Raw genomic sequence first — 57,059 nt, 5'->3', positions numbered from 1 at the left:
CGGTGGTGACCAGCACCTTGCGGGTGATGTGGCCCTTGATGTCCAGACCGAGGATCGCCCCGGCCTTGGTCTCGGCCTCATCCGGGTTCTCGGCCAGCTTGACGCCACCGGCCTTACCGCGGCCCCCGGTCTTGACCTGGGCCTTGATCACAACGGGCCCGCCCAGTTCTGCGGCGGCTGCCTTGGCCCCTTGCGGATCGGTTGCCACGGCGCCGGGCAGCGTCGGCACTCCGTGGGAGGCGAAGAGCTCCTTCGCCTGGTACTCGTACAGGTCCACTCGACTCTCCTGCGACGTCGGTGTCGGACTCGGTGACGATATCGACCTGCGAGGACGCATGGGGCGGCGCACCCGGTGAACTGCCTCACCTGAGGTTGGGCATTAGGCCTGGTCGAACCGTCCAGCACGGGGATTGGCCTGCTCCGCAGGCTCGATATCGACGTTCGTGGTGACGAACGGAACAGCGCACCGTGACGGTGTGCCAGGCATTGTCGGCCGCGCCGCGCGCGCTGGCAAGGCGGCAGATCGAGTGATCCGCCCGCGGTGAACGGCCCAGCACCGACCTCTCTGCGGCCTCGGCGTTTCCCCTGATCACACGAACCGTGCGGATTCCGCACAGCGGTGCGCACGACGGATGGACTGGTCGGCGCGGCGCGAACGGCCTGTTCGCGCCGATAGACGAGGTGAACAGGCCGTTCGCCTCATCCACCCAACGCCTCCGCGCACTGCAGATATGGGCCGCCCGCCTGCTCCAGTGGATGGCACGAACGGGACGTTCACTCGAGCCGCTCGACGCGGGTCACAGCTCCGGCGACCGCCTCCGGGGCCCATACCTGCGGGAACTCCACCCCGGGGCCGCCGGGCATGATCAGGAACCGTTCCTTATTACTGCCGATCGCCGGGCACTCGGGCGGCCGCGATCGACGTTCCGAGCAGCACCACCACGCAGGCCGCTCCGAACCACAAACCCAGGCCGGGCTCGGAGCCCGGGAGCCGTTCCGCGGTCAGCGGGAACTCGAGCACCCGGACCGCCACGACGAGCGCGGCCGCGCAGAGGAGCGCCGCAGCGCGAGGCGGTCGGCACATCGGGGCCAGCACTGCCGCTCCGACCACCGCGGCCAGCGCGATCACCAGTCCCCACGACGTCGTCCCGAAAGCGGTGAACACACCGGGCGCCGTGTAGTCCGGGGCAGTGAGCACCGGGAAGCTGAACGCACCGGCCCCGAGCAGCAGCGCGAGGAGCGACGGAACCAGCACCATGCGGTGCATCGCCATTTCCGTCAGATCCACGTCGTCGCGTTCGACCGCACCGGCGATGGCCGCGACGATCGCCGCGGCCGCGGCGAACAGGACCGCGATCCCGGCCGCCCAGGCTCCGATCCCGGCGCTTGCGTCCGCTGCCTGCACGGCGGTGAACACCGCGTCGAGCACCCCGGCCGCCGCGAACGGGATCACCACCCAGCCCACCGTCAGCATCGGGCGCAGCCATCCGGCGGCACGCGGCAGCAGCAGTCCGATGCCCAGCGCCACCAGCAAGAAGCCGGCGGGCCACAGCATCCGCGCCGGATACGGCGACGGGTCGCGCAGCCCGAAGGGCATCTCCACCTGCGGCGCGGCCGCCGCAAGCAACGCCAGGGCGCCGGCGACCAGGGCGAGCACGGACGAAGTGGTGATCAACCGGGTCAGTGCGGGCAGGCGGAGATCGTCGGTCGACTCACCGGAATCGGCGCGCCCGGCGGGCACGGCCAGCACCGCCAATGCGATCACCGCGACCACGACGAGCACCGGGCCCCAAGCCAGCTGGACCTGGTCGAGCACCGCCGCGGACACCAGCGGCGGCACGGCCACGCAGGCCAGCGCCGCAGCCATCCCGAGCAGCCCGCCGCGGGCGAACTCCGGGTCGGTGGAGCCCACCAGGAATCCGGCGGTGCTCGGCGCGGCGACGGCGAGCAGGATGCCACCGATCAGCAGCACCACCGGCCCGTCCAGCGCCGGGTGCGGCAAGAGGTACGGGTCTTCGGAGGCGAACGGCGCCATCAGGACTCCGACCGCCGCGATCACGCCGGCGCACAGCACGAGCGCGAGCAGGCCTTGCCGGTGCGAACCGGCGCCCTCATCACCGTGCCCGATGCCCCGAACTGCGAGAACACCGGCGACGATCGCCGCGACATGCCCGGCGAGGAGCAACCAGACACCGGCCGAAGGGGCGAGGACGTCGAGGGTTTCCACCCGGAGCAGCTCGGGCCGGGCGGCCAGACCGGGGTCTGCGACGAACTGCAGATCCAGCACCAAGCGGCCGGGCGCGAGCGCCGCCGGGCCGACGAGCACGGCCGCCGCCGTTCCGAGCCGCCCACTCTTGGCGAAGACGAAGGCCAGCGCGGGGGCGAGCAGGGAGAGCACCAGCAAAAGGGGCCATGCCAGGAATGCCGCCGAGGCGCCGGGCTCGACAAGCCCGAGCAATGGGCCGAGGCCGACGAACAGAGCACCGGCGGCGGCCACCACGATCGCGACCCGCAGTCGGATCGGCAGATCGAGATCGGGCTGCGGATTCGCGGCGAGAGCCGAGGAACCGCCGGACGGATGGTCGGGCCGCGCAGTCACCGCGCAGACGCTAGCAACCCCGGACGGCGGCAGCACCTACCGGTCGCACGCTCAGGGACATCCCCTAGGGCCGACCGAACGGAGCACCGCCGAGTGCCCATCAAGCCGCTCTTGGAGTGTGACTCGCAACACATTTCATTACGGCGAGACAACTTGATCGAGACATGTCCGCGTCAGCTGCGGGCCGATCGATCTACCCCGTGCCGATCACGAAGCCGCTGGCAGCTCCGCTGCGCGACGACCACACCCAGTATCCACACGACCCCGACAATCGGGCCCACCACGCGCCTCCCGGGCACGTTCCGTAGCCGGGACACCACGGACAGGGATTTGCCCCTAGGGGATCACCTTGGTTACTGTCCCCCGGTCCGTTGTCACGGTCTGATCACGAAGGACAACCTTCGGCTGGTTCCCCGACCGGCCCCGGGATCCCCGCCCGGAAACGTGATCCGGCTCCCCGAGACGGAAGGGCAGGCATTGGCTCGACACCGCTCCCCCGGCGGCGAAGAACACTCCCCGGGCTGTGCGGAGGCGTCTCCCGACGACCCCTCCAGCAGTCCGGTGAAGACCCGGGGCTCCTCACCCGCATCGGTCTGGCGCGGCCGCGTGGTCGTCGCCGCCGTCGCAGCCGGCGCCTTCGCGGCCGCCGGGCAGTCGATGGCCGCAGGTGAAGGGCACGCCGCCCCGGACCACGACGACTTCAACCCGTCGGACGCATCGGCCTCGTTCAACACCGCGCTGGCCGACCAGTCCTACACCGGCGTCGGCGGCAGCGCTCCCGCTCCGGCGATGCTCCCGGTCGCGCAGACCACCGACGTCAGCTCCGAGATGGATCAGCTCAAGAAGAGCGAGCGGATCACCCAGGAGCGCGACGCCGCCCGCATCGCCGCCGAGGAGGCGGCGCGGGCCCCGAAATACGTGCTTCCCGCCGACGGCAGCTTCACCTCCGGTTTCGGTGGCCGCTGGGGCACCACGCACTACGGCATCGACATCGCCAACGCCAAGGGCACCCCGATCTATTCCGTCGCCGACGGAGTCGTGATCGAGGCGGGCCCGGCCAGCGGTTTCGGCCTGTGGGTGCGGGTGCAGCACGAGGACGGCACGATCACCGTCTACGGCCACGTCAACACCATCACGGCCAAGCAGGGCACGAAGGTGAAGGCCGGCGACCAGATCGCCACCATGGGCAACCGCGGCTTCTCCACTGGTCCGCACCTGCACTTCGAGGTGTGGAACACCAGCGGCAAGAAGATCAACCCGCTGCCCTGGATGCAGGCGCGAGGCATCTCGCCCGCGTAGGCATCCGCGCGAGTTCGGAAGTGGCGTCGACGACCGTCGGCGCCACTTCTGCTTCCAGCCGCCTGCGAAGTCGATGCGCCTGCGAACTCGCCGCGCGCTTGGAGGTCGGCCCGCGCACACCCGCCTCGACATCGACCGGCTGCGAGGCTCGGCCATCGGGGCGTGGCGGCGATCGGCGCGGAAGGCGGCGACCGCCTGATCGCAGGCAAGGCCATGCCGCTCCTGCTGCTCGACGGCGAGGAGACCGTGGCCGTTCGTGACATGCCTTCGCCTAGCGGCTAGGAACATCGGGCGCTGGCCAGCTCCAACAGTTCTGCCTTGCAGCTGCCTCGAAGAGGTAGCCGCCCTCATCACGCAGAAGCCGTTCAGCCTTGCCCCTACCTACCCTGCGCGCTCCGATCGAGCAGATCTCCGCGAGCCTCGGCGATCAGGTCGATCTGGCGCCGATCATCGAGGGCAGCTGTCTGTTGCGCGGTCCGAAGTGCACGAGGCCGCCGAACTCGTCTAGCAGGGTCACGACTCCCGCTGCCGGTGCCACTTCTGCATCAGCTCAGGGATCTCGGCGCGGAGGAACTCGAAGAACCGGCGGGTCTCGTCCAGGCGCCTCCCTGGCCCCGTTTCCTCTCCGACCGCGGCCACGCCTTCGGCGAGGGTCCGCTCCCAGCCGATCAGTTCCGCGTCGCGCTGGACGATGCTCGCGTACCAGACGTCGTCGAGCACCCGGTAGTGATCGCGCCGCTCGCCGGGACCCCGCTCCCGCACCACCAGCTTGACCTGCACCAGGTAGCGGACTGCGCCGGACACCGCCGCCGGGCTCACGTCCAGCACCTCGGCGAGCTCGCTCGCCGTCCGCCGCCCCTCGTCGGCGACGAGCAGGCTCGCGAACACCCGCGCCGCCATGCGCGGGAAGCCGGCGCCGGTCAGGTCCAGGGCGAACCGCTCGACGAACCGCAGCACCTCGTCGCCCGCGCGTTCTGCCATGTCCCCATCCTCAGCAGCCGTGTCGATCACTCGAAAGATTTTATACGGTTTCTTTATTTCACGAATTTGTGAAACAAGTGTAGCTTGGGCCGCGTGACCGAACAGATCCGGTTTACCGGCGCTCAGCAGACGCTCCTCGGCCCCCTCTACGCCCGGGCCATGGACAACCGCAGGCCCGATCCGGTGCTCGGCGACGAGACGGCGGATCGGCTGCTCGACCGCATCGACTTCGACTTCCGCAGGCTGTTGGGCTCGGGAGATCAGATGGCGGTGATCCTCCGGGCCAAGCAGCTCGACGACTGGGCGGCGCGCTACCTCGCCGAGCACCCCGACGCCTTGGTGCTGCACCTGGCGTGCGGCCTGGACAGCCGGGCGTTCCGGCTCGCCGTGCCCACCAACGTGCGCTGGTACGACATCGACATGCCCGACGTGATCGAGCTGCGGAATCGCCTCTACCCGGAGCGCCCGGCGAACTACCGCACCATCGCGGCATCGGTGACCGATCGGGACTGGCTCGACGAGATCCCGACCGGGCGGCCGACTCTGGTCATCGCCGAGGGCCTGACGATGTACCTGACCGAGGCGGACGGCGTGGACCTGCTGCGCCGGCTGGTCGAGCGCTTCGAGATCGGCGAGATGATCTTCGACGCGGTGCTGCCTTGGACCGTGACGGCCGCGCGCTTCTCCGGGTTCCTGCAGCGAACGGGCGCCTCCTTCCACTGGGGCATCGGCGATCCCCACGCCCTCGAACTGCGCGTGCCCGGCCTCCGGCTGCGGCAGGAACTGCCGATGATGGACCTGCCGACCGTGGCGAAGATGCGCGCGACCGACCGCGCGACCGCCAAGGTCATGAACACCCTCCCGGCGCTGCGCAAGGCCATGCGACTGCTGCACTACAGCTTCGAACACCAGAAGCGCGAGAAGGTCGAGCTGACCGGCGCGCAGGCGACGATGCTCGCCACGCTCTACCTGCGCGCGCTGGACAACCGGTCGGCAGACCCGATGCTCGGCGACGGGCACGCCGACGAGGCCGTTCAGCGCATCGACTTCGACTTCGGCAAGTTCAAGTTGCGCGCGCACAGCGCCGGTTCCGTGGCGATGCGCGCCAAGGCGCTGGATCGCTGGGTCGAGGAGGCCCTGCGGCCCGGCATGACGGTCCTGCACCTGGGTTGCGGGCTCGACAGCCGCTTCGAACGGATCAACCCGCCGGAGAGCGTCGAGTGGTACGACATCGACCAGCCCGACGTCATCGAGCTGCGCCGACGCATCTTCCCGGAACGCCCGCACCACCACACCATCGCCTCGTCGGTGACCGCGCCCGGCCTGCTCGACGGCATCCCCGGCGACCGGCCGGTCCTGGTGGTCGCCGAAGGGCTCACCATGTACCTGTCCAAAGTGGATGGTCTGGCGCTGCTGCGCCGCGTCATCGGGCACTTCCCCAGCGGAGAGCTGGTCTTCGACGCTTTCAGCAGCCTGGGGGTCCGGGTGTCCAACCGCTTCAACCCCGCGGTGGTCCACGCCGGAGCGCAGCTGCACTGGGGCATCGACGAGCCGCGAGCGCTGGAATCCAGCGTGCCCGGACTGCGGTTCGTCACCGAGTGGTCTTTCACCGATGCGCCGGAACTCGACAGGTACCCGCTTCCGGCGCGCGCCGCCATCCGCGCGTCCGGGCGCATCACCGCGATGCGGCGGCTGGGCCGGATGCTCCGCTACCGCTTCTGACCCAAGCCCCGGGCGACTCGATCGGGAGGTGCACGGCAGCGCGGTCAGTTCCGCCGGCTCCGCGCGCCGGCCGGTTTCCTGGTGCACTCAGCGGGAAACCCGGTGGCATCGAGTTCCCGCCGCCGAGCTCGTCGGCCATCACGAGATCTCTCGCGGCGGCTGCTCCGGTGTCGTACGGCAGCGCACGTCCCGCCCGGGCTTGTCGTGGAGCGGCGGGCCGCCCGCTGCCGTGGCACGGTTTCGCCAGGAGGTGGTTGCGATGATCAACGGCGCGCACTTGCTGCTGTTCAGCCGGGACGCCGAACGGGACCGGGCGTTCCTCCGCGACGTGCTCGGGTTCGACGCCGTCGACGCCGGGGACGGGTGGCTGATCTTCGGGCTGCCGCCCGCGGAACTCGCCACCCATCCCACCCACGGCGAGCCCACCTGCGAGCTCTACCTGATGTGCGACGACATCGCCGTCACCATCGGCGAGCTGCAGGAAAGCGGCGTCGAGATCACCCGCCCAGTCAGCAACGAAGGCTGGGGACTGCTCACCGCGCTCCGCCTGCCCAGCGGCGCCGAAATCGGGCTCTACGAGCCCAAGCACCCCCGGCCGGCCGGGATGTAGGCGAGGCCGTGCGCGCCGGGCTCGCCACGCCGTTCGATCGGCAGGGTCGCCAGCGTGCTCTGGGCTTCGAGGTCGACGACGGAGACCGTCGAGGACATCACGGCGGACACGTAGGCACGCGTGCCGTCGGGCGAGGACGCGATGGTGAGCGGGAAGCTGCCGACCTCGACGCTGCCCAGCAGCTCGTAGGTGCCCGGCGCGTAGCTCAGCAGCCGCCCGGCTTGCTGCCGGAAGAGGGCCGGGTCGCCGTCGAACCGGAGCCCGCCGACGAGCAGTGTGCCGGTGCTGGTGATGTGGACCGCGAGCACGGGTTCCTCGGTGCGGATCGTCCGGACGATGTCGTTGGTCTCGGTGTCGATCACCTCGATGGTGGTCGGGGCGTCGGGGGCCCCGGCCTTCGGCGTGGCCACGCAAACGTGCTTGCCGTCAGGGGTGACGGCGATTCCTTCGCTGCCCGCGACCGGCACCCGGCGCAGCAGCCGGCCGGCCTCCAGGTCGACCGCCGAGACGAACGGGGCCTCCTTGTTGCTTGCGTAGCCTCGACGCCCGTCCGGCGTGATCACGAACCAGTGCGGGCCCGGCGCCTCGGTGTCGATGCGGCCGATCTGCTTGCGGGTCTTCGTGTCGAGCACGACCACGCCGCCCGGCCCGGCGGGCCCGGCCTCGACGCTGACGTACAGCCGCCGGTTCTCGGCGTCCAGCGCCAGGCCGTGCGGGCCGTGCTCCGGCGAGAGATCGATGACCTCGACGATCTCGCGCGCATCGGCGTCGATGACCACCACCTCGTGGGTCCGGCCGGTGTTCTCGCCGTAGTAGCCCGAGTGGTAGGCGATCGTGCAGTACAGGACCCGGTGCTCGGGGTCGAAGCAGAGCTCGTGCGGTTCCGAGGGCAGTTCGAGGGTTTCCAGCGGCTGGTGGGTGATCGCGTCGTAGAAGCTCACGGTGGGGCCGCTCTGGCTGACCACTGCCAGCACGTCGCCGGTCTGCATGGCCGGTTCTCCTCAGGTCGAAAGGTTCCCGCCGTTGCGGGATCATCTCCACCTTGGGCCGGACAAACCGTTGCCGCGATGACAAAGCCGGCACGCAATACTTGCCCCGCGCGCAATACTGCTGGTGACCAACACCTTCGCGACAGCTGTGACTGACGTCATAATGGAGTTCCAAGTGTCCACACTGGACTTGAACCTGCTGGCGGCACTGGACGCGCTGCTGCACGAGCAAAGCGTGACGCGCGCCGCGGAACAGCTGCAGACCTCGCCCGCTGCCATGAGCCGGACGCTCGGCCGGATCCGCCGCATCCTGCACGATCCGATCCTGGTGCGCGCCGGACAGAGCATGGTCATGACGCCGTTCGCCGCAGCAATGCGCGACGACGTGCATTCCGTCATCGAGCAATCGCGCACGCTGCTCAGCCGCGGCGCGGCGTTCGACCCCGCCTCGCTGTCCCGCACCTTCACCTTGCAGACGAGCGATCTCCTGATCGACGCGCTGACGCCCGGACTGCTCGCGGCGGCCGGGAACGACGCGCCGGGAGTGACGCTGCGGTTCGCCTCCGAAGCCGTCGAGGACACCCGCGCCCTGCGCGACGGCCTGATCGATGTCGAACTCGGGGTGCTCAAGCACCTCGATCCCGAGACCTGCACGGCGCCGTTGACGTCGCTGCGGCTGGTCGGCGCGGTTCGCTCCGAGCATCCGCTGGCTCGCGGCCGGGTCACACCGCAGCGATTCGGCGCGGCCGAGCACATCAGCGTTTCGCGGCGCGGTCACGCGCGAGGGCCGGTGGACGAGCGATTGGCCAAGCTCGGGATCCAGCGGCGAGTCGCGGTCGTGCTGCCCAGCCACACCGCCGCACTGCTGCTGGCACGGGAGACCGATCTCGTCTGCCTGACAACGGAATCCGCGGCGCGACGACTCGGGCTGCACACCTTCGAGGTTCCGCTGGACCTCCCGGGACTGGAGGTGGGCATGGCGTGGCATCCCCGCAACGACGCGGACGCGGCCCATCAATGGCTGCGGGCCCGCATCCGGGACACCGTCGCCGGCCTCGACTCCGCCAGCGGCGCGATTCCCTGACCGGCCCCCGGCAGACACCACGGCAGCGATTTCGATCGCGGGCGCTGCCGGGCCCGGTGCCACCCCGGCAGCGCAGTGCGTCGCTTGGAGGTTCAGGAAGCCCCCGAAGGCGCGGGCCAGGGCCAAGCTGTCCTCGTACGTGACGTAGCGGGTGATCTCCGCCGCTTCCGCCCGCGCGGCTCGCCGCCCGGCCCAGGGCACGTCCTCCGCACCGTAGATGTCCCACTCGATGCGGCCGGCGAAGAGGTCGGCCAACGAGCCGATCTCGCCGTCGCCCAGCCGGCGGTAGAACTCGTCCACGACTGCCCGGGTTTCGCTCACGACGCGCCTCACGCGGTCGTGCTTCCTGCTACCGCAGTACCAAACCCCGGCCGGCCGCCGGACATTCCACCACGCCCCAAGCATTGTCCACTTAGGACATGGAACCGCTCGCCGGGTCAGAGCTTGCTGATCGGCACGCTGCCGATCAGCATCAGGCGAACCGTGCCGGAGCTGCCGAAGTCGATCGTCGCGGTGGCCCGCGGCCCCTCGCCCTCGGTGGACAGCACCGTGCCCAGGCCGTACTTGTCGTGGGTGACCCGGTCGCCGGCCGCCAGCTTGATGGCGACCGTGTCCTTCCAGCCCTTCATGCCGGTGCTGCGCATGCCGCGCTCCGCCAGCCCCGCCTGGGCGGAATCCGACCCGGTGCGGTCGAAACCGCCGCGGCTGCCCCAGGTGCTGCGCACCTGCGGGGCGGCTCGCTCCGGTTCGATCCGGCGCCAGTGCATCAGCTCGTCCGGGATCTCGGTGAGGAACCGCGACGCCGGGTTCGTCATCGGCTGCCCCCACGCCGAGCGCATGAGCGCCCGCGACAGGTAAAGCCGCTGCCGGGCACGAGTGATGCCCACATACGCCAGCCGTCGTTCCTCCGCCAGCTCGGCCGGGTCGCCGAGCGCCCGCGAGTGCGGGAACACGCCGTCCTCCCAGCCGGTGCAGAACACCACCGGGAACTCCAGGCCCTTCGCGGTGTGCAGAGTCATCAGGGTGACGACCCCGTCCCCGGACTCCGGCAGCGAATCCGCGTCCGCCACCAGCGAGACGCGCTCCAGGAACGCCGACAGCGAGTCGTCCGCGGGCAGCCCCAGCGCCGCCTCTTCGGCATCCTCCGCCGCCGGCACCGCCTCCGAGACGACCGCCTCGGCCGACGGATCGACCTCTGCCGCGGACTCGCCGACCGGCGCTCCCGCCAGTGTCTCGGTGAACTCCCGCGCGACCGTTACGAGCTCGGTCAGGTTCTCCACCCGCGTCGCGTCCTGCGGATCGTCGCTGGCTTCCATTTCGGCGCGGTAGCCGGTGCTCTCCAGCACCTTCTCGAGGATCTCGGCGACATCGGACTCCGCCGCGACCGCCTGGAGCTCGTCGAGCAGCGCCACGAAGCCCGCGATGGCGTTGCGGGCCCGCGTGTTGAGCAGCGGAACCTGCCCGGCCGCCGCCTTCCGCAGCGCCGCGGCGAACGAGATCCGCTCCTGCTCGGCGTGCACGGCGACCACGGCCTCCGCCCGGTCGCCGATGCCGCGCTTGGGCACGTTGAGGATGCGGCGCAGGCTGACCGTGTCGTCCGGGTTTTCCAGCACTCGCAGGTAGGCCAGCGCGTCGCGGACCTCGCGGCGCTCGTAGAAGCGGACGCCGCCGACCACCCGGTACGGCAGGCCCAGCCGGATGAACACCTCCTCGAACACCCGGGACTGGTTGTTCGTCCGGTAGAACACCGCGATGTCGTTGAACGTCGCGTCGCCCTCGTCCACCAGCCGATCGATCTCGCCGGCGACGAACGCACCCTCGTCGTGCTCGTTGTCCGCGACGTAGCCGACGATCCGCTCGCCGTCCCCGGCATCGCTCCACAGCCGCTTGTCGCGCCGGTTCGGGTTGCGCCGGATCACCGAGTTGGCCGCGGACAGGATCGTCTGCGTGGAGCGGTAGTTCTGCTCCAGCAGGATCGTCCTGGCCTGCGGGTAGTCGCGCTCGAACTCCTCGATGTTGCGGATCGTCGCGCCCCGGAAGGCGTAGATCGACTGGTCGGCGTCACCGACCACGCACAGCTCCGCCGGCTCGACGCCGCCGTCGGTCGTCCCGGTGCCGACCAGCTCGCGCACCAGCACGTACTGCGCGTGGTTGGTGTCCTGGTACTCGTCGACCAGCACGTGCCGGAAGCGCCGCCGGTAGTACTCCGCGACCGCCGGGTGGTCCTGCAGCAGCTCCACCGTGCGCATGATCAGGTCGTCGAAGTCCATCGCGTTGGACTCGACCAGCCGGCGCTGGTAGCCCGCGTAGACCTGGGCGACCTTGCGCTCCATGTCGTTGCCCGCCTGCTCGGCGGCGGCCTCCGGGGTCAGCAGCTCGTTCTTCAGGTTCGAGATGTGCACCGCGAGCGTGCGCGCCGGATAGCGCTTGGAGTCCAGGTCCTGCTCCCGCGCGATCATGGTGATCAGCCGCCGGGAGTCGTCCGAGTCGTAGATCGAGAAGTTGGACGACAGACCCAGGCTCTTGGCCTCGCGGCGCAGCACCCGGACGCACATGGAGTGGAACGTCGAAACCCACATCACGTTGGCCCGCCGACCCACCAGATCGACGACGCGTTCCTTCATCTCGGCCGCGGCCTTGTTGGTGAAGGTGATCGCCATGATCTGGCCCGGGTGCACGCCACCCGCGAGCAGGTAGGCGATCCGGTTGGTCAGCACCCGCGTCTTGCCCGACCCGGCGCCGGCCACCACGAGCAGCGGCGAACCGGTGTGCACCACCGCGTCGCGCTGCTGCGGATTCAGGCCGTTGAGCAAGGCGTCCGGATCCGGGCCGGACCGCGAGGCGCGCCCGGATTCGTCCGACTGCGGCGATCCGTGCTGCGGAAGATCGCTCTGCCACTGGAGGTCGAGTGGGGTGCTCATCGTTGCTCCACGTTACCGGCGTGCCCGGACAAAACCCGAATCCCGGTGCCCGAACCGGACGCGCGGATCGGCTCGCCGGACGGTTCGGGCACCGACACCCGAGGCCCGGAGCCCGAATCCCGGCCCACCGACGGCGTGCCCGGCACAGCTCCGACCCAATCCCCGGCCGCGAAACTCAGGGACCGCCCCGGGACTTACCCCGATCCCCCGCGCGCAGCCGGCCTGGAAGGTGAGTTCCGACCGCCGAAACCGCCACGGAAACGGAACGGGCCCCATGGAGCTGATCAGCCAGATCGATGCCGCGATCCGGGAGTTCATCGCGTGGGCCGCGACGCTGAGCCCGTGGCTGTGCGTGCTGCTGGCGCTGGTCCTGCTGTCATTGGAAACCTCCCTCTTCATCGGTTTGCTGATCCCCGGCGAGGCGACGCTGCTGCTCACCATCGCCGTCCTCGGCGCCCGGTGGGCGCCGGCACTGTTCGGCGCGGCGGTGCTGGGCAACGTCATCGGGCAGAGCGGGGGCTATTGGCTGGGCCGCCTGATCGGCCCCGGGCTCCGCAACACGTGGGTCGGGCGCAAGATCGGGGCGCGCCGCTGGCAGGCCGCCGAGGCGGTCGTGCACGACACCGGCGGGCGCGCGCTGATCACGACGCGATTCGTCGCCGTGGTGCACGCCGTGGTCCCGGCGGTGGTCGGCACGCTGCGGCTGCCGTACCGCCGTTTTCTGGTGCTCTCGACGGCCGCCGGCGCGCTGTGGTCGGCGGTGCAGACCACCGTCGCGGTGGCGCTCGGCGAGGCCGCCCGGGCGGTCGGCTACGGCTGGACGGTGCTCGCGCTGACCTGTGCCGGCGGCCTTGCGGCGGGCATCTTCGTGATCCGCAGCGCGCGTCGGGAGTCCGCGCGGAAGGCGGCGGAACGGGCCGGCGCGGACGCCGCCGGGAGTCAGGGCCGGAGTGCTGGCCGGGACGCCGGCCTGCAGCGGATTCGGTCGTCATGACTCCAAGATCCGCGCCGTTCCCGGCACATTTCCACCGAATAACTCGAACTGGTGATCGATAATCGCCATGGTCCACCCGTTGGGATGATGGGCCCACCTCATGGCCAGGCCGATACCGGCTGTGGCAGACTGGTCGCGTGCGAACGCAGACCTACGAGTTTTTCTACGGGCCCGGGACTCCGGCGCCCGTAGCTGCGTGAGCTCAAAACCACTACGACGCCCCGGGGTCCTCGGACTCGGGGCGTTCGCGCGTTCCGGGGACCGGGGACGGGGCCGAATCCGGAGGAAAACGCCCGATGAACGCCACTGTGGACGGTGACCAGCCGAAGTCCGAGCCCGCCTCGGCCAAGCAGGCCGCCGCGGAGGCCATCAGCAACTTCCGCGAGGAGATCGACTACCTGGACGCCGAGATCCTGCGCCTGGTCAAGCGCCGCGCCGAGGTCTCCCAGCAGGTCGGCCAGGCCCGCATGGCGGCCGGCGGACCGCGCATCGTCTACAACCGCGAGATGGACGTGCTCGCCCGCTACCGGGAACTCGGCCCGGAGGGCCGCGAGCTCGCGATGATCCTGCTGCGCCTGGGCCGCGGCCGCCTCGGCCACTGACACGACCGTTCCCAGTCCCGTTTCCGACGGCGAACGTGCTGGTGGGCAGCCCAGGGCCGCCCACCAGCTCGACGGGAAGAACTCAGTGCGAGGTCCAGCCGCCGTCGATCGGGAACGACGCCCCGGTGATCGACGTGGTGCCCGGGCCGCACAACCACACCGCCAGCTCGGCGACCTCCGCCGGCTCCACCAGGCGCTTGATCGGCGTGCGGGCCAGCAGCACGTCTTCGAGGACCTGGTCCTCCGGCACCCGCAGGAGTTCCGCCTGGTCGGCGATCTGGCGCTCCACCAGCGGAGTCCGCGCGAAGCCCGGGCAGACGCAGTTGGAGGTCACCCCGTGCGGGGCCCCCTCCAGCGCGGTCGCCTTGGACAGCCCTTCGATCGCGTGCTTCGCGGTCACGTAGGCGCTCTTGAACGGCGACGCGCGCAGCCCGTGCACGGACGAGATGTTGACGATCCGCCCCCAGCCGCGGTCGTACATGCCCGGCAGCGCGGCTCGCACGATCCGGAACGGCGCCTCCACCATCACCCGCAGCATCGCGCTGAAGGTGTCGGTGGGGAACCGGTGGATCGGCGCGACGTGCTGGAAACCGGCGTTGTTGACGACGATGTCCACCCGCTCGCCGAGCGCCGCGGCGGCATCGAGATCGGCCAGGTCGACGATCCTGGCCTCGGCGTCGATCTCGGCCGCGATGGCCTCGACCTTGGCCGCCCGGTCCACGGCGATGACCTCTGCGCCGGCCGCCGCCAGCCGGCGGGCCACCGCCGCGCCGATCCCGCTCGCCGCACCCGTGACGAGTGCTCGCTTGTCCCCCAGATCCAGGCCGTTGGTGCTGGATCGCGCAGAGCTCGCACCAACCGACCCGGCCAACCGATCGCTCATAGCCTGAGAACCTAAGGCGTGAGTCCGGTCTCAATCCAGGGCCAAATCACAACCTTTTCCACCGGCCGCCGCGGCAGTGCGGCTGACCGGGCGTTTTTCGCAGTAGTGCATTCGGCGGATCTTCCGGCGGCACCCCGGAGCCCCCGGGATTCCGCCCACCCGCGACCCGCGCGCGGCATATCCGGGATATCACCCATACCGGGCACGGCGGAAACAAGGCAGACTGTGGTCATGGGTGTTCTTGGTCTTGTGGCCTTTCTCGTGACGCTGGCCGGGGTGCTCGTCGCCGCCGGGCACGCGGGCTACCTCGCGATGCTGACGTCGGCCGCGAAGAAGCGCGCCGGCGGCCAGCCCGCCGTGGACTTCGCCCGGAAGCGGTTCCCGATCGCCGGTGTCGGCCTGGGCGTGACGCTGCTGGCGCTGCTGATCAGCTCCGGCGACTCGGCCGGGGCGGACATCTTCGCGATGATCCTCGGCGGTGGCGGCGGTGTCGCCTCGCTCAAGGCGCTGCAGTCGACGCAGGGCAAGTTCCGCAACGGGCAGTTCTGATCGGCCGCTCAGCACGCTGAGCAGTCATATGCCAGATCAGCATTGGGCCTTTCGGTGTACTCATTCGCACCGAAAGGCCTCTTTGGTCACCTTGCGTGATTGAGCGACCCCGCACCGGAGTCATCGCGCCCGCCCCTTAGGCTGTGACCATGACCACGTCGCCGGAAACGTCCTCGACACTCCGCGCCCTGGTGGTCACCGCACACCCCGACGACGTCGACTTCGGGTCGGCGGGCACCGTCGCGGCCTGGGTCGCCGACGGCGTGCAGGTCGCCTACTGCGTGTGCACCGCCGGTGATGCCGGCGGCTTCGACGACACTCCGCGCGAGGACATGCCGCGCATCCGGCAGGACGAGCAGCGGGCCGCCGCGGCCGCCGTCGGCGTCTCCGACGTGCGCTTCCTCGGCTACCGGGACGGGCAGGTCGTCGCGAACCTGCAGCTGCGCCGGGACATCACCAAGGCGATCCGCGAGGTCCGCCCGCACCGGGTCATCAGCCACTCCCCGGAGATCAACTGGGCGCACCTCCCGACGTCGCACCCGGACCACCGGGCCGTCGGCGAGGCGACCCTGGCCGCGATCTACCCGGACGCGCGCAACGGTTTCGCCCACCCCGAGCTGCTGCGGGAAGGGCTGGAGCCGTGGACGGTGCGCGAGCTGTGGATGTCGGAGTCACCCGAAGAACGGATCAACCGCGCGGTCGACATCACCGATCACTTCGACGCGAAGCTCGCGGCGCTGGCCGCGCACCGGTCGCAGACCGCGCACCTCGACGACCTCCAGGGCATGATCCGGCGACACCTGGCACGAACGGCCGAGCGGCACGGCATGGCCGGTCGACTCGCCGAGGCATTCCACGTTGTCGACACGTCGTGAACTCCCCGCGAGTGGCAGAAAGTCGAGATCTCCGATGCACAGCGGCAGAACCCTCGGCTGGAGCGGCCAGCTCGACTGGCCGCCGACGCCGGAAACGCCCGCGCACGGCCGGCACCGGGCCGGGTCCCCGGTGCCGTGGACGCCGGCGGTCCGCCCGCGCCGGCCGGCGCACGCGCTCGGCGCGCGGCTGACGACCGACCCGCTGGTCGACACCATGCCGGTGGGCGGGCTGCACAAGTTCGACCTGGGCATGGTCCCGGCGTCGGTCACCCCGCCGCGGACCTGGCGGCAGGCGGCCTGGTTCGCGATCGCCTCGTCGGCCGCCGCGCTGGGCGGGCTGATGTTCGCCACCACGCTGCTGGCCGGCGGGTCGACGACCATCGAGGGCTTGGAGCTGCCGGGCATGCCCCGCGGGGAGTACCCGCCGGTGCCGCCGACGGATCCGTACTACCTGACGGGCGACCCGACCCGGCCCGAGGCGGTGCGGGCGACGGGCTCGGTGCAGCCGCTGCCGCCGCTGGCGCCATCGCCGCCGATGGGCACGCCGACGGGCATCCCGTTCCAGCCGAACCCGATCGGCAGCTCAGCCCCGGGCGCTCCCGGCCTGCCGACCTCCAGTGCCACCCCGACGCCCAGCCCGCCGAGGACGTCGGAGCGGCCGGCGCTGCTGTTCGCCGACACCGGGCCGGTCAAGCGGCGCGGGGCGGAGTACTACGCCGCGATCGGCCGCGGCGACCTGCGAAGCGCATACGCGTTGACCACCGGGTCGCTGCACGCCGAGGGCTACGAGGCGTTCGCCGCGAGGTATTCGGGCGCCAAGTCGGTCGACGTCGTCGAGAGCTACGCGACTCCGACCAGCACGCTGCACACCGTCCGGCTGACGATGGCGGACGGCACGGTGCAGACGCAGCGCCGGGAGCTGCGGTACACGATGGAGGACGAGCCGCTGATCACCTCCGACCAGCGGATCGCCTGATCACTGCTCGTGATCCACTGCTCCGTTCGAGTCCTCGCGCACCCCCCTTCCGGTGAACTCGGCGGTAAGCCTTTCGCGATCCGGACGTCGGCGCGGTACGAGTTCTACGGCGAACTCATGAGGGCGGGCGAGCGAGTGCAGCAACATCCTTCGACCAGCAGGCGGCGCGGCGGTGCGGGCGCGGTCACCGTGGCCGAGTTGATCAAGCGCGAGCCGCTGTCACCGGAGCACGAGCGGATCGCCGACGAGCTGCTCAAGGCGCCCGACCCCACTGCCGACGCACCCCCGCTGCGCAGCCGGATCGCCTTCGGCGTGCTGGGCGCCCTGCTGCTGCTCGTGGCCGCCACGATCGGCGCGAGGCTCGTCGCGCAACCCGCCGCCGCGCCGCGTCCGGTCTCCTCCGCCGCCCCGATCACCGGTGTGCCGGCACTGCGCCCGGATCTGGTCCGGGCGGCCGGCTGGCCGTTCGACGCCAACGGCGGTTTCGCCGCGGCGGCCGGTTTCGGCGGGGCCGACGATGCGCCGGAAGCCGCGGAGCAGGGCACCGCGAACCCCGCGGCCGGCAGCCACGAATCGGCGCTCAACCTGGTCGACGAGTTCTACCGCCGCCTGGACCACGACCCGGGCTCGGCCGTTTCGCTGGCGGCGCCGGAGCTGCTGGCCGGGCAGCAGGCGGCGCTGGTCGGCGCCTGGCAGGCGGTCGAATCGACGCAGCTGCAGGTTCGGACCTCCTCGGCCGGGGTGGTGCTGGCCGAGGTCAAGGCCCGCTACCCGGACGGGCACCGGGTGGTGCTGCGCCAGCTGCTCACCGTCGAGTCCGACGCCTCCCCGCGGATCGTCGGGGCCGAACTGCTCGGTGCCCGGCACATCGCGCCACGATGAACCGTGACCGGCCGCGCACAACAATGCGGCAACGACCCGAGCCCCGTGAAACGCCCGCCGCTGTACCGGGATGAACCGGGCGCACCGATATCGTTGCCCGGCGCAACCGGTGTGCCGCCCGCTCGGGACGTCGCCCGCGGCCCCACAGGACCGACATCACCAGCGGAAACGACTGTGAGGAGAATCCGGTTCGGCCGACCGCGCGGGAGCGCCGGCGTACCGTCGAATCCGGTTGCACGGATCTTTCGACTTCGGGCCTACGCCGACCTGGCGTCGGCTAGGCTCCCGTATCGCGGTCGGGTTCGAGACGTTCGACGAGCCCGAACCGCGAGGAGAACGTGTACATGTCGGAGGGCCGGAGCCGGTCCGCCAAATCCGCCGATGTTCGGTGGGGCCGTACCCGGGACCATTATCCCCGGGATTCGCGGTGCCTGCTGAGCATCGATAGCAGTACGGGGAGACGTCGGTGAGCGACGAAGGTCGCCTGGTCGCCGGACGCTACCGAGTGCAGCGACGCATCGGCAGTGGCGCGATGGGCGTGGTGTGGGAGTGTGTCGACGAACGCCTGCACCGCACGGTCGCGGTCAAGCAGTTGTTGCTGCAGCCCGGATTGGATCCGGGTGAGGCCGAGGAAGCGCGGCAGCGGGCAATGCGGGAGGGCCGGATCGCGGCCCGACTCCAGCACCCGAACGCGATCTCGGTCTACGACGTGGCCGAGGACGAGGGTCAGCCGGTCCTGGTCATGGAGTACCTGCCTTCCGTCAGCCTGGCCGGGATGATGTCCGATCACGGGCCGCTCCCGCCGCGCGAGGTGGCGCGGATCGGCGCGCAGGTCGCCTCGGCGCTGGGTGCGGCACACGCCGCCGGTGTCGTGCACCGCGACATCAAGCCCGGCAACATCCTGCTCGGCGACAACGGCCAGGTGAAGATCACCGACTTCGGCATCTCGCGGGCCCAGGGCGACGTGCAGGTCACCAAGACCGGGATGCTCGCGGGCACGCCCGCCTACCTCTCGCCCGACGTGGCGATGGGTCAGGAGCCGACGCCCGCGTCCGACGTGTTCTCGCTCGGCGCCACGCTGTACGCGGCGATCGAGGGCCACCCGCCGTTCGGGCTCAACGAGAACACCCTCGCACTGCTGCACGCGGTGGCGGCCGGGAAGATCGAACCGCCCCGGCAGGCCGGCCCGATGGCGCAGCCGCTGATGGCGATGATGGCCGCCCGCGTCGAGGACCGGCCGGACATGGCGCAGGTCCGGGACATGCTGCAGTCGGTCTCCGACGGCGGCTCGGTGACGTCGATCCCGACCATGGCGGCACCGATCCCGCCCGCGCTGGCGCCGGAGTCCAGCCAGCCCGAGATGGCCCCGACCAGCGTCGTCGGCTCGCAGGGCACCACCGTCGCGTACTACGAGGAGGAGCCCTACTCGGAGCAGTCGTACGAGGACGCGACCTCGTACATGGGTTCCGACACCCGCGGCGATGCGGCGATCTACGAGAAGCCGCGCAAGAGCAAGCGGCCCGTGGTGATCTCGGGCATCGCGCTGGTGGCCGTCGCGGTGATCGCGGTCCTGGTGACCTCGGCGCTGATGAACGGCCAGAAGCCGCCGGAGACCACCGGGAACCCGACGACCTCGGAGATGAACCCGCTCCCGCCGCCGGTGGCGGAGACCACCTCCGAGCAGGAGCCGGCCAACACGCGGACCAACTCGCCGTCGACGAAGACCAACTCGCCGCCGACGACGACGAAGCCGACGACGCAGACGCAGCAGCCGACGACGAAGCCCACGACGAAGCCGACGACGAAGCCGACGACTCCGCCCTCGGACACCCAGGACGAGCCGACGACCGAGCCGACCGGCGGCACCGAGGAATAACGAGATCCGGTCTCGAACCCGCGGTGGCCGGGGCGTTCACCACGAGGTGAGCACCCCGGCCACGTGCATGTCCGGGCTCGGGCGGGCCCAGGGTGCGGCCGCGTGCGGGACGCCCAGTAACGTTGAACACCGTCGAGTGAAAGCTGGCCACGGGGGTCCGGTCAGTACTGTCCAAGCAGGCTCAGCCAGTACCAGGAGACACCGGTGAGCGCCGAAGGTCGTTTGATCGCGGGCCGGTACCGCTTGCAGCAGCAGATCGGCAGCGGCGCCATGGGCGTGGTGTGGCAGGCCGTTGACGAACGCCTGCACCGCACGGTCGCGGTGAAGCAGCTGCTGCTTCAGGCCGGCTACACCCCCGAGGAAACCGAGGAAGCCCGTCAGCGAGCGATGCGCGAAGGCCGCATCGCCGCCCGATTGCAGCACCAGAACGCGATCGTCGTGTTCGACGTCGCCGAGGACGAGGGCCAGCCGGTCCTGGTCATGGAGTACCTCCCGTCGCGAAGCCTCGCGTCTGTCATCGACGAGCAGGGCGTGCTGCCGCCGCTGCAGGTGGCCAGGATCGGCGTGCAGGTGGCCGGGGCGCTGGCCGCCGCGCACATGGCCGGCATCGTGCACCGCGACCTCAAGCCGGGCAACATCCTGCTCGGCGACAACGACATCGCGAAGATCACCGACTTCGGCATCTCGCGCGCCATCGGCGATGTCGCGGTCACCAAGAGCGGCATCCTCGCCGGCACCCCGGCCTACCTGGCGCCGGAGGTGGCGCTCGGCCGCGACCCGGCGCCGGCGTCCGACGTGTTCTCGCTGGGCTCGACGCTGTACGCGGCGATCGAGGGCGGGCCGCCGTTCGGCGTGGACGAGAACGCGATCAGCCTGCTGCACCGGGTGGCGCGCGGGCAGATCGAGCCGCCGCAGCAGGCCGGTCCGATGACCCCGGCGCTGATGCAGCTGCTGTGCCCGGACCCGGTCGACCGGCCGACCATGGCGCAGGCCCGCGAGCTGCTGCAGGCCGTGCTCGACGGGCGGCCGATCCCCACCGCTTCGCCGAACGTGGGCTGGCAGCGGCCGACCGCCGCAGCGCCGCGCACGCCTCCTGCGGGCAACCGGATGGGTCCGCCACCGAGCGCCAACCCGCCCACGCGCGTCGGCGCCGCGGTTTCGGCGGCGGAGCCGGCGCGGCGCAACTACCGCCAGGTGGCGCTGTGGGTGGTGGCGATCATCGTCGCGGTGCTCGTCGGCGTGCTCGCCGCGAACGCCTTCGGCGTCGGGGCCCCGCCGGAGCAGCCCGGCCCGGCCACCTCGACGCAGTCCGCCCCGCAGCCCCAGCCGACCAGCACCACGCCGACCACATCGGCCGCGCGGACGACTTCCGCGCAGCCGACCACGACCAGCCCGACGACGTCGAACTCCGCGGGGCAGCCGTCCAAGGAGGAGGTCGTGAACGTGGTGCGCGACTACTACTCGCTGGTGCCGAAGAAGCTGGACCAGGCGTGGGAGCTGCTGGGCCCGAGCCTGCAGTCGCAGGGCAAGGACGGCTACGAGAGGTTCTGGAAGACCATCGACGACGTGAAGATCATCGGCGAGCCGGTGATGTCCGGGTCCAACGTGATCGTCACGCTGCAGTTCACCAGGGGCCACAGCAAGATCACCGAGACGCACTCGCTCGGCATGGTGGCCACGCCGGACGGCGACGTGCTGATCAACACCGACCGCCGGCGCTGACCCGGCCCAGCGCCGCCCGGGAGTTCCGGGCGGCGCGCCGGTCAGCTGGCGACCTCGTGCAGCGTCGCCAGGAGTGAGCGGGCGGCCGGCAGGTCGGCCACCGTTTCGCGGACCGCCGCGTAGAGGCGGCGCGCCGGTTCCGGATTCCGCACCGCCCGCACCACCACGCCGGGGTGCACGATGTCGAGCCCGAGCCGCGGCACCAGCGCGACGCCCAGTCCGGCGGCCACGAAGCCCTGGGCGGAGTAGCTGCCGTCGGTCTCCAGCGCCACCTTCGGCGTGAAACCGGCGCTGTCGTAGGCGTCCCCGAGCAGCCTCGAACAGATGTCGTCGCTGGTCACGGCGCTGTTCACCCAAGATTCGCCGGCCAGCCGGACCAGGTCGATGCAGTCCTCGGCGGCCATCGGGTGCGACTTCGGCAGCACCACCCGGTACGGGTCGTCGGCGAGGTGCACGAACCGCACCCCGCGCCGCTCGGGCACGGAACGGCCCACCACGATGATCGCCAGGTCGGCCTCGCCGCGGGACACGTCGTCGACCAGCTCCGCCTCCTGCATCCGCAGGTCCAGCTGAACGTCGGGGTGTTCGGCGCGGAACTTGGCAACCGCCGGCGGGATCAGCCCGACGCTGGCGGTGTGGAAGAAGCGCACCCGCAGCAGGCCGGTTCGCCCGGCCCGGATGTCGGCCAGTTCCGCCTCGGTGCTGCTGAGCAGGTCGGCGATCCGCCCGGCGCGCTCGGCCAGCAGGGTGCCGGCCGGGGTCGGTTTCAGCCCGCGCCCGACCTTCTCCAGCAGCGGCGTGCCCGCCTCCTTCTCCAGCGTGGACAGCTGTTGGCTGATCGCGGACGGCGTGTACCCGAGGTTCGCCGCGGCCGCGCTCACCGAGCCGCTCGTGACCACAGCTCGCAGCACCTGCATTCGGCGTACGTCCAGCATTCCCCCACAGTACAGCAGATCTGAAACGTCGGTTGATTTTATTTCACTTGTGCTTACGCCTCGGCGGGCGCAACGTAGTAGGCGGAGATCGGTTCGGCGGTCGCCGAAGGTTCGGAGACCTACCGTCTCCGCGGGCTGACACTTCGACCACGCCCCGCGAGACCGGAGAAGACATGAACAACCCGACCAACTACGTGCGGCTGGGCGTGCTTGCGCTGCTGTGGGGCTCCAGCTTCCTGCTGATCAAGCTCGCACTGGGGGCGCTGTCCCCGACCCAGATCGCGCTGACCCGCATCGTGCTGGGCGCCGCGGTTCTCGTCGCGCTGTGCGCGCTGCGCGGCCTGCGGCTGAGCAGCGATCGCAAGCTGTGGCGGCACATCGCCGTCGCCGCGCTGTTCGGCAGCGCGCTGCCGTGGGTGTTGTTCGGCCTCGGCGAGCAGACCGTCGACTCCGGCCTGACCGGCGTGGTGAACGCGACGACACCACTGTGGACGGTGTTGTTCGGGCTGTTCGCCGGGCGCGAGGCGATGCCGCCGGCCCGGCTAGGCGGGCTGCTGCTGGGATTCTTCGGCGTGCTGCTGATCTTCGCGCCATGGCAGGGCGGCAGCCTGCTCGACTGGGGCGTGCTGGCCTGCCTGGGCGCGGCGGTCAGCTACGGGATCGGTTACGTCTACATCGGACGGAACCTGACCGGGGACCACGGCCTGCCGCCGCTGACCCTGGCGGCCATGCAGATGATCGCCGCCACCGGCTACGCGCTACTGGCTCTCCCGCTCGACGGCCTGCGCCCGGTGGGCTGGGATCCCCTCGCGCTGCTCGCGGTCGCGGTGCTGGGCATCTTCGGCACCGGCCTCGCCTTCGCGATCAACTACCGGGTCATCGGCGAGGAGGGCGCGACCACGGCGTCCACCGTCGCCTACCTGATGCCGATCGTGTCCGTGCTGCTCGGCTGGTTGTTGCTCGGCGAAGAACTGGGCCTGCGGGTCCTGCTGGGCATGGCGATCGTGCTGCTCGGCGTGGCGCTGACCCGCCGCTCCACCACCCCGGAACCCGTTGTCGCATCCGAAATCGAGGAGGACGAGATGTCGAACCAGCTCCGCACCCAGCCCACCACCCGCACCGACGAGCTCCCGCCGATCGGGCCGTTGAGCCTCTGGGCGCGGTTCCGCCTCGCCCTGCTGCGCGGTTCCCAGCTCTACGCCGAACTGGCCAGCAACCACCCGATGAAGTGACCGGCGCCGGGGAGTTCCCGATGGAGCGGGAACTCCCCGGCGGTCAGGCCGGTTGGTCGTCGCGGGCCCGCGACGCCGGCTGGGCGTGCAGCGATTCCAGGCTGCGCCCGGCGGTGCGCAGGCCCGCCACGGCGAGGACGAGGGCCCCGATCAGCAAGAGCCCGCACAGCACCGCGAAAACACCGCCGAATCCGATGTCCGCGTACAGGTATCCGATCGCCACCGGCGCCATGATGGCCCCGACCCGGGCGGTGGCGCTGGCCAGGCCCATGCCGGTCGCGCGGGTCTCGGTCGGGTAGATCTCGGACGTGTAGGCGTACAGCGGACCGGCGACGCCGTTCATGAAGAACGACAGGGCGACGGTGAAGCAGAAGATCGCCACGTCGTCGCTCGCGGTGCCGAGCCCGGCCGCGCAGCCGATGCTGCAGCACAGGAAGACCACGATCGTCCACTTGCGGTCGAGGCGTTCGCTGATGGCGGCGGCCACGTAGTAGCCGGGCACCTGGGCGACCGCGCTGGCCAGGGCGAAGGCGAAGCTCTTGGAGATCGTGAATCCCTTGAGCACCAGGAGCGTCGGCAGCCAGGTGCCGTAGCCGTAGTGCGTCGCCTGGATGGCGAACCACAGGACGCACACCACTGCAGTGCGCCCGGCCAGGCCGGGAGCCCACAGCGCGGCGAACTGCCGGATCGCACTCCGCCTGGAGGGGGCGGGCTTCGCGGCCGGTTCCACGACCTCCGGCACGGGCGGCAGTTCCTGCCGGGCGGCGATCTCCCGCTCGAATCGTTCGACGATCTCGGTGGCCTCGGCGATGCGGCCCTGGCTGATCAGGAAGCGCGGCGACTCCACCAGCGTCCGGCGCCACCAGAGCAGCAGGAGCACCGGCGCCACGCAGATCACGCACGCGATGCGCCACCCCGGCTCCGGCGACGGGCTGATCACGGTCACCGCGGTGAGGCCGGCCAGGATGTAGCCGAACCCGAGGAAGACCATCGTGTTGCCGATGTTGCGGCCGCGGTTGCGGGCCGGGAGGAACTCCGAGATGTACGGCACGATCATGGTGGCCTCGGCGCCCACCCCGATCCCGCTGAGGATCCGCCACAGGATCAGCTCGCCCGGGCTGGTCGCGGTCGCCGCGACGAGGGTGAACGCGACGTAGACCAGCAGCGCGTACATCAGCACGCGGCGGCGGCCGATGCGGTCGGCGAGCAGCCCGGCGACCAGCGCGCCGATCAGGTAACCGATGAACACCGAGGCCAGCAGCCAGCCGGCCAGCCCCGACTCGACCTTCCACAGGGCGACCACGGTCGAGGCGGCGTAGCCGAGCAGCACGGCGTCGTAGGACTCGAAGAGGTAGCCGAGGCCGCCCTGCAGCATCAGCCGGCGGTGCGGCTTGCCGACCGGGAGCCGGTCCAGGCGCGCGAGGAGTTCGGTGCCCGTGGGCAGCGGCGCGGAGGCGGTCACCGGCGCCTCCCGGCGGAGGAGCGGTCGCTCAGCGGGCGCGCGGACCGGTGGGCGCCGTTTTCGCGCGAAACCGTCGCCCCGCAGGCGTGGAGAGCGCCGGTTTCGCGCGAAAACGGCGTCGCTCCCCCGCCCGGGAGATGCCCTTCCTGGCGGCTCCTCGGCGACTTCGAGCCGGTTCGCGGTTCCTGGCGCGGTGCGGTGCGGCGGTGCCGCGTCCGCCCGGCATCTGCGCTGGTGGTCATCGCGACTCCTTCCATGCGGTTTGCGGCATGGTCGGCGAACGCGGCGCAGGCATTGTCGAAAGTTGGCGAATCCGTCATGATTCCCGGCTGTGGCGGGGAAATCGGTCATGCTCAGCGAGTCGGACCTGGCACTCGTGAACGCGCTCCAGGTCTGGCCGCGGGCCCCGTGGTCCGCCGTGGCCGCTTCGCTGGGCGTCCGGTCGGCCGATGCCGTGGCCCGCCGCTGGGAACGGCTGTCCGGCAGCGGCGACGCCTGGACGACCGCGTACTTCGCCGCGCCCGCCAACGGCGACTGCGTCGCGTTCGTGACCGTCCGGTGCCTGCCGGGCACCAAGGACGAGGTCGCGGCGGCGCTGGCCCACGACTCCTGCTGCATCTCGGTGGAGGTCACCGCCGGGGCGCAGGACCTGATGCTCACCGTGGCGGCGCAGAACCTCGAAGCGCTCAACCACTACCTGATCCGGCGGGTCGAGCGGATTCCCGGCCTGACCGCGACGACGACGGCGCTGGTCACCCGCTTCTACAGCGAGGGGGCGAACTGGCGGCTGCACGCGCTGGGCGCTTCGGCGCACGCGGCACTGGACCCGGGGCTCGACCGCCAGCAGCCCGGCACCGCGTTCACGTTCAGCGCGCTCGACCGGAGGTTGGCGCGGCTGCTGTCGGAGAACGGTCGCGCCTCCTACGCGGAACTGGCCCGCGATGCCGGCACCAGCCAGGCGACGGCACGCCGCCGAACCACCGCGATGCTGCGGTCCCGCGTGCTCTCCCTGCGCTGCGAGGTGGCCGCGCCGCTGGTCGGCCTGCCCGTCACCGTGACCGTGCGCGGCCGCGTCGCCGCGGAGAACGTGGATCGCGTGGCGGCCGGATTCGCCGGCCTGGCACCGGTCCGGATGTGCGCCACGGTCACCGGCGAGCACAACCTCCTCGCCACGGTGTGGCTGCCATCGATCAGCGCGATCCAGCAGTTCGAGCAGGTCGTGGCGCGGAACTTCCCGAGCTTCGTCGTGCACGACACGCTGGTGAACCTGCGGACCGTGAAGCGGATGGGCAGGCTGCTGGCGGAATCGGGGCGCGCCACCGGCGTCGTGCCGATGCGCGCCTGGTCCGCGTCCGGGTCACACCAGGCGGCGGTCTGAGGCCCAGCGGGAGAGCTCGTAGCGGTTCGACAGCTGGGTCTTGCGCAGCACGCTGGACACGTGCGTCTCCACCGTCTTGACCGAGATGAACAGCTCGGAGGCGATCTCCTTGTACGCGTAGCCGCGCGCCAGCAGCCGCAGCACCTCGCGTTCGCGCGGCGTCAGCAGGTCCAGTTCCGGGTCGCCGACCGGCGCCGAGTTCGGGCCCTCCGAGAACGCGTCCAGCACGAAACCCGCCAGGCGCGGCGAGAAGACGGCGTCGCCGGCCCGCACCCGCTCGATCGCGTCCGCGAGCTCCCGCCCGGAGATGGTCTTGGTGACGTAGCCCCGCGCGCCGCCGCGGATCACCGCTATCACGTCCTCCGCCGCGTCCGACACGGACAGCGCCAGGAACACCACGCTGGTGTTCTTGCTGCGCACCTGCCGGAGCACCTCGGCGCCGCCGCCGTCGGGCATGTGCACGTCGAGCAAGACCACCTCGGGCGCGTAGTGGCCGATCCCGGCGACCGCCTCGGCGACCGAACCGGCCTCCCCGACCACCTCGACCTGGTCGGCGGCCGCCGCCAGCTCGGCGCGCACCCCGGCGCGGAACAACGCGTGGTCGTCGACCAGGAACACCCGGACCGGCCGGGATTCGCTGACCTCGGGTGTCGCTTCACCGGTCACGATCAACATCCTCCATCGCTGGGTTCGTCCCGCAGCGTACGCGAGTTCACGCCGCTGCCCTGGGCATTTCCATCTGCACCTCGGTGCCCGAGCCGGGCGAGGTCCGCACCTTGACCCGGCCGCCGTGCCGCTGCATGCGGCCGTGGATCGAGTCGGCGAGGCCGTGCCGGTCGTCGGGCACCTGCTCCGGGTCGAACCCGGCGCCGCGGTCCCGCACGTACACCGACACCTGCTCGGGCTCCACCTCCGCGTAGACGCTGACCTCCCCCACGCCCGCGTGCTTGGCGGCGTTCACGATCGCCTCGCGGGCCGCGGCGAGCTGCGCGGTCAGGCGCTCGTCGAGGTCGCAGTCGCCGACCACGACCTGCTGGACCTTGACCGCGAAGACGTCCTCGACCTCGCCGCAGATCCGGGCCACCTCGGCGGCGAACCGCGCGGCGGGCCCGTCGTCGGTCGACGCCGTGCCGTCGGAGCCGTAGCCGTCCGGGCCGTAGAGCCAGTTCCGCAGCTCGCGTTCCTGGCCCCGCGCCAGGCGGCGCACCTCGCGCTCGGACTCGGCTTGCTTCTGGATCAGCGCGAGGGTCTGCAGCACGGAATCGTGCAGGTGCGCGGCTATCTCGGCGCGTTCCTGCGAACGGATCCGGCTCGCCCGCTCGACGTTGAGATCGCGGACCAGGCGCAGCCACCACGGCACGGTCAGCACCGCGACGCCGATCAGCGTGGCGACCATCGCGAGCAGCCCGGTGCGGACGTCCGATGGGTCGGAAGTGCCGGCCAGGAAGACCACGATGCCCACGACCACCAGCGCCGCGCCGGCGAGGATGCGCACCAGCGCCGGCCGCCCGCCGCCGCCGACCATCCCGGACCGGGCACCCTGCCGCCACCGGCGGCGCTGCGACTCGTCGGCCTCCCGCCAGACCACGGCGGCGCCGATCAGCACCACCAGCAGCGGTGCGACGACCCACGTCGGCATCGCCACCAGCGAGCCGACCGCCACCATCGCGCCGATGCCGAGCAGGATCATCCCGAAGCCCTGCTGGCGCTCCTTGGTCGAGACCGGCTGCTCCGCACCGGTGCCCTGCGGGACGAACACCCAGAGCATCGCGTAAGCGATGATTCCCGCTCCACCGCACACGGCGAGCGCGGCGAAGGCACCGCGCACCCACAGCACCGGCAGGTTCAGGTGCTCGGCGACACCACCGGCCACGCCGGCCACCAGCCGTCCGGTGCGCCGCCGGTGCAGCTGCGCGAAGGGTGCGGGCTGCTGCCGGTGCTCCGCCGTCAGGCGCGCCGCCGGGATCGTCGGCGGTTCAGCCGCCGCTTCCGCCGCGCTGGTCCGCTTCCGCTTGTACCGGGCTTTCACGACATCGATGGTCACACGCACGCGTGCACGCGGGCATCGGGGACGGGCCCTGACTTTCCGGGCTACCTCAGGGGCGACCCTGATGTCGCCGGCCGCGCCGGACTCGGATAGTGGTTGCCATGACCAGTACGAAGCGGTCCGGCATCGCCGGTTTCGAGGACACCTTGCGGGACTTCTGGGAGACCCGCCCGGTGCGGCCGCGCACCGGGGGCAAACTGGGCGGCGTGTCCGCCGCGATCGGCGCGCGGTACGGCATCGACCCGATCCTGGTGCGCGTCGCCTTCGTCCTGGGCACGTTCTACGGCGGCGCCGGGCTGGTCCTCTACCTGCTGGGATGGCTGCTGTTCCCGAAGGAAGGCGATCCCGTTCCGGGCTCGCCCGAGCCGCCCCGGGAGCCGACGTCCCCGACGCTGGCCGTGGTGATCGTGCTCCTGCTGATCCCGGGAGTGCTCTGGTTGGTGAGCACGCCGTCGATCCTCGGCCTGGCGATCGGCCTCGCCCTGCTCTACCTGCTGCATCACAACTACAGCGACCGCGGCGTCGCGCCGGCGGCACCCCTGGCGACGCCCGAAACCGGCCCGCAACCGGCGGCTCCGGTGGCTGCGAACACCTGGGTCTACCCCGGTACGACATCGACCGCGCCGCCACCGGACGACACGCCGCGGCAGACTCCGCCGGCCTGGGATCCGCTCGGCGCCGCACCGTTCGCGTGGGACCTGCCCGAGCCGAGCGAGCCGGACGAGCCCGAGCAGAAGCAGCCGACGCGGCGCTGGATCAGCTTTGTGACCCTGGGGCTCGCGGCGTTCGCCGCCGCGCTCGCCACCGCGCTGGGCGCGCCGATGAGCACCGCGCTGGCCATCGCGCTCGCCGTGCTGGGCGTGGGCATGGTCGTCGGGGCGTTCCTGCGCGGCGGCCGCGGGCTGATCGGGGCCGCGATCCCGGTCGGCGGGCTGGCCATGCTGCTGGCGGCGCTGCCGCTCGGCGATCTCAGCGGCGAACTGGGCGACGACGAGATCCGGCCCACCGCGATCCAGAACGTCCAGCCGCTCTACAAGCGATCGGCCGGATCGGTCCAGCTGGACCTGCGGGACCTGGAGATCGCCGACGGCCAGGAGCTGCACACCGGCGCCAACGTCGGGCTCGGCGACATCGTCGTGCAGTTGCCGCCGGACGTGGACGTGACCGCGCGGTGCGCGGCGGAGCTGGGCAGCGTGCGATGCCTGGGCGACTCGACGGACGGCCGGTCGGCGGAGCGCACGGTCGTGGACCAGGGCGAGGACGGACCCGGCGGTGGGCACATCGTGCTCGACCTGGTGGTGGGCACTGGAGACGTGGAGGTCGTCCGTGGCTGACGAAGAGACCACCCGCCGTACCGAACGCGGCGGACCGGACATGTTCACGCTGGTCGGCGGCCTGCTCGCGATCGTCATCGCCGGCGGTCTGCTGCTCGGCTTCGGCGGCGACGTGCAGTGGCTGCTCGCGGCGTCCGCGGTCGCGATCGGCATCGGCATGCTGATCGCCTCGTTCCGAACCCGCCGAGACGGCTAGCAACCAGAACCCGAGCTCCCTCGCGCCCGAGGCCATCTCCCCGAGGCCATCTCCCCGAGGCCCTCGCGCACGAAGTCCTCGGTCCCAGTCCCCGACGTCCTCAGTCTTGACGTCCTCGATCCCGAAGTCCTCGATCCTGAAGTCCTCGGTCCCGACGTCCTCGGTCCCGAGGTCCTGGTTCCCGCAATTTCAATGGAAATCGAACCTCTGATTTCCATTGAAATTGCGGAAGTTGTCCACAGGTACCGGTGTGTCGGGGTGTGACACGCCGACGGTCCGCAGTTTCCATTGAAACTGCGGACCATCACCACCGGCGGACCACCACCACCGGCGGGAGCCGGGCGGCGGGCGGCGGGCAGTCAGAGGACGATGTCGAGGACCACGAGGGTGACACCCGCCAGGGCGGCCACCGGGACTCCAATCGCCAGCCACCGGTGCTGGTTCCGGCGGCTGTCGCGGACCTCCTGCTCGGTGCGGGTCGAGACGATGAAGTGGCCGTCCCGCTCGGGTTTGCCGATCACGAGCGGACCGATCTTGTCGTGCACCTCGCCGAGGACGTACAGCCGCCGGCCGGGCCGGATCACCCACTCCTCGTACTCGTAGCCGATCGTGCCGCTGCTGTCGAAGATGTCCGGCAGCTGGAGGCCGAACATCACCGGGCCCTGCGGGTTGTACGGCTCGAACCGATCGACGACCTGTTCCGGCCGGTCCGGGTTGGTGCCGTTGGGATCGACGCCGATCAGCACGCCCTGGTCGTCGCGCAGCGCGTAGCCCTCCCAGGACGTGTGCTGGGCGACGGTCTCGGTGCGCCGTTCCACGTGGCGGCGGCCGTCCCGGTAGTTCACCTGCTCGTAGCGCCGCTTGACGACGTAGCGGAACCAGACGCATTCCGTCTTGCTGAGCTCGGAGACGAGCACGCCCTCCGGCCTCGGGTGGGCCGCGCCGACCACCTCGCACTGCTTGCGGAACCCGCCCCGCGCGCCGACCTCGTCGGAGGCCCGGCGCAGCACCTCCAGCTCGTTGACCGGCAGGGTTTCGGCACCGATCATCGCGTGCAGCTGGTCCCGGGCACGTCGCATGAAGTAGAACCCGACCCCGGCCGCGACGAACAGCACGATCCCGAAGATGACCATCGATCCCCCTCTGCTCGGTCGTGCCCGACCCTAGTTCCGGGTGTCCGGCCGGGACGGCGGTTCCGGCAGATCTGCAATGCTCGCCACGATTCCGCCGGGCTCAGCTCGCGGCGACGTGCACCTTCTCGGCGCCGATGCGGCGGATGCGTTCGCCGCCCCAGATGCCGAGGTCCGCCAGCGCCCGGTTGAGGGATTCGCCGTGCTCCGTCAGCGAGTACTCCACCTTCGGCGGCACCTCCCGGTAGACCTCGCGGTGCACGAGCTCGTCCTGCTCCATCTCCCTGAGGTGCTGCGTCAGCATCTTCTCGGTCACGCCCGGCAGGCCGCGCCGCAGTTCGGCGAACCGCCGGGTCCCGTGCTGGTCCAGCTCCCAGAGGATCAGCACCTTCCACTTGCCGGACACCACGTCCATCGCGGCATCGATGCCGCAGAAGTAGGGCCCGTGCCGGGCTGACTTCACCATCCGCACTCCTCGTGAGACGACCGGAGGACGAGTCGATCCTATCGACCGCGGAACCGATTGCGGCGGCGGAGAAAACGCCGGGGAACCGGCCCGGCGCGGATCTGAACGCGGGTCCAAAACACGACACGAGCGGGACCGGGCGCGGAACCGGTGGGCATACTCGATCGATCCATTCTCGAACCCTGGGCGCGCGGGAGTGGGGCGCTCCCACTACTCGGAAGGAGCCGACATGGCCCCGAGACGACTGCTCGCGGCCGGTGCCGCGCTCGCTCTACTGGCCTCCGCGCCGCTGTTCGAAGCCGGTGCGGCGCCCCGCGCCGAGGTGTTCTTCGACGACTTCTCCGGCTCGGAGCTGGACCGTTCGAAGTGGACGGTCGAGGTGACCGGAGAGAACTTCGGCACCGTCAACCAGGAGCAGCAGGCCTACATCGACTCGCCGGAGACCATCTACTTCGACCAGGACCCGTCGACCGGCGCGAGCAACGGCGCGCTGGTGCTGCACCCCCGGTTCCAGCCCGGCCACCAGGCGCCGGACGGGCAGACCTACGACTTCGTCTCCGGCCGGATCAAGACCCAGGACAAGGTCGAGTTCACCTACGGCAGCTACGCCGCGCGGCTCAAGCTCCCCGAGGGCGCCACCGCGTCCGGGCTGTGGCCCGCGTGGTGGTCGCTGGGCGCGAACATCGACGCCGGCAAGCCGTGGCCGGAGTGCGGCGAGATCGACATCATGGAGCACGTCGGTGAGCCGTGGACGAGCTCGGCGCTGCACGGCCCGGAGTACCACGGCGACACCCCGTTCACGAAGCGCCAGAACTTCGAGGGCAAGGACCCGGCCGACTGGCACGTCTACAAGGTCGACTGGACGCCGGACGGGCTGGCCTTCTTCGTGGACGACGTCGAGACGTACCGGGTCACCAAGCAGGAGATCCAGTCCAAGGGCTGGACGTGGGCGTACGACGACCCGCAGTTCCTGATCCTGAACTTCGCCCTCGGCGGCGGGTATCCCAACGGCGTCAACGGCGTCACGGAACCGTACTTCGGCCTGCCTCAGTCCACAGTAGACAAGGTGGCCGCGGGCAACGTCCGGTACCTGATCGACTGGGTTCGCGTCGAGCAGTGACGCGCGATTCCGCGAAGCGCGAGCTCTGACGTCTCATCAGAAAGTCCCAGGTGGGACGTCAGAGCGACCGGGTGGCAGGCAAGCCCCGCAGTGCCGGCCGGAGCGGGCGCTTCACGCTCCGGCGTGCCCGGTCGGCGGAGCCGGAATGGCGAGGACGCGGTCCCGGAGGACCGGCAGCTCGGTCCGGATCGCCGCGACCGAGCCCACGTCGACGTCCGCGGTCAGGACGTCCTCGCCCGCACCCGCCTCGGCGAGCACGGCGCCCCAGGGGTCGACGACCAGGCTGCCGCCGGCCTGATCCATGCCGCCGTGGGAGCCTGCGGCGCAGCAGGCCAGGACGATGGCCTGCTCCTCGACCGCGCGGGCGCGCACCAGGATCCTCCACTGCTCGCGGCGCCGGGCCGGCCAGGCGGCGGGCACGACCAGGATCTCCGTCCCAGCATCGACCAACGCCCGGAACAACTCGGGAAAGCGCAGGTCGTAACAGGTGGCGAGGCCTAGGTCACCGAACTCGGTGGGGATCGTCACGACATCCCGCCCGGCGGCCATCCGCACGGCCTCACCGGTGTCGAAGCCGTAGCGGTGGATCTTGCGGTACGTAGCGCGCAGCGCCCCGACCCGGTCGAAGACCAATGCCGTGTTGTAGAGCGCGCCGTTCCCGTCGCGCTCCACCACGGTCCCCGCGTGCAACCACACGGCCGCGGATCTGGCCGCCGCCGACATGGCTTGCACCGTTGGGCCGTCCACCGGTTCGGCACCCGCCTGCCAGTCGTCGTAGGCCCAGGCGCCGGTCGTCCAGAGTTCCGGCAGCACGACGATGTCGTCGCCCGCCCGGCGCCGGACCAGATCGGCGGCCCGTGCTCGGCGTTCGTCGGCGGATTCGGTGTCCGAGACCGAGAGCTGGATCAGGGAGGCGCGCATTTCCAGGCCCCTTCCACGAGTCATCCGACGAACAGCGGGAGCGGCGCGCCCCGCAGGCCGGTGCCCGCTCTGCGGCGGTCCGCTCGCCCCATCGGGTGTGCAGCAGCTCGGGTGGCGAAACATACGGCGGCCCCGCATGGCGCGAAGCCGCACGGGGCGGGAGGAGGACGGCATGGGAGGCCGACTCGTTCTCCATCGCCGGCCGTTCACGATTCGGCGCTTCGACCGGTGAAGCGAGAAGGCGCCCCGACCGGCTGGTCGGGGCGCCTTCTGGCTTCAGGCCGCTGGGATCACTCCCACTCGATGGTGCCCGGCGGCTTGGAGGTGACGTCGAGGGTCACCCGGTTGACGTCGGCGACCTCGTTGGTGATCCGGGTGGAGATCCGCTCCAGCACGTCGTAGGGCAGCCGGGTCCAGTCCGCGGTCATCGCGTCCTCGCTGGACACCGGGCGCAGCACCACCGGGTGGCCGTAGGTGCGGCCGTCGCCCTGGACGCCGACCGACCGGACGTCGGCCAGCAGCACCACCGGGCACTGCCAGATGTCGCGGTCCAGGCCCGCCGCGGTCAGCTCCTCGCGGGCGATCGAGTCGGCCGCGCGCAGCGTCGCGAGCCGCTCCGCGGTCACCTCGCCGATGATCCGAATGCCCAGCCCCGGGCCCGGGAACGGCTGCCGGTGCACGATCGTCTCCGGCAGACCCAGCTCCAGCCCGACTCGGCGCACCTCGTCCTTGAACAGCGCGCGCAGCGGCTCGACCAGATCGAACTGCAGGTCGTCGGGCAGCCCGCCGACGTTGTGGTGGCTCTTGATGTTCGCGGCGCCGGTGCCGCCGCCGGACTCCACCACGTCCGGGTACAGCGTGCCCTGCACCAGGAAGTCGATCTGCTCGCCGGCCGCGCCCGCCTCGGCCTGCAGGTCGCGGGCGGCCTGCTCGAATACGCGGATGAACTCGCGGCCGATGATCTTGCGCTTCTCCTCCGGGTCCGTGACACCGGACAGCGCGCCGAGGAACCGGTCCACCGCGTCGATGGTGACCAGCCGGACGCCGGTCGCCGCGACGAAGTCGCGCTCCACCTGGGCGCGCTCGCCGGAGCGCAGCAGGCCGTGGTCGACGAAAACGCAGGTCAGCTGGTCGCCGATGGCGCGGTGCACCAGCGCGGCGGCCACCGCGGAGTCGACCCCGCCGGACAGCGCGCAGATCGCCCGCCGGTCGCCGATCTGCTCGCGGATCGCGGCCACCGTGTCGTCCACGATGGACGCGGTGGTCCACTGCGGGCGGACCCCGGCGATCTCGTGCAGGAAGCGGCGCAGCACCTCCTGGCCGTGCGGCGAGTGCACCACCTCGGGGTGGTACTGCACGCCCGCCAGCCGGCGCTCGACGCTCTCGAAGGCGGCCACCGGGGTGTCCTTGGTGCCGGCGGTGACGGCGAAGCCCTCGGGGGCCTTGCTCACCGAGTCGCCGTGGCTCATCCACACCGGGTGGTGGCCGGGCAGCTCCGCGTGCAGCGTGCCGCCGTCACCGGTGATGTCCAGCTCGGTGCGGCCGTACTCGCGGGTGCCGGTGTGCTCGACCGTGCCGCCGAGCGCGGAGGTCATCGCCTGGAAGCCGTAGCAGATGCCGAACACCGGGATGCCCGCGCTGAACAGCTCCGGGTCGACCTGCGGCGCGCCGTCGGCGTAGACGCTGGAAGGGCCGCCGGAGAGCACGATGGCCGCCGGGTCGCGGCGCGCGATGTCTTCCACCGAGGTGTCGTGCGGGACGACCTCCGAGTAGACCTGCGCCTCCCGCACCCGTCGCGCGATCAGCTGCGCGTACTGGGCGCCGTAATCGACAACGAGGACAGGCCCCTGCCCCTGGCGATCGGCGCCCTTGCTGCTTGCGGTACCGGACACGTCGTCGAAACCTCCTGGCGAGAGCGGTGGCGCCCATTGTCCCAGGTAATCAAGGCCACAGCGGCACCGACCCCGCCCTTGCCCGGCGGGACGGCGGGGAGCCGGGACCGGTGCGACGGCACCGGACCCGGCTCCCCGGTCCGGGAGATCAGAACTGGCCGGGCTGGTAGTCGCCGGCGGGCTGCCGGACGATCACGTTCAACCGGTTGAAGGCGTTGATGAGCGCGATCAGGGACGCCAGCGCGGCGAGCTGGTCCTCGTCGTAGTGCTTGGCGGCGTTCTCCCAGGCCTCGTCCGTGACGCCGCCGGCCGCATCCGCGATGCGGGTGCCCTGCTCCGCCAGCTCCAGCGCCGCGCGCTCGGCCTCGGTGAAGACCGTGGCCTCCCGCCACGCCGCGACGAGGTTGAGCCGCAGCGACGTTTCACCGGCGGCGGCCGCCTCCTTGGTGTGCATGTCGGTGCAGAACCCGCACCCGTTGATCTGGCTCGCGCGGATCTTCACGAGCTCCTGCGTCGCGGCGGGCAGCTCCGACTCCGAGACCGCCTTGTTCGCCGAGACGAGGTGCTTCACGAACTTGCCCGCGACCGGGTTTCCGAAGAGGTTCAAACGCGCATCCATGGTGGGCTCCTCTGCCGTTTCGGTGTCTGCACACCTATGACGAGTCGCCTCGGCACAATGTGACCGGCCGGGCTGTGACGCCCGTCTCGTCAGCCGCCGAGGTAGGCGAGGACCGCGAGCACCCGGCGGTGGCCCGAGTCCCCGACCGGCAGGTCGAGCTTGGCGAAGATGTTCCCGACGTGCTTGAGCACGGCCCGCTCCGTGACGAACAGCCGCGCCGCGATCTCGGCGTTCGCGTAGCCCGCCGCCATCAGCGCCAGCACCTCCCGCTCGCGCGGCGTGAGCGCGGCGAGCGGGTCGTGCCGCCGGGTCAGCAGCTGCGCGACGACCTCCGGGTCCATCACGGTGCCGCCGCCGGCGATCCGGCGCAGCGCGTCGACGAACTCGTCCACCCGAGAAACCCGGTCCTTGAGGAGGTAACCCACCGCGCCCCGGCCGTCGGAGAGCAGCTCGCGCGCGTAGGTCTCCTCCACGTACTGGGAGAACACCAGCACCGGCAGGCCCGGCCGGATCCGGCGCGCCCGCAGGGCCGCCCGCACGCCTTCGTCGCGGAACGACGGCGGCAGCCGGACGTCCACCACGGCCGCGTCCGGCGCCTCCGCCTCGATCAGGTCGAGGAACGGCTCCGCCTCGGCGAACACGGCGGTCACTTCGATGCCCACGGTGCTCAGCAGCAACTTGAGCCCCTCCGCGAGGATCACGTTGTCCTCGACGATCACGACCCGCACGGCAGCACCACTCGGATCCCGGTCGGCCCGCCCTCCGGGCTGACCACCTCGGCCCGCCCGTCCAGGGCCGCGACGCGGTGCCGGATCCCGGCCACGCCGGTGCCCTTCGACTCGTCGATCCCGCCGATGCCGTCGTCGCCGATCTCGATCCGGAGCTCGTCGCCGACCCGGTCGATCGCCGCGGCGGCGCGCGTCGCGCGGGCGTGCTTGGTCACGTTGTTCAGCGCCTCGGCGACGACGAAGTACGCGGCGGCCTCGACCGCGGCCGGAACTTCGCCGAGCTCCGCAACGGTGACCGTGGTCGGCACGGCGCACCGGGCACCGAGCGCGGAAGCCGCCCCGGCGAGCCCGCGGTCGGCGAGGATCGGCGGGTAGAGGGTGCGGACGACGTTGCGCAGCCCACTCATCGCCTCCTCCGCTCCGTCGCGGGCCTCCTGCAGCATGCGGACCGCCATATCGGGGTCGTGGTGTGCCGCTTTCTCGGCGATCCCGAGCCGGATGGCGAGCGAGACCAGCTGGGCCTGCGTGCCGTCGTGCAGGTCGCGCTCGATCCGCCGCAGTTCGGCGCCGTGCGCTTCCAGCGCGCCCGCCCGGGTTTCGGCCAATTCGTCGACCCGCTCGGCAAGTTGGGCGGCCTTGAGCTGCGAGGCCGACGGCGACAGCAGCGCCAGGCTCAGCTTCGCCTGCCACCGCGCCAACGGCGGAACACCCCACCACAGCAGTGCGAACCCGAGCGCGAACTGCACGGCACCGGTACTCAGCGCGAATGGCCAGCTCGTCGCCCGGATGCCCAGCAGGCTCGCGTTCGGCACCACGGGCCAGATCACCATAGTCACCACGGTGGCCAGCGGCCCGGCGACCGCGACCAGGCCGATGAGCCCGCCGATCGTGCCGATCAGCGCGTGGACCGGCAGCCAGCGCAGCACCCGCCAGGTGGCGGAATTCCGCAGCACGGCGCCGAATCCGGTCGCCGCCGGAACGGACGGAGTCGGCACACCGAGCCTCCGCCCGGCTCGGCGGCGCTGCCACTCCGCGAAGCGGTGCAGCGCTGTCAGGAAACCGGGCAGCAGGATGATGCCGATGCCGGTCGCGACCAGCAGTCCGCTGGCGAGGACCAGCGGGATCGAGACCAGCGCGGCGATTCCCGTCGGCAGGCCGATCAGCAGGAAACCGGCATCGCGAACCACCAGGCGCAGCTGCATTGCCCATCACTCTCCTCGAATCCCCGGCGATCGGGGATCTCTCGATCGAGAGTCTGCCGGAGCGGAGCCTGCGGAACAGTGGAGTTCACAACACCATTGGGCCGGGCGCCCACGACCTGTCGGGATCCGCTGCCGTCGCCATAGCTTCGCCGCCATGGTTCAACAGAACATCCGCTCGCTCCTGGCGTTCGCCGGACTCGCCTACGCGGGCATGTGGCTGGCGATGACCCCGCTGTGGCTGACCGGCTTTCGCCGCACCGACAACGAAATCGCGATGGGCCTGCTCGAAGAGCTCTGCATCGCCGCCGCGATGCTCACGCCGGCGCTCGCCGCGGTATTCGTCCTGCGACGGCTGGAACGCCGCCGGAACATCCGCGCCACGCTGGCGCTGACCTGGCCCAAGGGCACGCTGAAGGAATGCGCGCTCGCCTTCGTCGTGCCGCTGCTGCTCGCCGCGCTGTCGCTGGCGATAGCCGCCACGGCCGGGATCTACCAGCCGGATCTCGTGAACTTCTCCGGGTTCCGCAGCCAGTTCGCCCCGGAAACCCTGGGACAGCCCGGGATTCCGTGGCTCGAAATGGCGCCTTGGGCGGCCGCGCTGCTGCTCCAGATGCTGATCTTCCTACCGATGTTCTTCGGCGAGGAGCTGGGCTGGCAGGGATTCCTGCTGCCCCGGCTGCTGCCGCGCGGGCCGGTGTTCGCGCTGGTGGTCACCGGCGTGGTGTTCGCGCTCTGGCACCTGCCGACGCTGCTGCTCGGCGGCCAGTACCCAGGAGCGTCGTGGCCGGTCTCGATCGCATCCTTCCTGGTCACCTGCGTGCTGATCGTGCCGGTCTTCACCTGGCTGCGGATGCGGTCCGCCTCGGTGGTGCCCGCCGTCGTCGCGCACACCTCCGTCAGCTCCGCTGCGGTTCAGCTGCCGTGGGTCTTCGGCTCCGCCGACCAACCGCCGAGCCCGCTGGCAACGGGTCTGACGGCGTGGCCGGGCTGGCTGGCGATGGCCGCTTTCCTCTGCGCGCTGGTGCTGCTGCGTCACGCCAGGGGCAGGCGCAACGCGGCGGGCGCGGTGGCCGGGACAGCCGGGGACTTCGGGACGACCGGCGCCACCCGGCGGTAGCCGGTCCCCTGGTCCGGGCGGGCGTCCTGCTCGCCCTTGTTCGGCCACATCGAGAACGCCCGCTCCGCCTGGGCGGTGATCGTCAGCGACGGGTTCACGCCCAGGTTCGCCGACACCGCCGAACCGTCCACGATGGACATCGTCGGGTAGCCGTGCGCCCGGTGGTACGGGTCGATCACGCCGTGCTCGGCGTCCTCGCCGATCGCGCAGCCGCCGAGGAAGTGCGCGGTCAGCGGGATGTCGAACAGCTCGCCCCAGGTGCCGCCCGCGACGCCGCCGATGCGCTCGGCGACGAGTTCGTTGGCCTGCTCACCGGCCGGGATGTAGGTCGGGTTGGGCGCGCCGTGGCCCTGCTCCGAGGTCAGCAGCTTCTTGCCGAAGACCCGCTTGAGCCGCGTGGTCAGCGAGTTGTCGAGGCTCTGCATGACCAGCAGGATCACGGTGCGCTCGCTCCAGTTCTTGACCGACAGCGTGCGCAGCGCCAGGTTCGGGTGCTTCCACACGTACTTCGCCCACTGCTTCCACCGCGACCCCTCGCCGCCCTTGGTCGCCAGGGTCTGCAACAGCCCCATCGCGTTGGCGCCCTTGGTGTAGCGCACCGGCTCGATGTGCGTGTCGGTGTCCGGGTGGAACGAGGAGGTAATGGCCACGCCGGTGGAGAAGTCGCGCTCGGGGTCGCGCTTCTTCATCTGCGCGCCGATGATCGCCTCGGAGTTGGTCCGGGTCAGCCGCCCGAGCCGCGTCGAAAGCCGCGGCAGGTCGCCGTTCTCGCGGCAGCGGTGCAGCAGGTTCTGGGTGCCCCAGGTGCCCGCCGCGACCACCACCTGGTCGGCGCGGAAGATCCGGGGCCGCCGGGACACCTTCGCCCCGGTGCGCGCGGTCGCGATGCGCCACCGTCCGTCGGCGCCCTGCCCGAGCCGGGTCACGGTGGTCAGCGGGAAGACCTTGGCGCCGCCCGCTTCCGCCAGGTACAGGTAGTTCTTGACCAGCGTGTTCTTCGCGCCGACGCGGCAGCCGGTCATGCAGGCGCCGCATTCGGTGCAGCCGGTGCGCACGGGCCCGGCGCCGCCGAAGAACGGGTCGGAGTCGGTCTGCCCGGGCTTGCGGAAGTACACGCCGACCGGCGTGTGGTGGTAGGTGTCGCCGACGCCCATCTCCCCGGCGACCTGCTTGATCACCACGTCGGAGGGGGTTTCGGTCGGGTTCTGGACGACGCCGAGCATCCGGGTGGCCTGGTCGTAGTGCGGGGCGAGTTCGGCTTCCCAGTCGGTGATGTGCGCCCACTGCGGGTCGTTGTAGAACGGCTCGAGCGGCCGGTAGAGCGTGTTGGCGTAGTTCAGCGAGCCGCCGCCGACGCCCGCGCCCGCGAGGATCAGCACGTTGCGCAGCAGGTGGATGCGCTGGATGCCGTAGCACCCGAGCTGCGGTGCCCACAGGAACTTCCGCAGGTCCCAGGACGTCTTGGGCAGTTCGTCGTCAGCGAACCGGCGACCGGCTTCGAGCACGGCGACGCGGTAGCCCTTCTCCGTCAGGCGCAGCGCGGCCACGCTGCCGCCGAACCCGGAACCGATGACGACCACGTCGAAATCGGTTTCGCTCTCGTCACGTCCAGCCATGCGCGACAGACTAGACGTAATTACTCGCCAGTAGCTAGAGGCGAACCAGGTTCTGCACCCGCTTTTCGCAGCGGCTCCGGGTGGCGGACATCGCGCCGGGGAGCTCCAGCCGAAGCCGCGCTCACGGTCCCGCGGCGCGGAGGTACCGGGTGCCGAGCCTGGCCAGGCGATCGCGGAGCTCGGGCGGATCGACGACCTCGAAGTCCGCCTCGATCAGCCCCGCGAAGACCGCCAGGAGGTGCATCGAATCGGCGCCCATGGTCACGTCGCAGGTGTTCTCGTCCACCGGCTCGATCAGCGCGCCGGTCGGCGTGATCAGCTCCGCGACGCGGGCCGCGGACAACCGGAACCGCAGCGTCGCCTGGCAGTGCCACAGCGCGACGTTCAGCCGTTCGCCGAGGTAGGCGACGACATCGCCGCCCGGCAGCTCGCGCGGGGCGAAGCGCGGCCCGGTCGGCGTCCGGGGCTCGACCCGGTCGGCCCGGAACGTCCGCCAGTCGTCGCGTTCCACGTCCCACGCCACGAGGTACCAGCGGCGGCCCCAGCCGACCAGCCGGTGCGGCTCGGTGATCCGCCGACTCGTCGTGCCGTCGTGGGCGGAGTAGTCGAAGCGGAGCCGCTCGCGGTCCCGGCAGGCGGCGGCGATCGCGGTCAGCACGCTCGCGTCCACCGTCGGGCCGTCCCCCGGCATCGCGATCATGGCGCTCTGCAGGGTCTGCACCCGGTGTCGCAGCCGGGACGGCAGGACCTGCTCCAGCTTCGCCAGCGCCCGGACCGAGGTTTCCTCCACCCCGGCAACCCCGGCGGCCGTGCGCAGCCCGACGGCCACCGCGACCGCCTCGTCGTCGTCCAGCAACAGCGGCGGAACCGCCGCCCCGGCACCGAGCCGGTAACCGGCCGTGCCCTGGGTGGCGTGCACCGGATACCCGAGCTCGCGCAGCCGCTCGATGTCGCGGCGCACGGTCCGCGCGCTCACGCCGAGCCGCTCGGCGAGCTCGGACCCGGCCCAGTCGCGCGGCGTCTGCAGCAACGACAGCAGCTTGAGCAGGCGCGCCGAAGTGTCCAGCATGCCGCCAAGTCTGCCGTCCGATTAGGACAGCGGCCGACCTGATCCCGCCCGGCACCGAAAAGCCAAGGCTCGTGAGCGTTTTGGACCGCTGCAGCGATCCAAAGCACTCACGAGCCCGGTGGTGGATGCGCGTCAGCCGCGGAGCGACAGGCCGACCTTCTGGAACTCCTTGAGGTCCCGGTAGCCGGTCTTCGCCATCGCGCGGCGCAGGCCGCCGAAGAGGTTCAGCGTGCCGTACGGGTCGCTGCTCGGCCCGAACAGCAGCTGCTCCAGGTCCGCGCCCGAACCGGCGAAGCCGACGATCTCGCTGCGCGGCAGGCTCGGGTGCGCGGCCGCGGAAGTCCAGTAGTAGCCCTGCGCGGGCGTCTCCGCCGACTCGGTCAGCGCCTCACCGAGCATCACGGCGTCGGCGCCGCAGGCGATCGCCTTCGCGATGTCGCCGGAGTACGACAGGCCGCCGTCGGCGAGCACGTGCACGTAGCGGCCGCCGGTCTCGTCCAGGTAGTCGCGGCGGGCCGCGGCGGCGTCGGCGATCGCGGTGGCCATCGGCACCCCGATGCCCAGCACCTGGGTGGTGGTCGCCGCGCGGGACTGGCCGAAGCCGACGATCACGCCGGCCGCGCCGGTGCGCATCAGGTGCATCGCGGTGCGGTAGTCGCCGACCCCGCCGGCGATCACCGGCACGTCGAGCTCGGCGATGAACCGCTTCAGGTTCAGCGGCTCGCCGTCCCGGGCGACGTGCTCGGCGGAGATGATGGTGCCCTGCACGACCAGCAGCTCGACGCCGGCCGCGAGCAGGTCCGGGGTCAGCTCCTCGGCGTGCTGCGGGCTGACCCGCGCCGCCACGGTGACACCGGAGTCCTTCACCTGCTTCAGCGCGGTGGCCAGCAGGTCCGCCCGGATCGGCGCGGCGTGCAGCTCCTGCAGCAGCCGGATCGCGGCCTCGGGGTCGCTGTTCTCCTCGGCAGCGCGAACCACCTCGAACAGCTTTTCCTCGACGTTCTCGTGGCGCGCCCACAGCCCCTCGGCGTTCAGCACGCCCAGGCCGCCGAGCTCGCCGATCCGCACCGCGGTGGCCGGCGAGACGACCGCGTCCGTCGGGTGCGTGACCAGCGGGATGTCGAAGCGGTAGGCGTCGATCTGCCACGCCAGGGAAACATCCTTCGACGACCGGGTCCGCCGCGAGGGCACGATCTCCACGTCGTCCAAGTCGTAGCCGCGCATGGCCGTACGGCCCATGCCGATCTCAACCTGATCCCGCACCGTTGAAGTCCCTCCTCGCCGCACCGCTGTCCGACGAAGCATTCTCTCTTCGCTGCCCGTGTGACGTGCAACGGGGGCTCCTTAGCCCGCCGCGAGCTTCGCCGAGCCGGCGTCAGGCCCGCGGCGATTTCGCGCGAAATCGCCACACGCCATGCCTGGCGGGCGCCGATTTCGCGCGAAATCGCCACACGACGCGGCCGCCGCATCGCGGGGATGCGGCGGCCGGGACGGTGGTGATCAGCGCGTGGTGTAGTTCGGCGCCTCGACGGTCATCTGGATGTCGTGCGGGTGGCTCTCCTTGAGCCCCGCCGCGGTGATCCGCACCAGCTTCGCATCCTGCAGCTCCGGAATCGTGTTGGCGCCCGTGTAGCCCATGCCCGAGCGCAGTCCGCCGATCAGCTGGTCGACCACCTGCGCCAGCGGCCCGCGGAACGGCACCCGGCCCTCGATGCCCTCCGGCACCAGCTTGTCCTCGGACAGCACGTCGTCCTGGAAGTAGCGGTCCTTGGAGTACGACTTGGCCTGGCCCCGCGACTGCATGGCGCCCAGCGAGCCCATGCCCCGGTACACCTTGAACTGCTTGCCGTTGACCAGCACCAGCTGGCCCGGCGACTCGGCGGTGCCGGCCAGCAGGCTGCCCAGCATGACGCTGCTCGCGCCGGCCGCGATGGCCTTCGGGATGTCCCCGGAGTACTGGATGCCGCCGTCGCCGATCAGCGGCACGCCCGCCGGTCGGCAGGCCATGCTCGCCTCGTAGATCGCGCTGATCTGCGGCACGCCGACCCCGGCGACGACGCGGGTCGTGCAGATCGAGCCCGGCCCGACGCCAACCTTCACCGCGTCCGCCCCGGCGTCGACCAGTGCCTGCGCGCCAGCCCGGGTCGCCACGTTGCCGCCGATGACGTCGACGGAGTTGCCGAGCTCCTTCTTCAGCGTCGCCACGGTGTCCAGCACCGCGCGCGAGTGCCCGTGCGCGGTGTCCACGATCAGCACGTCGACACCGGCGTCCACCAGCGCCATCGCACGCTCGTGCGAGTCCGCGCCGACGCCGACCGCCGCGCCGCACAGCAGCCGGCCGTCCGGGTCCTTGGTGGCGCGCGGGTACTGCTCGGTCTTGACGAAGTCCTTGACGGTGATCAGCCCGCGGAGCTTGCCGGCGTTGTCCACGATCGGCAGCTTCTCGATCTTGTTGCGCCGCAGCAGCCCGAGCGCGGCCTCGGCGGTGACGCCGACCTGCGCGGTGATCAGCGGCGTCGCGGTCATGACCTCGCGCACCCGCCGGGTGAAGTCCACCTCGAACCGCATGTCGCGGTTGGTGATGATGCCGACGAGAGTGCCGTCCGGGTCGGTCACCGGCACGCCGGAGATGCGGAAGCGGGCGCACAACGCGTCCACCTCGGCGAGGGTGTCGTCCGGCGAGCAGGTCACCGGGTCGGTGACCATGCCCGCCTCGGAGCGCTTGACCACCTCGACCTGGGCGGCCTGCTCCTCGACGGACAGGTTGCGCTGCAGGATGCCGACGCCGCCCTGGCGGGCCATGGCGATCGCCATCCGCGCCTCGGTGACGGTGTCCATCGCGGCGGACAGCAGCGGCACCCGCAGGCGGATGTTGCGGGACAGCTGGGTGGACGTGTCGACGCCGCTGGGGATGACGTCGGACTCGTCCGGGAGGAGGAGCACGTCATCGAAGGTCAGACCCAGTGTCGCGAACTTCGAGGGGAGGCCGGGTGCGGAGAGTTCGCTGCTCATGGCGAGGGATGTGCCTTCCTTCACGCTATGGTCCGCAGACTGCGGGTGCGGCTGGATGTCCTCGGCGATTACGTGTGGAACGTGGCATCGGCATCGGGGATTCCCTCAATGATAGAGACCACAGGTCAGGCGCGTTTGCCCCGTGGGCCGAGGGGTGGGCCACGCCACGGCGGGCGGTCAAACCCGCCCCGACAACCCCACAAGGTGGACGCAGCCGGTACCGTGCGGGCCGTGCCGCACGATCCGATGCCACCAGACCCGTTCGCGGGTGACCCGGAAGATCCGAGCATGGCACTCGGCGATCACGACGCCGACGACGGCCCACCACTCGGCGATGAGGAACGGGCCGAACTGCTCGCCGACCTGACCGACCTCGCCGTCTACCAGGCCCTGTTGGAGCCCCGCGGGCTTCGCGGCATCGTGGTGGACTGCGCGGACTGCGGCGAATGCCACTACCACGACTGGGAGCTGCTGCGCTCCAGCCTGGAGCAGCTGCTGCAGGACGGCCGGATGCGCCCGCACGAGCCGGCGTTCGACCCGAACCCGGGCGACTACGTCACCTGGGAGTACTGCCGCGGCTACGCGGACGGCGTGACCGAGACCGAAACCACCCGCTGACGACGCCCACCAAGCAGAACGCGAAGAGGGGCTCCCGACCGGGAGCCCCTCTTCGCGTTGGCAGGTGTCAGACCGGCCTCATCATCACGGATTGCTGGTGCTCTTCTGCGGGAAGAGGTCCGATCCCCAGCCGCTCGACGGGTGCTCGGAACTGCCGCTCGTCTCGCTCGGCGACGTGGACGACTCCGGTGGCGATGTGGACGACGTCGGCGGCACCGACGAGCTGTCCGTCGGCGGCACCGGCGGCACCGGCTGCGACGGCGACGTGGTCGGCGTCGACGGCGTGGTCGGCGTCGACGGCTGCGTGGGCTGCGGGTTCTCGCCCTGGCCCATCCGCGCGGTCAGCGAAGCGTGCGCGGCCTTCAGGTCGGACAGCCCGTGCTCGTCGTCGACGCCCCGCATCTGCTCCTGCGCGGAGCGCAGCGCGGCCTCGGCGGCGGTGCGGTTGCCCTGCTCGATCGCGCCCTCGGCGGTGTTCAGATCCTCGCGGGCCGAGCTCGCGGCGACGATCGCGCGCGTGCGGTCGGAGTAGAGGACCTGTGCGACGCCCCACAGCATGTCGCCGGGCTGCGCGTCGCGAGCGGCCACGCCCACCCCGGTGAACGTGATCATCAGGACCGCGGCGGCGGTGGCGACCGGCACCAGGTGCCGGCGCTTGAGCCTGCGGCGCGGGCGGCTGCCCGCCACGATGGCCGCGGTCGCGGTCTCCACGTCGACGAGATCGCCGATCGGCGCGGCGTCGATGTCCTGCCGCCACGCGACCAGCAGCGCCTCCAGGCTGGGGCGCTCGTCGTCGGCCGACACGACCACGTCGGGATTGGTCCCGCCGAGCGCGTCGAGCAATGCGTCGTCGGCCTGCAGCGCGCCCAGGTCGATCGGTTCTTCGCCGAAGTCGTCGAAGTCGACCAGCTCGTCGGACTCCTCGGCCGGTCGCGGCCGGAAGGAGAGCACGTCGGCGTCGCACGACACGGCGTCGGGTTCGGTGGTTTCAGACTCGGCCGAGCCGGAATCCCGCTGGTTGTCGCTCAGTTCCGTTCCCTCGTCTGCGGACCCCTCTGCGGGAATCTGGTCCCGCTCGTCTGCCCCGCGCGAACGGTCCTCGTGCCAGCCGGACTCGACAGGGTCGTGTCCCGCCTGCTCCCCCTCGGGCCCCTTCCGCTCCGCCATTCAGACCACCTCCTCCGCGGACAGCGTCTTTCGCAGCCGGGCCAACGCGCGGTGTTGAGCCACGCGTACCGCGCCCGGCGTCGAACCGACCGCTTCGGCGGTTTCTTCCGCCGACAACCCGACGACCACCCGGAGCAGCAGAATTTCCCGCTGCTTGGCCGGGAGGACGCGAAGAAGCTGCGCCATCCTGCCCGAAAGCTCACCCTGCATGGCCCGCTGCTCCGGTCCGGCCTCGGATTCCGGGGTGTCCGGAACGTCTGCCACCGGTTCGGAGCGGTTGCGGGCCAACGCGCGGTGCGCATCAGCAACCTTGTGCGCGGCGATGCCGTACACGAACGCCAGGAACGGACGACCCTGGTCCTTGTAGGTGGGCAGCGCGGTCAGCACCGCGAGGCACACTTCCTGGGCCACGTCGTCCGCCGAAGCGAACGACCTCTCGTTTCGTCCGACTCTGGCGCGGCAGTACCGCACCACCAAAGGACGGATTTCGGCCAGCAAGCGCTCGATCGACTGACGATCGCCGTCGACGGCGGCGCCTACAAGAGCGTCCAGCCCGTCCCCCACGTTGGTCATCGCAGACAGCAGCCCTGGTGTTACGCGTTCAAGCGATTCGGATTTGTCCGGCGGAGATCGCGTGCGCCGCACGCCGCGCCGAGCTCACCGTACCGGCCGGGGGGCGATCGTTGAACAGGGAGTGGATGGAGGGGCCCGTCGTCGTCACACATTCAGAGATACCAGACGCCGACCCCGGCGGCGTTTCCCCTGGCCACGAGATCTTGGAGGTTCACCGGAGAAGATCAGAGAGGATCTTCACAGGGATCGCACGACCGGGCGATCCCGACACTTTCGAGGCATCTGCGCCGATTGCCGAGAAGGCCGGTTTCGTCCGGATCGTCCCACTCCGAAGAACTGTGGCTCGCGTCACACCAGCGGTCGCACCCCGGATCGGGGTCGCGCCGGAAGTGACGCGAGCCACAGACGCACTCGTAACGTCAGCTCGCTCCAAGCCAACGTCCTCGCCGAGCACCGGCAGCCCGGACTGGATCTGCCGGTGCGCTCCGATCGACAGGCGCGCGGTGATCACCGCGCGCGACGATCACGCGACGAGGCCGCGGCGGAAACCGTGCGCAACTGCCTGCGCGCGGTCGCGCACGCCGAGCTTCCGGAAAAGCCGGCGAGCATGGGTCTTGACCGTGTCCTCCGAGAGGTAGAGCTCCCGGCCGATCTGGCCGTTGCTCTTGCCCTGGCTCATGCCGCGCAGCACCTGGAGTTCGCGCTCCGTCAGCTGCACCCCCGGATCGGACGGTTGCCGGGGCGCGGGCACCGAGGTGCTCGCCAGCGTGTGCGCCAGCGCCGCCACCAACTCCGGCCGGGAAGCATCCCAGCGGAGGTAGCCACGGGCGCCGCCGGCGATCGCGGCGGCGATGCTGGCCGCGTCGTCCGGGGCACCGAACACGATCACGTTTGCTTGCGGATGGGCCGAGACGAGCCTTCGGGTGGCCTCGACGCCGTTCGGCACCGCGCGCTGGGTACCCACCAAGACGACGTCGACGGCCTGCCGCGAGAAGCGGGCCAGCAGCTCATCACCGTGCGCAACGCAATCAATTCGACTCACTCCGGGGACAGCAGACATCACACGAGTGAGCCCTTCCCGGACGCTACGTCGGTCATCGCAGATCAGGACCGTCGTCACGGGAACTCCTTCCTGCAGGCGAGTGACGTTCCAACTCCCCTATCGGACGCAGGGGCCAAAACCTTGACACGATCCGGTGCTTAATCCGTCAAGAAATTTTGTGGCAGCCCGATCGGGTGCCGGTTCACTGGAACGGAGCAGGCCGCCGGGACCGGCCCGCCCACTACGCCGGGAAGCCGCCGGCCACGCGCCGTACCTGCAGTATTCACCCGATTGCACCCAGTCGAGACCGAAGTTTCGCCCGTCCGCACGAACGCCGTAACCCCACCCACACGGTGGGTGTGTGATTTATGCCACAAAGAGCCTCGCTCAGCCCAATACGGTCTCGGAAACACGGGCAACAGCCGTCTCCAGCGAATCGAGCAGCTCCACGTGCGCGGGCAGCGCTTGCTGCGCCCACCCGGCGCCCGCCACGAACGCGCGGGCACGCTGCCGGGTGATCGGGATGTCGTCCAGCACCCGCGACGAGGCGTAGTGCGACTGGTCGGCCCAGAGCACCACGGCGGCCGGGGCGGAGCGGCGCACCGCGGCGGCGAGTCCTTCGCGCGGCAGCGCGGCGCCGAACAGCCGGTGGCCGACGCGGTTGGCGGCGAGCGCCGCGGCCAGCGCCACGAGTTCGAGCTCCTGCACTTCGCCGGGCACCGGGGCGAGCACCACCGGGCGCGGATTGACCGGGGCCGGCGCGGTCGCGATCACCGAGCGCAGCGCGGTGGACGCGCAGTCGACCAGCAACTGGAGGACCTCGATGCCGGAGCCGGACCGCTGCCGCCGCTCGCTGACCGCGCGCAGCACCGGCTGCAGCATGCCCTGCCAGGTCTCCACGACGCCGTCGGTGTCCATCGACTCGATCAGCAGCCGCTGCACGGACCAGGAGTCCAGCGCGAGCGCCGCCCGCCCCAGGCCGCGGGCGCGCGGCCCGGCCCCGGTGAGCTTGAGCCCGCGCCCGCCGGTGTTCGAGCCGCCGGCCAACTCGATGTCGCCCGCGCCGCCGAGCACACCGGACAGCATCATCGGCCCGTCGCCGGAATCGTCCGGCTGCGTTTGCCGCTCGGTCGCGTCGGGGTATCGCTGCGGCAGCGGCGCGGCGACGGTGCGGGCGTAGCGGGCCGCCTCCATCGGTGAGGCACCGCGCAGCAGCGCGCGTTGCATCTGCTCCAGGCGAGCGATGTCGTCCGGGCCGTAGCGGCGGTGCCGACCGCTGGTGTGATCGCTGGGCCCGAGTCCGTACCGGCGGTCCCAGGTGCGCAGCGTGGCGGGTGCCACACCGAGCCGGCGGGCCACCGCGGCGACGCTGAGCCGCGGCTGATCGTCCGACGCGGCGCCATCCGGACCTCCGACCAGCTCCGGATCGTCGCTCGGGATGGGGGTGTCCTGCCCCTGCACAGGTTCCGGCCGCGTCGTCACGCGGGACATGTTCCGGTTCCGGCCCGTGGAGGGCAAGCCGTCGGGCGTCGATCTTGGTCGGCCAAAGATCACTCCAACGATGAACAGCTTTTGGCTCGATAAGGGTTGAACAAGTTTTGGCGCGGTTCTACGGTCGGATCATGCGAGGCTGCGGCCGCCGGCTGCAGCGGGGAGGGGACCCACCGCTAGGAGGTGGTTTGCGCAATGGCAGACACTCGACGTCTTCCAGGACCGAACGCCGATATCTGGGATTGGCAGATACGGGGCTCCTGTCGAGGCATGGACAGCGCGTACTTCTTTCATCCGGACGGCGAACGCGGCCCGGCACGAGCTCGGCGAGAGGCGAAGGCGAAAGAGGTGTGCCAGCACTGCCCGGTGATCGCGCAGTGCCGGACGCACGCGCTAGCCGTGCAGGAGCCGTACGGCATCTGGGGCGGGCTGTCGGAGTCGGAGCGGGAAGTGATCATCAAGGCGCGCAAGCGCCAGCAGCTGGCGGTCGCGGCCAGCTGACGCGCTTGTGTCGGCCGCCGCGTCGTGGATCGCGAGCGGCCGCCGGAGTCGGATGACTACGAGGGGCGTCATTCGGCTCCGGGTAGGACGAAAAAAATCGGGGCGGTACCCATGCCGTGGGTACCGCCCCGATCTTCGTGCCGTTCAGCCGGGCCGAGGGCCCGGCTCACGCGCAATGGCTCAGTGGCCGTGCCCGTGGCCGTGGCCGTGCCCGGCGGCCTCCGGCTGCTCCTCCGGCTTCTCCACGACCGCGCTCTCGGTGGTGATCACCATGCGGGCGATGGAGGCCGCGTTGGCGACCGCGGAGCGGGTCACCTTCAGCGGGTCGACGATGCCGGCCTGCACCAGGTCGCCGTACTCGTCGGTCGCCGCGTTGTAACCGGCGCCCCAGTCCAGGTCGCGGACCTTGGACACCACGACGGCGCCTTCCTGGCCGGCGTTGGCGGCGATCCAGTACAGCGGGGCGTCCAGCGCGCGGCGCACCAGCTGCACGCCGGTGGCCTCGTCACCGGTGAGACCGAGGTCGTCGGCCAGCGCCTTGGCGGCGTGGATCAGGCTCGACCCACCACCGGGGACGCTGCCCTCCTCGGCCGCGGCCTTGGCGGCGGCGACGGCGTCCTCGATGCGGGACTTGCGCTCCTTGAGCTCCGTCTCGGTGGCCGCGCCGACCTTGATCACCGCGACGCCGCCGGACAGCTTGGCCAGCCGCTCCTGCAGCTTCTCGCGGTCCCAGTCGGAGTCGGTGGCCTCGATCTCCTTGCGGATCTGGTCCACGCGGTCCTTGACGCCCTCGGCGCTGCCGCGGCCGTCCACAATGGTCGTGGTGTCCTTGGTCACGGTGACCCGGCGGGCCGCGCCGAGCACCTCCGGACCGGCCTCGGACAGCTTCAGCCCGACCTCCGGCGCGATGACCTGGGCGCCGGTGGCGATCGCCAGGTCGTCCAGGAACGCCTTGCGGCGGTCGCCGAAGAACGGGGCCTTGACCGCGACGACCTTCAGGGTCTTGCGGATCGCGTTGACGGCCAGGGTGGACAGCGCCTCGCCCTCGACGTCCTCGGCGATGATCAGCAGCGGCTTGCCGCCCTGCGCGATCTTCTCCAGCAGCGGCAGCAGGTCCTGCAGGCCGGAGATCTTGTCGCGGTGCAGCAGGATCTGCGCTTCCTCCAGCACCGCTTCCTGACGCTCGGCGTCGGTGACGAAGTGCGGGGAGATGAAGCCCTTGTCGAACTGGAGGCCCTCGGTGATCTCCAGCTCGGTGGCCAGCGTCGAGGACTCCTCGATGCTGATCACGCCGTCCTCGCCGACCTTCTCCATCGCCTCGCCGATCAGGGCGCCGATGGACTCGTCCCGGGAGGACACGGTCGCGATCTGGGCGATGTTGTCGCGACCCTTGACCGGCGTGGCCTTGGCCTTGAGCGCCTCGACGACGGCGTCGGTGGCCGCCTGGACGCCCTTGTTCAGCGACGCCGGGTTGGCGCCCGCGGCCAGGTTGCGCAGGCCCTCGCGGACCAGCGACTGGGCGAGCACGGTGGCGGTGGTGGTGCCGTCGCCGGCGACGTCGTTGGTCTTCGTCGCGACGTTCTTGGCGAGCTGGGCGCCCAGGTTCTCGAACGGGTCGCTCAGCTCGATCTCGCGGGCGATGGTCACGCCGTCGTTGGTGATCTGCGGCCCGCCGAACTGCTTGTCCAGCACGACGTGCCGACCACGCGGCCCGAGGGTGACCTTCACCGCGTCGGCGAGCTGGTTGACGCCGCTCTCCAGCGCGCGCCGCGCCTGCTCGTCGAAGGTGATCTGCTTAGCCATGGTTACAACAGCCCTTCATGGATGCCTTTTGCTGTGCACGGGGTCGCCTTGCGTGGCGGTGCGGGTGGCGCCGCTCGCTCGACGTCCGAGGTGCGATCACGCGCCCAGGACTTCCCATTCCGTACGACTCGGGACGCTCCGGTCCCGGACATGCGACCGCCCCGGGGTCCCGGTCGGGACCGCCGGGGCGGCATTGCTCGCGTGGTGCAGCGTCAGTTGACGACGGCCAGCACGTCGCGGGCGGAGAGGATCAGGTACTCCTCGCCGTTGTACTTGACCTCGGTGCCGCCGTACTTCGAGTAGATGACGACGTCGCCTTCCTTGACATCCACCGGGATGCGGTTGCCCTTGTCGTCGATGCGACCCGGACCGACGGCCAGAACCTTGCCCTCCTGGGGCTTTTCCTTGGCGGTGTCCGGGATCACGATGCCGGACGCAGTCGTCGTCTCGGCCTCGCTCGCCTGGACCACGATCTTGTCCTCAAGCGGCTTGATGCTCGCCACGGTGTGACCTCCACCTTCTGGGGCCTTCGAAGCGTTGTCTGGGTTAAGACGGCTCCGTGGCTCCCCGCCGTCGCGGGTGCCGGGGCGCTGCGGCGCCGTTCTGCTAGCACTCTACCCATGAGAGTGCCAACGCTCAACAACAACCCTCTTCTCCGGCCTCCCGGCGTGTCGACCACTCCAGATCGTCGAGCCGGAGCGAGACCGGGAAGGGCTCAGCCGCGACGAATCGACCAGCGATGCAGCCGCCGTCCTGATGGCCGGAAGTCTCCGTCAGACGACAGTCAAGCAGACTCGGCGGCGCCCCGAGCTCGACCATCCAGTAGCGCGGGATCCCGGCATCCGCGTACTCAGCGCTTGACGGCGTGATCCACCCGCCGGGAGTCGGATGCGACCACTTCGACGGCCAGGAGGCCGGGTACGGATGGCAGGTCGATCATCGACACGCTCCGGCTACCGGGCGGATTCGATTCGGTTCGGACCGTAGCGAACCAGGGCTGCGGGGCCGCCACCTGGGAAGTTGTCACAGACGATCAGCTGTGCGTGATCTTCGCTGGTAGATCGCCATGCGGGAAATGTCACCAATGCCACGAGGTGGTTCACACCAAGGCGGTTCGGTGCCCTAGGTTGCCAGGCATGCCCGCCCTCTCCAAGCCCGCGAACCGCCCCTGGGAGCGCCGCCCCCGACCCGCGCGCCCGCCCGGCCCGCCCGGCCCGCCGACCCGAGCCGGGTGGCGGCCGAAATGACCTCGCGAGCTCACCGCTCCGGCTGGTTGCGGTAGAGCTCGGCGTACCGCTGCACCCGCTGGGCACGGATCGCGGCCTGCGCCTCTTCGCGCACCGCCCGTCCGGTGCCCATCGGGTAACCGTGCTTGGTGAGCCGGTACTCGCTGGTGTGCTCCAGGTACGACAGCGAGTACCAGAGCGCCAGGATGACCCCGCCGAGCACGGACATCGCCCGGATCCAGAACGGACCGGGCAGCAGCAGGAAGAGCAGTCCCGGGGAGATCTGGACCAGGCTGCGGCCGATGTGCCGCAGCACCCAGGTCCGGCACGTGATGTCGTGCAGGACCCACTCCCGGCACCTCGCCGGCAGCCGTCCGCCGAAGGCGTACCAGATCCACTGCACCGGATTGGGCCGGATTCGTCCGTCAGCGGCCACGTCCCCTCCTTCGCCGAGCGTCCGCGAACAACCTCTATGCTAATCATTAGCACGCTAATGATTAACGTGATAGCGGGCACCCCCGGCCGGAAGGAGACCCCGATGAACCAGATCGACCTCGGCGAGGATCCGCTCACCCTCGATCGCCAGGTGTGCTTCGCGCTGTCCGTCGCCTCGCGCAACGTCATCTCCGTCTACCGGCCGCTGCTCGCGCCGCTCGGCCTGACGCACCCGCAGTACCTCGTGATGCTCGCGCTGTGGGAGCAGTCGCCGAGATCGGTGAAGGATCTCTGCGGCGACCTGCACGCCGACCCCGCGACGTTGTCGCCGCTGCTCAAACGCCTCGAATCGATCGGCTACCTGGAACGGCGCCGCAGCACCGAGGACGAGCGACTGCTCGCCGTGGAGCTGACCGGGAAGGGCCGGGAACTCCGCGCGGAGGCCGAGAAGATCCCGTACCGCGTGGTCGAGCTCCTCGGCATGGAGGTCGCCGAGCTGGAGCAGCTCAACGCGGCGCTGAGCAAGGTGATCGCGGCGACCCGACGCGCCCTCGACGCCGGGTGACGCGCTGAGCCGATCGGTCCGGCGGCGGCTGGGCCGAACGGATCCCGGGGCTTGCATCGGCCGCCCCATTTCGCCGGGAATTCACCAAACCCTCTTCTGGTGCCGGTACTTTCGTGCGCTCGATCGCGCCACGGTCGAGCCCCGGACGACTTCCGCAGGACACCTGGAGGACACCGATGCCCGATATCCCGTTACCCGGCCGGGTCAGCCGCCGCGCCGTGCTGCTCGGCGGCGCCGCCGCGCTCGGTGCGACCGCCCTCGGCGGCTCCGCGCTGGCCAACGCGCTGTCGCTGCCCGGCGCCGGCACTCGCCGGCTCGCCGACCCGTTCACCCTCGGCGTCGCCTCCGGCGATCCGCTGCCGGACGGGGTCGTGCTGTGGACCCGGCTGGCGCCGGAGCCGACCGCCGACGACGGGCTGGGCGGCATGCCCGACAAGGCCGTGCCCGTGCAATGGGAGGTCGCCGCGGACGAGCAGTTCAGCAAGATCGTGCAGAGCGGCGAGACCCAGGCCGCACCGGATCTGGGGCACAGCGTGCACGTCGAGCTGGAGGGCCTGCAGCCCGGCGCGGAGTACTTCTACCGGTTCCGCGCCGAGGGCTCGATCTCGCCGGTCGGCCGCACCCGCACCGCGCCCGCGCCGGACGCGCTCGGCGAGCTGACCATGTGCTTCACCTCCTGCGCGCACTTCGGGCAGGGGTATTTCACCGCGTACCGGCGGATGGCCGAGGACGAGCCGGGGCTGATCCTGCACCTCGGCGACTACCAGTACGAGTACGCCGCCAAGGACGGCGACGTGCGGAAGGTGCTCGGCCCGGAGACCCGCACGCTGGCCAACTACCGGCAGCGCCACGCGCAGTACAAGACCGACCCGGACCTGCAGCTCGCACACGCGACCGCGCCGTGGCTGGTGGTGTTCGACGATCACGAGGTCGAGAACAACTGGGCCGACGAGACCCCGGAGAAGCCCGACGACGGCTTCCTCGACCGGCGCAAGGTCGCCCTCCAGGCGTACTACGAGAACATGCCGCTGCGCGCGGGCTCGAAGCCGGGCGGCATCGACCTGCAGCTCTACCGGCGGTACGGCTGGGGATCGCTGGTCAACTTCCACCTGCTCGACACCCGCCAGTACCGCGACGACCAGGCCTGCGGCGACGGCGTGCAGTCCGGCTGCACCGACCGCGAGGACCCGGACCGGTCGATCACCGGCGCCGAGCAGGAGAAGTGGATCATCGACGGGTTCCGCGACACCACTGCCCGCTGGGACGTGCTGGGCCAGCAGGTGTTCTTCTCCAAGATCGACCTGACGCCCGGCGCCGAAGAGGGCTACAACATGGACGCCTGGGACGGCTACGTGGCCAACCGCGACCGGATCGCCGGCGCGATGGCCGACAGCGCGGTCCGCAACGGCGTCGTGCTCACCGGCGACGTGCACCGGCACTGGGCCGCGGAGATCAAGCGGACCCACGACGACCCCGGGTCGCGCGCCGTCGGCACCGAGTTCATCACGACCTCCGTCACCAGCGGCGGGGACGGCAACGACGACGGCAACGGCGATGTGCTCAAGGAGAACCCGCACGTGAAGTTCTACGCCAACCGGCGCGGCTACGTGCGCACCAAGTTCACCGAGGCCGAGCTGCGCGCCGACTACCGGGTGCTGCCGTACGTGTCGAAGAAGGACGCCCCGGCGGAGACCGCGAAGTCGTTCGTGGTCGAGGACGGCAACCCGGTGCTCAACCCGGCCTGACCGCAGACCGTCCACTGGGGACGGTTGCCCGATCGCTCGTGGGTGCTTTGGACTGCTGGGGCGCTCCAGAACACTCACGAGGCCGGCGGCCTCGATGGCACACTTGTCCAGTGCGTGGACTTCGGAAGGGACTCGCTGCGCTGGCCGGGCTCGGGGTCGCGGCGGCGCTGCCCTCGGCATGGGCACTGGCGCGCAGCGCCCGCCGCATCAGCACGGTGCAGGACGCGCCCGCGACCGAGTACGCGCTGGTGCTCGGCGCGGGCGTGCGCTGGGACGGCCTGCCGAGCCGGATCCTGCAGGGTCGGCTGAACGTGGCGCGGGAGCTGTTCGAGGCGGGCCGGGTCCGGCGCATCATCGTCAGCGGCAGCCCGGAATCCCGCGGGCACAGCGAACCCGTCGTGATGCGGCACCACCTCGTGTCGCACGGGGTTCCCGCCGCCGCGGTGGTGCTGGATGAGTCCGGTGTGGACACCTGGTCGTCCTGCCGGCGGGCGGCCGAGGACTTCGGGCTGCGCGAGGTCACCGTCGTGACCACCCGGTTCCACCTGCGCCGCGCGGTCGCGCTGTGCCGGCGCGCGGGCATCGACGCCCACGGCGTCGGCCACGACGCGGCGGCCGACGGCCTGCGCCGGGTCTCCGCCCGCGGCGCCCGCCGCGAGTTCCTCGCCACCACCAAGGCGTTCTGGTGGCGCCGCTGATCACTCCGGGTCATGCGAGGAGCGTTCTCCTACCGGCTCGGATGGAGTACCTGCGCGGGGGGGGGTTGGGGGGGGGGGGGGGGGGGGGAGGGGGGGGGGGGGGGGTTTGGGGGAAGAAAAGCCGCCCAACGCAATGGAGCGCTCTTCTCCCGCTT

Annotated in this window: 51 protein-coding genes (1 of these 51 cut by a window edge); 23 read left to right on the top strand and 28 right to left on the bottom strand. The window is 71.0% G+C overall.

All coding sequences use genetic code 11. The annotated features are described in order from the left end of the window. Positions 1-277, bottom strand: partial view of an ADP-forming succinate--CoA ligase subunit beta gene (gene sucC, locus AC07EQ_RS10760; RefSeq protein ID WP_478387791.1) — the start only. 890 nt of this gene lie to the left of the window's left edge; 277 of the gene's 1,167 nt are visible here — the first part of the coding sequence; the start codon lies at positions 275-277; its stop codon lies beyond the left edge, outside the window. 606 nt (positions 278-883) lie between these two features. Beyond that, complete coding sequence (locus tag AC07EQ_RS10755; RefSeq protein WP_478387790.1) at positions 884-2,599, bottom strand: hypothetical protein; 1,716 nt, start codon at positions 2,597-2,599, stop codon at positions 884-886. A gap of 477 nt (positions 2,600-3,076) precedes the next feature. Between AC07EQ_RS10755 and AC07EQ_RS10750 the strand changes: the two genes are divergently transcribed. Further along, a complete protein-coding gene (locus AC07EQ_RS10750; RefSeq protein ID WP_397529596.1) occupies positions 3,077-3,898 on the top strand; it encodes a M23 family metallopeptidase in 822 nt (273 codons plus the stop codon). Positions 3,899-4,411: 513 nt separating this feature from the next. On the opposite strand, the gene AC07EQ_RS10745 is transcribed toward AC07EQ_RS10750, so the two are convergent. Beyond that, positions 4,412-4,879 carry a GbsR/MarR family transcriptional regulator gene (locus AC07EQ_RS10745; protein WP_478387789.1) on the bottom strand — a complete coding sequence of 156 codons (468 nt, stop codon included), beginning with the start codon at positions 4,877-4,879 and terminating at the stop codon, positions 4,412-4,414. Positions 4,880-4,972: 93 nt separating this feature from the next. Between AC07EQ_RS10745 and AC07EQ_RS10740 the strand changes: the two genes are divergently transcribed. Continuing rightward, on the top strand, positions 4,973-6,601 hold the full coding sequence (locus AC07EQ_RS10740; RefSeq protein ID WP_478387788.1) for a class I SAM-dependent methyltransferase: 1,629 nt from the start codon (positions 4,973-4,975) through the stop codon (positions 6,599-6,601). A gap of 259 nt (positions 6,602-6,860) precedes the next feature. Then, positions 6,861-7,211, top strand: coding sequence for a VOC family protein (locus AC07EQ_RS10735; protein WP_358306807.1), 351 nt, complete (start codon positions 6,861-6,863; stop codon positions 7,209-7,211). On the opposite strand, the gene AC07EQ_RS10730 is transcribed toward AC07EQ_RS10735, so the two are convergent. After that, a complete protein-coding gene (locus tag AC07EQ_RS10730; protein ID WP_478387787.1) occupies positions 7,175-8,200 on the bottom strand; it encodes a YncE family protein in 1,026 nt (341 codons plus the stop codon). The genes AC07EQ_RS10735 and AC07EQ_RS10730 overlap by 37 nt on opposite strands. Before the next feature lie 184 nt (positions 8,201-8,384). On the opposite strand from AC07EQ_RS10730, the gene AC07EQ_RS10725 reads away from it, so the two are divergent. Continuing rightward, positions 8,385-9,284, top strand: coding sequence for a LysR substrate-binding domain-containing protein (locus AC07EQ_RS10725; protein WP_478388015.1), 900 nt, complete (start codon positions 8,385-8,387; stop codon positions 9,282-9,284). Between the two features lie 437 nt (positions 9,285-9,721). On the opposite strand, the gene AC07EQ_RS10720 is transcribed toward AC07EQ_RS10725, so the two are convergent. Then, on the bottom strand, positions 9,722-12,205 hold the full coding sequence (locus AC07EQ_RS10720; RefSeq protein WP_478387786.1) for a UvrD-helicase domain-containing protein: 2,484 nt from the start codon (positions 12,203-12,205) through the stop codon (positions 9,722-9,724). 274 nt (positions 12,206-12,479) lie between these two features. Between AC07EQ_RS10720 and AC07EQ_RS10715 the strand changes: the two genes are divergently transcribed. Both AC07EQ_RS10715 and AC07EQ_RS10710 read left to right on the top strand, forming a co-directional pair. Beyond that, a complete protein-coding gene (locus tag AC07EQ_RS10715; RefSeq protein ID WP_478387785.1) occupies positions 12,480-13,199 on the top strand; it encodes a DedA family protein in 720 nt (239 codons plus the stop codon). A gap of 296 nt (positions 13,200-13,495) precedes the next feature. Further along, positions 13,496-13,801, top strand: a complete 306-nt coding sequence (locus AC07EQ_RS10710; protein WP_132486403.1) for a chorismate mutase — start codon at positions 13,496-13,498, stop codon at positions 13,799-13,801. An 82-nt stretch (positions 13,802-13,883) separates the two neighbouring features. On the opposite strand, the gene AC07EQ_RS10705 is transcribed toward AC07EQ_RS10710, so the two are convergent. Then, entirely contained in the window at positions 13,884-14,684 is an 801-nt protein-coding gene (locus AC07EQ_RS10705; protein ID WP_478387784.1) for a 3-hydroxybutyrate dehydrogenase, read from the bottom strand. A 231-nt stretch (positions 14,685-14,915) separates the two neighbouring features. On the opposite strand from AC07EQ_RS10705, the gene AC07EQ_RS10700 reads away from it, so the two are divergent. From AC07EQ_RS10700 to AC07EQ_RS10675, 6 genes are all read left to right on the top strand, one after another. Continuing rightward, on the top strand, positions 14,916-15,233 hold the full coding sequence (locus AC07EQ_RS10700; RefSeq protein WP_478387783.1) for a hypothetical protein: 318 nt from the start codon (positions 14,916-14,918) through the stop codon (positions 15,231-15,233). A 149-nt stretch (positions 15,234-15,382) separates the two neighbouring features. Further along, positions 15,383-16,108 (top strand): PIG-L deacetylase family protein, encoded by a 726-nt coding sequence (locus AC07EQ_RS10695; protein WP_478387782.1) that lies wholly within the window; start codon positions 15,383-15,385, stop codon positions 16,106-16,108. A gap of 34 nt (positions 16,109-16,142) precedes the next feature. Then, complete coding sequence (locus AC07EQ_RS10690; protein ID WP_478387781.1) at positions 16,143-17,084, top strand: hypothetical protein; 942 nt, start codon at positions 16,143-16,145, stop codon at positions 17,082-17,084. A 135-nt stretch (positions 17,085-17,219) separates the two neighbouring features. Next, entirely contained in the window at positions 17,220-17,966 is a 747-nt protein-coding gene (locus AC07EQ_RS10685; RefSeq protein ID WP_478387780.1) for a hypothetical protein, read from the top strand. Positions 17,967-18,432: 466 nt separating this feature from the next. After that, complete coding sequence (locus AC07EQ_RS10680) at positions 18,433-19,842, top strand: serine/threonine-protein kinase (protein ID WP_478387779.1); 1,410 nt, start codon at positions 18,433-18,435, stop codon at positions 19,840-19,842. A gap of 204 nt (positions 19,843-20,046) precedes the next feature. Further along, on the top strand, positions 20,047-21,564 hold the full coding sequence (locus AC07EQ_RS10675) for a serine/threonine-protein kinase (protein ID WP_478387778.1): 1,518 nt from the start codon (positions 20,047-20,049) through the stop codon (positions 21,562-21,564). Positions 21,565-21,605: 41 nt separating this feature from the next. Here the strand turns inward: AC07EQ_RS10675 and AC07EQ_RS10670 are convergent, their stop codons facing one another. Further along, positions 21,606-22,499: a LysR family transcriptional regulator gene (locus tag AC07EQ_RS10670; protein WP_478387777.1), complete on the bottom strand. Its 894-nt coding sequence runs from the start codon at positions 22,497-22,499 to the stop codon at positions 21,606-21,608. A 173-nt stretch (positions 22,500-22,672) separates the two neighbouring features. On the opposite strand from AC07EQ_RS10670, the gene AC07EQ_RS10665 reads away from it, so the two are divergent. Next, complete coding sequence (locus AC07EQ_RS10665) at positions 22,673-23,731, top strand: DMT family transporter (protein WP_478387776.1); 1,059 nt, start codon at positions 22,673-22,675, stop codon at positions 23,729-23,731. A 43-nt stretch (positions 23,732-23,774) separates the two neighbouring features. On the opposite strand, the gene AC07EQ_RS10660 is transcribed toward AC07EQ_RS10665, so the two are convergent. Next, on the bottom strand, positions 23,775-25,193 hold the full coding sequence (locus tag AC07EQ_RS10660; RefSeq protein WP_478387775.1) for an MFS transporter: 1,419 nt from the start codon (positions 25,191-25,193) through the stop codon (positions 23,775-23,777). 349 nt (positions 25,194-25,542) lie between these two features. Here AC07EQ_RS10660 and AC07EQ_RS10655 point away from each other — a divergent pair, with 349 nt between their 5' ends. Then, entirely contained in the window at positions 25,543-26,571 is a 1,029-nt protein-coding gene (locus AC07EQ_RS10655; RefSeq protein WP_478387774.1) for an Lrp/AsnC family transcriptional regulator, read from the top strand. On the opposite strand, the gene AC07EQ_RS10650 is transcribed toward AC07EQ_RS10655, so the two are convergent. After that, complete coding sequence (locus AC07EQ_RS10650) at positions 26,551-27,246, bottom strand: response regulator transcription factor (protein ID WP_358306789.1); 696 nt, start codon at positions 27,244-27,246, stop codon at positions 26,551-26,553. The two genes, AC07EQ_RS10655 and AC07EQ_RS10650, sit on opposite strands and share 21 nt — an antisense overlap. Before the next feature lie 37 nt (positions 27,247-27,283). Then, entirely contained in the window at positions 27,284-28,600 is a 1,317-nt protein-coding gene (locus AC07EQ_RS10645; RefSeq protein ID WP_478387773.1) for an ATP-binding protein, read from the bottom strand. 119 nt (positions 28,601-28,719) lie between these two features. On the opposite strand from AC07EQ_RS10645, the gene AC07EQ_RS10640 reads away from it, so the two are divergent. Both AC07EQ_RS10640 and AC07EQ_RS10635 read left to right on the top strand, forming a co-directional pair. Beyond that, positions 28,720-29,952, top strand: coding sequence for a PspC domain-containing protein (locus AC07EQ_RS10640; RefSeq protein WP_478387772.1), 1,233 nt, complete (start codon positions 28,720-28,722; stop codon positions 29,950-29,952). Next, positions 29,945-30,148, top strand: coding sequence for a hypothetical protein (locus AC07EQ_RS10635; RefSeq protein WP_478387771.1), 204 nt, complete (start codon positions 29,945-29,947; stop codon positions 30,146-30,148). The genes AC07EQ_RS10640 and AC07EQ_RS10635 overlap by 8 nt, the downstream gene beginning before the upstream one ends. Positions 30,149-30,507: 359 nt before the next feature. On the opposite strand, the gene AC07EQ_RS10630 is transcribed toward AC07EQ_RS10635, so the two are convergent. Both AC07EQ_RS10630 and AC07EQ_RS10625 read right to left on the bottom strand, forming a co-directional pair. Further along, positions 30,508-31,281, bottom strand: a complete 774-nt coding sequence (locus AC07EQ_RS10630; RefSeq protein ID WP_478387770.1) for an E3 ubiquitin ligase family protein — start codon at positions 31,279-31,281, stop codon at positions 30,508-30,510. Positions 31,282-31,381: 100 nt separating this feature from the next. After that, positions 31,382-31,744 carry a winged helix-turn-helix transcriptional regulator gene (locus AC07EQ_RS10625; protein ID WP_478387769.1) on the bottom strand — a complete coding sequence of 121 codons (363 nt, stop codon included), beginning with the start codon at positions 31,742-31,744 and terminating at the stop codon, positions 31,382-31,384. 229 nt (positions 31,745-31,973) lie between these two features. Here AC07EQ_RS10625 and AC07EQ_RS10620 point away from each other — a divergent pair, with 229 nt between their 5' ends. Next, positions 31,974-32,864: a glycoside hydrolase family 16 protein gene (locus AC07EQ_RS10620; RefSeq protein ID WP_478387768.1), complete on the top strand. Its 891-nt coding sequence runs from the start codon at positions 31,974-31,976 to the stop codon at positions 32,862-32,864. 111 nt (positions 32,865-32,975) lie between these two features. Here the strand turns inward: AC07EQ_RS10620 and AC07EQ_RS10615 are convergent, their stop codons facing one another. The 5 genes from AC07EQ_RS10615 to AC07EQ_RS10595 all read right to left on the bottom strand — a co-directional run bounded on the left by AC07EQ_RS10615 (position 32,976) and on the right by AC07EQ_RS10595 (position 38,226). Beyond that, the gene (locus AC07EQ_RS10615) at positions 32,976-33,785 is read right to left on the bottom strand and encodes a nitrilase-related carbon-nitrogen hydrolase (RefSeq protein ID WP_478387767.1); all 810 of its coding nucleotides are present in this window, start codon (positions 33,783-33,785) and stop codon (positions 32,976-32,978) included. 290 nt (positions 33,786-34,075) lie between these two features. Continuing rightward, positions 34,076-35,677, bottom strand: a complete 1,602-nt coding sequence (guaA, locus tag AC07EQ_RS10610) for a glutamine-hydrolyzing GMP synthase (protein WP_452619149.1) — start codon at positions 35,675-35,677, stop codon at positions 34,076-34,078. Between the two features lie 148 nt (positions 35,678-35,825). After that, positions 35,826-36,296: a carboxymuconolactone decarboxylase family protein gene (locus AC07EQ_RS10605; RefSeq protein WP_478387766.1), complete on the bottom strand. Its 471-nt coding sequence runs from the start codon at positions 36,294-36,296 to the stop codon at positions 35,826-35,828. A gap of 89 nt (positions 36,297-36,385) precedes the next feature. Next, positions 36,386-37,024 carry a response regulator transcription factor gene (locus tag AC07EQ_RS10600; protein WP_478387765.1) on the bottom strand — a complete coding sequence of 213 codons (639 nt, stop codon included), beginning with the start codon at positions 37,022-37,024 and terminating at the stop codon, positions 36,386-36,388. After that, on the bottom strand, positions 37,012-38,226 hold the full coding sequence (locus tag AC07EQ_RS10595) for a sensor histidine kinase (RefSeq protein ID WP_478387764.1): 1,215 nt from the start codon (positions 38,224-38,226) through the stop codon (positions 37,012-37,014). Before AC07EQ_RS10595 ends, AC07EQ_RS10600 begins: the two co-directional genes overlap by 13 nt. Before the next feature lie 154 nt (positions 38,227-38,380). On the opposite strand from AC07EQ_RS10595, the gene AC07EQ_RS10590 reads away from it, so the two are divergent. Then, positions 38,381-39,343, top strand: coding sequence for a CPBP family intramembrane glutamic endopeptidase (locus AC07EQ_RS10590; protein WP_478387763.1), 963 nt, complete (start codon positions 38,381-38,383; stop codon positions 39,341-39,343). Here the strand turns inward: AC07EQ_RS10590 and AC07EQ_RS10585 are convergent. The 4 genes from AC07EQ_RS10585 to guaB form a co-directional block, all read right to left on the bottom strand. Further along, on the bottom strand, positions 39,259-40,959 hold the full coding sequence (locus AC07EQ_RS10585; protein ID WP_478387762.1) for a GMC oxidoreductase: 1,701 nt from the start codon (positions 40,957-40,959) through the stop codon (positions 39,259-39,261). The two genes, AC07EQ_RS10590 and AC07EQ_RS10585, sit on opposite strands and share 85 nt — an antisense overlap. Before the next feature lie 121 nt (positions 40,960-41,080). Beyond that, positions 41,081-42,028 carry a helix-turn-helix transcriptional regulator gene (locus tag AC07EQ_RS10580; RefSeq protein WP_478387761.1) on the bottom strand — a complete coding sequence of 316 codons (948 nt, stop codon included), beginning with the start codon at positions 42,026-42,028 and terminating at the stop codon, positions 41,081-41,083. 132 nt (positions 42,029-42,160) lie between these two features. After that, positions 42,161-43,291: a GuaB3 family IMP dehydrogenase-related protein gene (locus AC07EQ_RS10575; RefSeq protein WP_132486443.1), complete on the bottom strand. Its 1,131-nt coding sequence runs from the start codon at positions 43,289-43,291 to the stop codon at positions 42,161-42,163. Positions 43,292-43,528: 237 nt separating this feature from the next. Continuing rightward, positions 43,529-45,040 carry an IMP dehydrogenase gene (gene guaB / locus AC07EQ_RS10570; protein WP_478387760.1) on the bottom strand — a complete coding sequence of 504 codons (1,512 nt, stop codon included), beginning with the start codon at positions 45,038-45,040 and terminating at the stop codon, positions 43,529-43,531. 246 nt (positions 45,041-45,286) lie between these two features. Between guaB and AC07EQ_RS10565 the strand changes: the two genes are divergently transcribed. Then, positions 45,287-45,658, top strand: coding sequence for a DUF5319 domain-containing protein (locus tag AC07EQ_RS10565; protein WP_478388014.1), 372 nt, complete (start codon positions 45,287-45,289; stop codon positions 45,656-45,658). A gap of 84 nt (positions 45,659-45,742) precedes the next feature. Here AC07EQ_RS10565 and AC07EQ_RS10560 read toward each other — a convergent pair whose 3' ends face one another. The 4 genes from AC07EQ_RS10560 to AC07EQ_RS10545 all read right to left on the bottom strand — a co-directional run bounded on the left by AC07EQ_RS10560 (position 45,743) and on the right by AC07EQ_RS10545 (position 49,931). Then, positions 45,743-46,825 (bottom strand): anti-sigma-D factor RsdA, encoded by a 1,083-nt coding sequence (locus tag AC07EQ_RS10560; RefSeq protein WP_478387759.1) that lies wholly within the window; start codon positions 46,823-46,825, stop codon positions 45,743-45,745. After that, complete coding sequence (locus AC07EQ_RS10555) at positions 46,826-47,398, bottom strand: sigma-70 family RNA polymerase sigma factor (protein WP_093265524.1); 573 nt, start codon at positions 47,396-47,398, stop codon at positions 46,826-46,828. A 523-nt stretch (positions 47,399-47,921) separates the two neighbouring features. Then, positions 47,922-48,518 carry a response regulator transcription factor gene (locus tag AC07EQ_RS10550; RefSeq protein WP_029536209.1) on the bottom strand — a complete coding sequence of 199 codons (597 nt, stop codon included), beginning with the start codon at positions 48,516-48,518 and terminating at the stop codon, positions 47,922-47,924. A 309-nt stretch (positions 48,519-48,827) separates the two neighbouring features. Then, complete coding sequence (locus AC07EQ_RS10545) at positions 48,828-49,931, bottom strand: MerR family transcriptional regulator (RefSeq protein WP_478387758.1); 1,104 nt, start codon at positions 49,929-49,931, stop codon at positions 48,828-48,830. Between the two features lie 195 nt (positions 49,932-50,126). Here AC07EQ_RS10545 and AC07EQ_RS10540 point away from each other — a divergent pair, with 195 nt between their 5' ends. Then, positions 50,127-50,432: a WhiB family transcriptional regulator gene (locus AC07EQ_RS10540; RefSeq protein ID WP_029536210.1), complete on the top strand. Its 306-nt coding sequence runs from the start codon at positions 50,127-50,129 to the stop codon at positions 50,430-50,432. 180 nt (positions 50,433-50,612) lie between these two features. On the opposite strand, the gene groL is transcribed toward AC07EQ_RS10540, so the two are convergent. The 3 genes from groL to AC07EQ_RS10525 form a co-directional block, all read right to left on the bottom strand. Beyond that, positions 50,613-52,235: a chaperonin GroEL gene (gene groL, locus AC07EQ_RS10535; RefSeq protein WP_478387757.1), complete on the bottom strand. Its 1,623-nt coding sequence runs from the start codon at positions 52,233-52,235 to the stop codon at positions 50,613-50,615. A 212-nt stretch (positions 52,236-52,447) separates the two neighbouring features. Further along, positions 52,448-52,738, bottom strand: coding sequence for a co-chaperone GroES (groES, locus tag AC07EQ_RS10530; protein ID WP_093414065.1), 291 nt, complete (start codon positions 52,736-52,738; stop codon positions 52,448-52,450). Positions 52,739-53,492: 754 nt separating this feature from the next. Continuing rightward, a complete protein-coding gene (locus AC07EQ_RS10525) occupies positions 53,493-53,897 on the bottom strand; it encodes a DUF5313 family protein (RefSeq protein ID WP_478387756.1) in 405 nt (134 codons plus the stop codon). 102 nt (positions 53,898-53,999) lie between these two features. Here AC07EQ_RS10525 and AC07EQ_RS10520 point away from each other — a divergent pair, with 102 nt between their 5' ends. From AC07EQ_RS10520 to AC07EQ_RS10510, 3 genes are all read left to right on the top strand, one after another. Next, positions 54,000-54,461 carry a MarR family winged helix-turn-helix transcriptional regulator gene (locus AC07EQ_RS10520; protein WP_478387755.1) on the top strand — a complete coding sequence of 154 codons (462 nt, stop codon included), beginning with the start codon at positions 54,000-54,002 and terminating at the stop codon, positions 54,459-54,461. Positions 54,462-54,637: 176 nt separating this feature from the next. Further along, positions 54,638-56,206 (top strand): alkaline phosphatase D family protein, encoded by a 1,569-nt coding sequence (locus AC07EQ_RS10515; RefSeq protein ID WP_478387754.1) that lies wholly within the window; start codon positions 54,638-54,640, stop codon positions 56,204-56,206. 110 nt (positions 56,207-56,316) lie between these two features. Further along, positions 56,317-56,904, top strand: a complete 588-nt coding sequence (locus tag AC07EQ_RS10510; RefSeq protein WP_478387753.1) for a SanA/YdcF family protein — start codon at positions 56,317-56,319, stop codon at positions 56,902-56,904. The last annotated feature ends 155 nt before the right edge of the window (positions 56,905-57,059 follow it).

Source organism: Saccharopolyspora sp. NPDC045839 (assembly GCF_056431645.1).
The sequence above is the reverse complement of the archived record's forward strand: the minus strand, read 5'-3'. Positions and strand labels throughout refer to the sequence as shown.

Excerpts from the sequence above, each read along its gene's own strand:
- AC07EQ_RS10720 (WP_478387786.1), bottom strand. The coding sequence starts at position 12,205 with ATGAGCACCCCACTCGACCTCCAGTGGCAGAGCGATCTTCCGCAGCAC.
- groL (WP_478387757.1), bottom strand. The coding sequence starts at position 52,235 with ATGGCTAAGCAGATCACCTTCGACGAGCAGGCGCGGCGCGCGCTGGAG.
- AC07EQ_RS10655 (WP_478387774.1), top strand. The coding sequence starts at position 25,543 with ATGCTCAGCGAGTCGGACCTGGCACTCGTGAACGCGCTCCAGGTCTGG.
- guaB (WP_478387760.1), bottom strand. The coding sequence starts at position 45,040 with ATGAGCAGCGAACTCTCCGCACCCGGCCTCCCCTCGAAGTTCGCGACA.
- AC07EQ_RS10540 (WP_029536210.1), top strand. The coding sequence starts at position 50,127 with ATGGCAGACACTCGACGTCTTCCAGGACCGAACGCCGATATCTGGGAT.
- AC07EQ_RS10715 (WP_478387785.1), top strand. The coding sequence starts at position 12,480 with ATGGAGCTGATCAGCCAGATCGATGCCGCGATCCGGGAGTTCATCGCG.
- AC07EQ_RS10605 (WP_478387766.1), bottom strand. The coding sequence starts at position 36,296 with ATGGATGCGCGTTTGAACCTCTTCGGAAACCCGGTCGCGGGCAAGTTC.
- AC07EQ_RS10590 (WP_478387763.1), top strand. The coding sequence starts at position 38,381 with ATGGTTCAACAGAACATCCGCTCGCTCCTGGCGTTCGCCGGACTCGCC.
- AC07EQ_RS10700 (WP_478387783.1), top strand. The coding sequence starts at position 14,916 with ATGGGTGTTCTTGGTCTTGTGGCCTTTCTCGTGACGCTGGCCGGGGTG.
- AC07EQ_RS10670 (WP_478387777.1), bottom strand. The coding sequence starts at position 22,499 with ATGCTGGACGTACGCCGAATGCAGGTGCTGCGAGCTGTGGTCACGAGC.
- AC07EQ_RS10735 (WP_358306807.1), top strand. The coding sequence starts at position 6,861 with ATGATCAACGGCGCGCACTTGCTGCTGTTCAGCCGGGACGCCGAACGG.
- AC07EQ_RS10595 (WP_478387764.1), bottom strand. The coding sequence starts at position 38,226 with ATGCAGCTGCGCCTGGTGGTTCGCGATGCCGGTTTCCTGCTGATCGGC.
- AC07EQ_RS10650 (WP_358306789.1), bottom strand. The coding sequence starts at position 27,246 with ATGTTGATCGTGACCGGTGAAGCGACACCCGAGGTCAGCGAATCCCGG.
- AC07EQ_RS10745 (WP_478387789.1), bottom strand. The coding sequence starts at position 4,879 with ATGGCAGAACGCGCGGGCGACGAGGTGCTGCGGTTCGTCGAGCGGTTC.
- AC07EQ_RS10730 (WP_478387787.1), bottom strand. The coding sequence starts at position 8,200 with ATGCAGACCGGCGACGTGCTGGCAGTGGTCAGCCAGAGCGGCCCCACC.
- AC07EQ_RS10560 (WP_478387759.1), bottom strand. The coding sequence starts at position 46,825 with ATGGCGGAGCGGAAGGGGCCCGAGGGGGAGCAGGCGGGACACGACCCT.
- AC07EQ_RS10665 (WP_478387776.1), top strand. The coding sequence starts at position 22,673 with ATGAACAACCCGACCAACTACGTGCGGCTGGGCGTGCTTGCGCTGCTG.
- AC07EQ_RS10625 (WP_478387769.1), bottom strand. The coding sequence starts at position 31,744 with ATGGTGAAGTCAGCCCGGCACGGGCCCTACTTCTGCGGCATCGATGCC.
- AC07EQ_RS10705 (WP_478387784.1), bottom strand. The coding sequence starts at position 14,684 with ATGAGCGATCGGTTGGCCGGGTCGGTTGGTGCGAGCTCTGCGCGATCC.
- AC07EQ_RS10695 (WP_478387782.1), top strand. The coding sequence starts at position 15,383 with ATGACCACGTCGCCGGAAACGTCCTCGACACTCCGCGCCCTGGTGGTC.
- AC07EQ_RS10520 (WP_478387755.1), top strand. The coding sequence starts at position 54,000 with ATGAACCAGATCGACCTCGGCGAGGATCCGCTCACCCTCGATCGCCAG.
- AC07EQ_RS10585 (WP_478387762.1), bottom strand. The coding sequence starts at position 40,959 with ATGGCTGGACGTGACGAGAGCGAAACCGATTTCGACGTGGTCGTCATC.
- AC07EQ_RS10630 (WP_478387770.1), bottom strand. The coding sequence starts at position 31,281 with ATGGTCATCTTCGGGATCGTGCTGTTCGTCGCGGCCGGGGTCGGGTTC.
- AC07EQ_RS10555 (WP_093265524.1), bottom strand. The coding sequence starts at position 47,398 with ATGACCAACGTGGGGGACGGGCTGGACGCTCTTGTAGGCGCCGCCGTC.
- AC07EQ_RS10710 (WP_132486403.1), top strand. The coding sequence starts at position 13,496 with ATGAACGCCACTGTGGACGGTGACCAGCCGAAGTCCGAGCCCGCCTCG.
- AC07EQ_RS10580 (WP_478387761.1), bottom strand. The coding sequence starts at position 42,028 with ATGCTGGACACTTCGGCGCGCCTGCTCAAGCTGCTGTCGTTGCTGCAG.
- AC07EQ_RS10615 (WP_478387767.1), bottom strand. The coding sequence starts at position 33,785 with ATGCGCGCCTCCCTGATCCAGCTCTCGGTCTCGGACACCGAATCCGCC.
- AC07EQ_RS10620 (WP_478387768.1), top strand. The coding sequence starts at position 31,974 with ATGGCCCCGAGACGACTGCTCGCGGCCGGTGCCGCGCTCGCTCTACTG.
- AC07EQ_RS10515 (WP_478387754.1), top strand. The coding sequence starts at position 54,638 with ATGCCCGATATCCCGTTACCCGGCCGGGTCAGCCGCCGCGCCGTGCTG.
- AC07EQ_RS10690 (WP_478387781.1), top strand. The coding sequence starts at position 16,143 with ATGCACAGCGGCAGAACCCTCGGCTGGAGCGGCCAGCTCGACTGGCCG.
- AC07EQ_RS10640 (WP_478387772.1), top strand. The coding sequence starts at position 28,720 with ATGACCAGTACGAAGCGGTCCGGCATCGCCGGTTTCGAGGACACCTTG.
- AC07EQ_RS10565 (WP_478388014.1), top strand. The coding sequence starts at position 45,287 with ATGCCACCAGACCCGTTCGCGGGTGACCCGGAAGATCCGAGCATGGCA.
- AC07EQ_RS10545 (WP_478387758.1), bottom strand. The coding sequence starts at position 49,931 with ATGTCCCGCGTGACGACGCGGCCGGAACCTGTGCAGGGGCAGGACACC.